Below are 57,671 nucleotides of genomic sequence, written 5' to 3'. Positions count from 1 at the left end.
TCAATCTCAACGTCGGCTGCCCAAGCGATCGGGTGCAGAACAACATGATCGGCGCGTGCCTGATGGGGCATCCAGAATTGGTGGCCGATTGCGTGAAGGCGATGCGGGATGCGGTGTCGATCCCGGTGACGGTCAAGCATCGGATCGGGATCAATGGTCGCGACAGCTACGAGCAGTTGTGCGAGTTCGTCGGGACGGTGCGTGACGCCGGCTGCACCAGTTTTACCGTGCACGCGCGGATTGCGATCTTGGAGGGGTTGTCGCCGAAGGAGAATCGCGACATCCCGCCGCTGCGTTACGACGTGGTAGCGCGGTTGAAAGCGGATTTTCCTGAGCTGGAAATCGTGCTCAACGGTGGGATCAAGACGCTGGAGGCCTGCCACGAGCATCTGCAGACGTTTGACGGTGTGATGCTGGGTCGCGAGGCCTACCACAACCCGTATCTGCTGGCCGAAGTGGATCAGCAGTTGTTTGGCAGCACTGCCCCCATCATCACTCGGGCCGAGGCCTTGGCAAAGCTGCGGCCGTATATTGCCGATCACTTGGCGAACGGCGGTGCCATGCACCACATCACCCGCCATGTGCTGGGACTGGGCACGGGATTCCCGGGCGCGCGGCGGTTCCGGCAGTTGTTGTCGGTAGATATCCACAAGGCCAAGGATCCGTTGGCGCTGCTGGACCAGGCGGGGCAGTTGCTGGAAGGGCGTTAACCGTCACTTGCTTTGAACCTGCGCGCGGTTTTGGCATCGTATCTACCGACAGTTGCCCCGGCCATTCAAACAGCCGTTTCCAGGTTGTTGCCGCTGGGGCCATCGATACCTCTTCACGCCCTTGAGTGGCTGCCAGCCCTCGGGTAATGTCAACGGACCCATAGGACAGAGCACGCTCATGACTTCCAAGCTGGAACAACTCAAGCAGTTCACTACCGTCGTGGCCGATACTGGCGACTTCGAAGCCATCGCCCGCATCAAGCCCGTCGACGCCACCACCAACCCTTCCCTGCTGCTCAAGGCCTCGGCAATGCACGGTTATGCCGAGCTGCTGAACGCCTGCGTGGCGGACTGCAAGGGCGACGTAGGCCTGGCCAGCGACCGCTTTGGCGTCGCAGTGGGCCAGGAGATTCTGAAAGTGATTCCCGGGCGCATCTCCACCGAAGTGGATGCACGCCTGTCGTTCGACACCGAAGCCATGCTCAAGCGAGCGCATCGTCTGGTAGACCTGTACGAAAAAGCCGGCATTGGCCGGGACCGCGTCCTGATCAAGATCGCTTCGACCTGGGAAGGCATCCGCGCCGCCGAGAAACTCGAGCGCGAAGGCATCCAGTGCAACCTGACGCTGCTGTTCTCCTTCGCCCAGGCCGCCGCCTGTGCCGATGCCGGGGTATTCCTGATCTCGCCGTTCGTGGGCCGTATCTACGATTGGTACAAGAAAGCCAACGGCAACGACTACACCGGCGCGGACGACCCGGGCGTGCAGTCGGTGACGCGCATCTACAACTACTACAAGTCCAATGACTACAAGACCGTGGTCATGGGCGCAAGCTTCCGCAACCTCAACCAGATCGAACAACTGGCCGGTTGCGACCGCTTGACCGTCAGCCCTGAACTGCTGGAGAAACTGGCCACCGATGAAGGCAAGCTGGAACGCAAACTGGCGCCTGGGCAAGCTGGAGAAGCGCGCCTGAGCCTCAACGAAGCGCAATTCCGCTGGTTGTCCAACGAGGACGCCATGGCGACCGAGAAACTGGCTGAAGGCATCCGTCAGTTCGCCCGGGACCAAGAGAAGTTGGAGGCGTTGCTGCAAGCCAAGCTTTGAGCTGACTCGCAAGGCATGAAAAAGGGCGAACCTTGGTGGGTTCGCCCTTTTTTTATGCGGCTCAGCCTGAGAAATCTGGCGCCTGTGCAGGCCATTCGCGAGCAAGCTCGCTCCCACAGGAGAATTAGGGGCAGCTCCAAAGGCTGCGGCCCAACGCAAGACACTGTGGGAGCGAGCCTGCTCGCGAAAGCGTCAATTCGGTCTACACACGCTCAAGAATCAAGGCCGCTCCAGCGCATTCACCAGGTCATGGAACGCTTCACGATTGGAATCGTTCAGCCCCATGAGGATCTTGTGGGCTTCAAGCACCTTGATCCGCACTTCCTCTTCGGACTGGTCCTGATCAGGCAGGTCATCCAGGCATTCCGGACACGGAACCGGATCGCCAACGATGTTGAACACCTGGTCGAAGCCCATCGATTGGAGAAGACGGGTAATGTCGTTGTGGGTGGTGACGACAGTCGGCAACAGGCCAACCTTTTGCCGCGACAGGATCGACAGCTTGGCCAGCAGGCCCAAAGTGGTGCTGTCGATGCTGCGGGTTTCGGTCAGATCGATCACGATGGCGTTGAAATTCAGCGCGGTGAAGATCTTCTCGATTGTCGCATCCAGCGCCGAACACAAGGTCAGGCGCACTTCACCGACAAACTTCAGGACAAAGGTGCCGTCCTGCTCGGCGAACTGGATTCTACCGGTACTCATCAAAGGTTCCTGCTCAACACTAACAGGGCGATATCATCCGGCATCTCCCCTAGCGTGGCTAATCCAAACACTTGGCGCAGGCCTTCCAGGCTGCCGCCCGCCGCACTCACCCGCTCAGGCAAGGCCGCTTCTTTCTCTTTGAGTGTAGGTTCTGACAAAAGGTCCAGAATGCCATCAGACATCAGCGTCAGGCTGAACGTCGGTGGCAGCTCCAGAATGTGGTCTTCGTAGGTGGCCTCGTTGAACAGGCCTACCGGCAAACCACGCCCTTCCAGGTAACGAACACTGTCAGGTGTATACAACACAGGCAACGGCAGGTGACCGCCGATGCTATACGTCAACAAACCAGTCTCCTCGTCGATGACTCCACCGACCATCGTGACGTGTTTGCCCAGCTTACAGCTGATCAGGCCCCGGTTGATATGCCCAAGGACTTCCGAAGGCTTGAATTCCGGCAACGTACCGTTGCGCTTGGATTCGAACAACAGCCGCGTGGTCATGAATTTGAGCAGTACCGTCACGAATGCCGACGAAGCGCCGTGGCCGGAAACATCCGCCAGGTAGAACGCCACTCGTCGCTCATCGACGCGAAAATAGTCCACGAAGTCGCCCGACAGGTACAACGACGGGATGATCTGGTGGGCAAAGCGAAAATCGTCGACGGTCCAAGGGCTGACCGGCAGCATGTTCATCTGCACCTGGCGCCCGGCGTTCTGGTCTTCCTGCAGCAGGTTCAGGCTTGCCTCGAGCTCGCGATTGGCGGTTTCCAGCTTTTCGCGATAGCGCTGGTTTTCCACCAGCAGGCGCGAACGATCCAAGGCCCGACGCACCGAGTGCTCGAGCACCGCGAGGTCTTCAAGGGGCTTGATCAGGTAATCCGCCGCGCCCAGGCGCAAGGCCTCGACCGCATCGTTCATGACGCCCGCGCCCGACACCACGATCACTGGGGTCTGCGAGGAGATCTCGGTGACCTGGCGAATGAGTTCGAGTCCGCCCATCTGCGGCATGCGCAGGTCGCAGATGACCAGGTCGGGCTTCTCCTGTTCGAATACCTGAAGACCCTGTTGGCCGTTACTGGCCTGCAAGACGCTGAAACCACTGTCTTCCAAGTAGGCGGCGAGACTGGCTCGCACCACTTCGTCATCATCGATTATCAGCAGCGTGGCACTGGTTTTTGGCATGTGGGCAAACGGCGCCAGAATTAGGTTGGCGTAGCGGGCGGGGCGGCATGGCCTGGCACGCACTACTGGATTCGCTTTCTAGCCTCTCTGTCGTACCGGCTTCAGGCCTTTGCCCTACACACTGTTACACAGAGGTGCCCTTCTAAGGCGCAGACGGTACTCCCATCCGCGGGGCGTTTCAAGCTCATGCAGACGGTCGCTTGCCGTCATCATTTGTCAAAGTACAGAGAGTTATAAGAACCGAGCGAAGCGTAACTCAATGGAAGGACCAAACCCGCTCAAACGTGACGTCGATGCAAAGAAGGCGGCCTTTCGGGCCGCCTTCCGCGCTCTACGGGACGAGATCAAAAATCGTCTTCGACCTGGCCATCCTTGACCTTGAATTCGCGGTTCTGCAGGAACGCGTTGCGAATGAAGACGTATTTGTCGCCGCTCACCAGTTTTTCCGCGGACAACAGGCTGGCGCGGGTATCGACAATATTCAGGCCCCAGATCGAATTACGCACCGAAACGTTGTCGATGTAGGGATAAGGCGTGGTGTAGCTGTCCACCAGCTTGGCCGGCGCATCACGCAAGGTGCTCGGCCCCAACAACGGCAGCATGACGTACGGCCCGCTGCCCAGCCCCCAATAGCCCAGGGTCTGGCCAAAATCCTCATCGCTGCGCTGCAGGCCCATTTGAGTGCCTACGTCAAAGAAGCCCAGCAGGCCGAAAGTGGTGTTGAAGATCAATCGGGCGGTGTCGACCCCGGCGGCGGCCGGCTTGGCTTGCAGCACGTTGTTGGCCAGGTTGCCGACATCGCCGATGTTGCGGAACATGTTGTGGATGCCGTCCTCGAGGAATTGCGGCGTCACGTATTGATAACCCTGGGCCAGCGGCTTGAGCGCGTAGGTATCAATGGTGTCGTTGAACGTGAAGATGGGACGGTTGATGCTTTCCCAAGGGTCTTCTTCCGTGGCGGCCTGACTGGCGAACGGCACCAGCAGGACGCTGGCGGAAAGACACAGCTGAGCTAGACGATGGCTCCAGCGCATAGGGAAAAACTCCTTGGATTGATCAGGCAAGGGCGCCGAGCCCAGGCGGTGAGGCCGCTAGTATAAGACGGAACACGCGGATAGGCAGCATTGAAAAAGAAGCGCCCGTAGGAAGATTCCACAACGCGCCGCCTTCATTTCCCTGTCACCGGACTGTCATCGCGACCCGTTAGGCTGCGGGTTATTTCAAGGACGTTCCCATGCCACGCGCCGAAGCCCTGCCCCTCCCCGCTCCCAGTCTTACCGCTGTACTGTTCGGCCTGAGCGGATGCCTGGTGGATTTCGGATCGCGCATTCGCCAGCCAGGGGCGACGCCCACGGATCACGCCCAACCGACACCCGGCGCCCTGGAAAGCCTGCAACGCTTGCAGCACCTGAATATCCCCTGTGCCTGGCTCGACGAATTGCCTCCTGCCGTCAGTCATCGGCTGGCCGCCACGTTGCCTGGGTCGATCAAAGCGCCGCAACTTCCTGCAACAAATAATCCTTGGCCAGCGCCACATGCCTGTTGGCAAGCGCTGATGGCGTTGGATGTCCAGCAACTGGACGGTTGTGTATTGGTCAGCGGAGAGCCAAGGCTGCTGCAATCAGGGCTCAACGCGGGATTATGGACCATCGGATTGGCCTCCTGCGGCTCGTTGTGCGGCCTGTCGCCGGCCGAGTGGCAAGACCTGAGCCAACAAGACCGGGAGATCAAGCGCGCCAAGGCGACCGTGCAATTGTTCAGTCTAGGCGTGCATTCGGTGATTGATCACCTGGGCGAACTGGACACTTGCCTGGCCGACATCAGCCTGCGCAGGCAAAAAGGCGAGAAGCCCTGACCGGGATCATGCAGGGCGCGTGAGTGTGGATTACTCTTAAGGCAGGCCATGGACTTTTGACGCTGCGTCGCGGTCCATGGCAGTGCCTATCAATAAAGGGAGTACGCCAATGCCTGCCCGCGACTTGCAAGAACAGCTCAACACACTGCGCGAGCAATTGGACCAGAACCCGCCGCTGTCTGAGCCAGAGCGCGAACATCTGCACGAGTTGATGGCGCAGATCGAATCCCAGATCGAACTGGAAAACCAGGTTCAGGACAACAATCTGGTCGACGGGGTGAACCTGGCCGTAGAGCGCTTTGAGGTGGAGCATCCAACGATTGCTGGAACACTGCGCAATATCGTCAATACCTTGGGCAGCATGGGGATCTGACCTTCAAAACAGCAAAGCCCTGCTATCGCCAGCAGGGCTTTTCAATATCCGCGATCCGAAATGCAACTCCCTGTGGGAGTAAGCCCGCTCCCACAAGGGCGATTATTGGCGAACCAGGCGATGGTTCGGCAACGTCACCTCTTCAGTGCTGCGATACGGATTGATATCCAACCCACCACGCCGCACATACCGTGCGTACACGGTCAATTTCTCCGGCTTGAGCAAGCGTTGCAGGTCGAGAAAGATCCGCTCGACGCACTGCTCATGGAAATCCGAATGCTGGCGGAAGCTGACGATATAGGCCAGCAGGCTGGCATGATCCAGTGCCGCGCCACGGTACTCCACCGCCACGCTGCCCCAATCCGGCTGGCTGGTCACCGGGCAGTTGGACTTGAGCAGATGGCTGTGCAGGCTTTCCTCCACAACGCGCGAGTCATCACAACGCAGCAGCTCTGGACGCGGATGCTCGTAGGAGTCGACGCTGATGTCCAGTTCGTCAATGCAAACCCCAGGCAGTGCCACGACGCCTTCGCTCTCTACATCCTTGAGGCTGCGAATGCGCACGGCCACCGGTTTGCCCGCCGCTGCCGATAGATCCTGGCGCAAGGTCGCTTCCAGGCTCGCAGTGTCTGCGAACGGCGTCTGGTTCAACGAGTTCAAGTACAGCTTGAAGGACTTGGATTCGATGATGTTCGGCGAATCCGCCGGGATCGCGAATTCACCGATGGCCACCACTGGCTTGCCGGACGGCAACAGCCAGGACAATTCGAAGCAGTTCCAGAAGTCCACGCCTTTGTACGGCAGGGTCTCGGCCGTCAGCCCCAACTCCGCCCACTTTGCGGTACGCGGGATGGGGAACAACAAGGACGGCGTGTACGTAGCGATGTATTCGCTGGATTTGCCCAGCGGCGAATGTTCGGCTGCGGGATGCATGACGGAAACCTGACTGAAGAATCAGCGGATTCTACCAGCCTTTGCCACCGCCTTGAGCGCTTACTGACTGACTGTCAGGTCGCCTTTCATCCCGGCTTGATAATGGCCGGGCACATTGCAGGCGAACTCCAGGCGAGTGGCCTTGCTGAACGTCCAGGTCAATTCGCCGGTCTTGCCTGGCTGCACAAGTACGCTGTTGGGGTCGTCGTGGTTCATCCCGCCTTTATCCCCGTGGCTCATGGCGGCATGGTCCATGCCCGATTGCATCCCAGTGGGAGACAACATGCCCTCTTGTTGCATCTTGAGCATCTCCTGCTGGTGCTCCGCGTGCATCGCCGCATCGCCCAGGTTGAACTCATGCAACAACTGCCCTTTGTTGACCAATACAAACCGCACCGTCTCGCCGGCCTTGATGTCCAGCGTCTTGGGATTGAATGACATGTCGCCCATCACCACTTCGATACTGCGACTGGCCTTGGCTGCCGGCGCGGGTTGGCCGAAATCAAAGTGGCCCGGCGACGCCCAGGACGACACACTCAACGCCAGCACAGAGGCGGCCAGGACCAGGCGATTTATCATCAACATGTTCATACTCCAACAAGAGAAGGGTTCAACTTGCCGAAGACTCTAAGCAGGCGCGACTGCCAGTTGACTGACATTTGCATTACAAGTTTGTCAGGTTGGCCCGCCCGCCCATGCGCCACGGTATAACGCCCTGGTACAAATACAGCCTCGAGCCGCCCATGAAACTGCTGATTGTCGAAGACCAACTGAAAACCGGCCAATACCTGCGCCAAGGCTTGAGCGAAGCCGGCTTCAACGCCGACCTGGTGGCAGACGGCATCACCGGCCAGCAATTGGCCCTGAGCGATGAATACGCGCTGCTGATACTCGACGTGATGCTGCCCGGTCGTGATGGCTGGCAGATCCTGCAAGCCGTGCGCGGGGCCGGCCTGGACACGCCAGTGCTGTTCCTGACCGCGCGCGATGCGGTACAGGATCGCGTGCATGGCCTGGAACTGGGCGCCGATGATTACCTGGTCAAGCCCTTTGCCTTTTCCGAACTGCTGGCCCGGGTGCGCAGCCTGTTGCGCCGTGGCAGCTCGACGCCCCAGGAAACCAGCCTGCAACTGGCGGACCTGCGCCTGGACCTGATTCGGCGTCGCGTTGAGCGCAGCGGCCGGCGCATCGATTTGACCGCAAAGGAGTTCGCCTTGCTGGAGATGCTGCTGCGGCGTCAGGGCGAAGTATTGCCAAAGTCGCTGATTGCCTCGCAAGTCTGGGACATGAATTTCGACAGTGACACCAACGTCATCGAGGTGGCGATCCGCCGCTTGCGGCTCAAGGTCGACGACGAGTTTCCCAACAAGCTGATCCACACCGTGCGCGGCATGGGCTATGTCCTTGAAGAGCGCAGCCTGTGAGCCGGTGGTCACTGAGCAATCGGCTAGCGCTGCTCTTCGCCGCCTGCACCGCCGTCGTGTCGCTATTCGCGGGCGTGTTGTTCAGCCGCGGCAGCGAGGCGCACTTCGTGGAGCTGGACCGACAACTGCTCGAAACCCAACTGATCGGCGTACGGCGCGCCGTGCAAGACACCCACGGACATGATCCCCGGATGCGCCTGGACGATGAGTTGAGCCGCCAGGCGGACCTGACCTTGCGCATCAAGGACAGCAACGGCACCCAGTGGCATGGCAGCCCGATCCCGGCGCCGCCCGAACTACCGGAACGCCCCGGCCTGTCCACGCTTCGCGATGCAGACAATGACTATCGGGTGCTGAACGCGCTGCTGTACCCCGATCGCACCGACTCACCCCAACTGACCTTGTTGCTGAACATCACCCATCACCAACACTTCCTGCAACGTATGCAGCGGCTGATCTGGCTGACCGTCGGCCTCTCGGCACTGGCCACCGCCCTGCTCGGTGCCTGGGCGGCCCGGCGTGGCCTGCGCCCCTTGCGACGCATGGGTGCGATCGCCAGCAGCGTTTCGGCCCGCTCCCTCAATGCTCGGCTGCCGGAAGAGCATATGCCCGTCGAACTGGCGGAATTGGCCCGCAGCATCAACGACATGCTCGGTCGCCTGGACGATGCGTTTCAACGCCTCTCTGCGTTCTCCGCCGACATCGCCCATGAACTGCGCACGCCGCTGTCCAACCTGCTGACCCACACCCAGGTCACCCTCACCCGCGAGCGTTCGCTGGAAGACTATCGCGAGGCATTGCACGGCAATCTCGAAGAACTGCAGTGGATGGCGCAACTGGTCAACGACATGCTGTACCTGGCCAAGGCTGATCATGGCCTGCTGGCGCTCCATCGCGAACCGCTGCAATTGGCCGAGGAAGTGGACATCTTGCTGGACTTCTTCGCGCCCCTGGCCGAGGACTTCAATGTACGCCTGGGTCGCGACGGCGAGAGCCTGATCGAGGGTGACCGCAACATGCTGCGCCGAGCCCTTTCCAACCTATTGGACAATGCCCTGCGCTTCACCCCCAGTGGCGGCGAAGTGCGCGTGCGGATTGTCGATGTGGGTCAAGGAGTGAGCGTGTGCGTGGAGAACAACGGCGAAGGCGTTCCAGCGGATTTGCTACCACGCCTGTTCGACCGTTTTTATCGCGCCGACCCGTCCCGCCAGGAAGGCAGCAGCGAACATGCAGGACTTGGGCTGGCCATCACCCGCTCGATCATCCGCGCCCATGGAGGAGATATCAGATGCGAATCGGCCGAGGGCTGGACGCGGTTCGTGATTGAACTGCCCAAAAACAAGTGAGGCGAACAAATCTGTGGCGAGGGGATTTATCCCCGTTGGGCTGCGAAGCGGCCCCCTTCATCAGGCCTGACACACTGCGGTGGCCGAAGGATTAGGGGCGCTTCGCACCCCAGCGGGGATAAATCCCCTCGCCACAAGGATCGCGCAGTCGTTCCTGGATTATCAGGAATACCGCAACGCCTGCGCCGGTTCGATCTTCGCCGCGCGCCATGCCGGATACACGGTGGCGAGGAAGCTGAGGATGAACCCGGCAGAGCAGATCAGCACTACGTCGCCACGCTGCAACTCCGAAGGCAGGTTGCTGACGAAATACACGTCGGAACTGAAGATGTGCTGCCCACTGACCCGTTCCAGCCAGCCCACCAGCTCACTGACATTCAACGCCGCAATCACCCCCAGCACGCCACCGATCAACGTTCCGACGATGCCGATCACCGTGCCCTGGACCATGAAGATCGCCATGATCTGCCGCGGCGTGGCGCCGATGGTGCGCAGGATGGCGATGTCCGCGCCCTTGTCGTTCACCACCATGATCAGCGTGGCGATGATGTTGAACGCCGCCACCGCGACGATCATCAGCAGCAGCAAGCCGATCATGGTCTTTTCCATTTTCATGGCGCTGAACAGGCTGCCCTGGGTGTGGGTCCAGTCGTCGGCCTTGTAGTTCGCGCCGAGACCGGTGGCGATGTCGCCGGAGACCTTCGGCGCCGCGTACAAATCTTTCACCGCCAGCCGCACGCTTTGCACCTGGTTCGGCTGCCAATGCTGCATCTGCGCGGCGTCAGCCAGGTGGATCAGCGCCATGGAGCCGTCCAGCTCGGCGCCGACCTTGAACACACCGACCACGTTCAGGCGCTGCATCCGTGGCGTGATGCCCCCCGGTGCGGTACTGACTTCCGGCACGATCAAGGTGAGCTTGTCACCGACATTCAGGCGGAAACGCCGGGCCGTGATCTCGCCGATCACCACGCCATATTCACCCGGCTTAAGGGCGTCGAGGCGCCCCTGGACGATATGCTGGGCGACGATGGACACCTTGCCTTCCTGCGCCGGATCGACACCACTGATCTGGATCGGCTGCATCGACCCCTTATGGCTGAGCATGCCTTCCATTTCCGTGAACGGAACGGCAGCGGTGACTTCGGGATTCTTCAGCGCGGCGGCAGCTACCGGCTGCCAATCGTCGATCGGGTTCACGCCGACGATAGTGGCGTGGGGGACCATGCCAAGGATCCGCGAACTCATTTCACGCTGGAAGCCGTTCATCACCGACAACACCACGATCATCGCCAATACGCCAAGGGCGAGGCCGATCATCGACGTCATGGAAATAAACGAAACAAAGCGATTGCGGCGCTTGGCGCGGGTATAGCGCGTGCCGATGAAAATCGATAACGGTCTGAACATTCGCTGGGCACCGTATGAAAATAAAAGACCCGGCGCCTGCATCAGGCACCGGGTTTCGGTCGGTCAGATGGGCGTCAGGCAACCTTCCTGCAAATGCAGGACGCGGTCCATCTGGCGGGCCAGGTTCATATCGTGGGTCACCACCAGGAACGCTGTGCGCATCGAGGTGCTGAGCTCCAGCATCAAGTCCTGGATACCCTGGGCGGTATGGGAATCGAGGTTGCCGGTTGGCTCGTCGAGCATCACCAGGCCGGGCTTGTTGACCAGCGCCCGGGCAATCGCCACGCGCTGGCGCTCGCCACCGGACAGCTCGGCCGGCTTGTGCTCCAGGCGATGGCCCAGCCCTACCCGCTCCAACAGTGCAGTGGCGCGCTGACGCGCCTCGGGAATCGCCGTGCGGCCGATCAGCAGCGGCATGCAGACGTTTTCCAGGGCGGTGAATTCAGGCAGCAAATGGTGGAACTGGTAGACGAAACCCAGGGAGCGGTTACGCAGCAGGCCGCGGGCCTTCTCGTTCAACGCCGAGAGTTCTTCGCCGGCCAGCCAGACACTGCCGGTGGTTGGCGTGTCCAGCCCGCCCAACAGGTTGAGCAAGGTACTTTTGCCCGACCCGGAGGTGCCGACAATCGCCACGCGCTCGCCCGGGTGCAGCTCCAGTTGCAGGCCCGACAACACCACCACCGACTCCGGCCCTTCCTCGTAGGATTTGCCCAGGTTACGGCAGCTCAAGATTGCTTGTTCACTCATGCCCGACTCACTCATAACGTAACGCCTCCGCAGGCTGGGTGCGTGCGGCACGCCAGGCTGGATACAGGGTGGCGAGGAAACTCAGGACCAACGCGGCGCCGCAGACCATCAACACATCGTTGGCCTGCAACTGCGATGGCAGGTAGTCGATGAAGTACACGTCGGCGTTGAGAAACTTGTGCCCGATCAGGGTTTCGAGACCGGCAATCGCGGCGCTGACGTTCAGCGCGGCGAACATCCCGACCAGGGCCCCGACGAACGTACCGATGACACCGATAACGGTGCCCTGGACCATGAAGATGCGCATGATCTGTCCCGGCGTGGCGCCGAGGGTGCGCAGGATCGCGATGTCGCCCTTCTTGTCGTTCACCACCATCACCAGCGTGGAGATGATGTTGAACGCCGCCACGGCGACGATCAGCAACAGCAGCAGGCCGATCATGGCTTTTTCCATGCGGATCGCCTGGTACAGGTTGCCGTGGGTGCGCGTCCAGTCGCGGGCATAGTAACGGTCTTCGCCAAGCTGCTGGGCGATGTTCCAGGCAACGCGCGGCGCCTGGAACAGGTCATCGAATTTCAACCGCAGGCCTTGGACCTGGTCCGGTTTCCAGCGGTGCAGGCGGGCGAGATCCTGGAGATTGGTCACGCCGAGGTAGCCGTCCAGCTCACCAGCACCCACGTGGAAAATGCCGACCACGGTAAAGCGCTTCATGCGCGGGAACATGCCGCCCGGCGTGACGGTGACTTCCGGCGCGACGAAGGTCAGCTTGTCGCCGATGGCCACGCCGAGCTTGGCCGCGGCCTTGTCGCCAATCACGATGCCGAAATCGCCCGGCGCCAAGTCGTCGAGTTTGCCCTGCTTCATGAAGTTGTCGATGATCGACACTTGCCGTTCCAGCGCCGGGTCGATGCCGTTGAGCAAGACCTTGGAGACCTTGCCGTCATTGGTCAGCAGCCCTTGCATCTGGGTGAACGGCGCGACGGCCAGCACCTGCGGGTTCTGCTTGACCTTGGCAGCCAGGCTCGGCCAATCGCTGATGGCTTCGCCGGTTTCGAGGGTCGCGTGGGGCACCATGCCCAGCACGCGGGTGCGCATCTCATGGTCGAAGCCGTTCATCACCGACAGCACGACAATCATCACGACCACGCCAAGGGCCAGTCCGATGATGGACGTCAGGGAAATGAACGATACGAAATGATTGCGACGCTTTGCACGGGTATAACGCGTGCCGATGAATACGAAGAGAGGTCTGAACATGTCGGGGCTTGTTCGGAGGGAAAAGGAACGTCCTTGTGGCGGGGGTCACAAACCAGCTTTACACTCAGACCACCGCCGCTACCATGGGTTCGCCATGTCGACATTAGATGAAGAAGATCGCCGCGAATACTACCGTATCGAGGACACGATCGCACTGGAAATTCGGCCCCTGTCCATTCCTGAAGCTGCCAGCCAGGAAGTGTTGCAGGATGAGTCCCCACTGTTCAATCTGCTCAGCGAACTGCACCTGAGCGAATTCGAGTCACAGCACCTGTTGCGCCAGATCAGCGAGCGCGAGCGCAGCATCGCGGCGTACCTCAAGGCGATGAACAAACGCATCGACCTGCTCAGCCAGGTCATCGCCGTGACCGTGCTTGGTGAAATCGGCGAACCCCAGCCGGTGATCATTTCCGAAGGCGGTATCGACTTCCAATACCCCACCCCCATCGCCGTCGGGGCGCACCTGTCGGTCAAGCTGGTGTTGATGCCCCAGGCCCTCGGCTTGTTGTTGCGGGCGCGGGTCACCCATTGCGATCCGAAGGGTGGCGGCTACGACGTCGGCACCGAGTTTGAACACCCGACCGACGCCCAGCGTCAATTGTTGGCCCGCTACATCCTGCAAAAACAGGCGCAAGAACGGCGCCTGGCCCGGGAACTGAACGAATCTGGCATCAATAAGGAAGAACCGTGACCCTCATCTATGGCCACCGCGGCGCCAAGGGCGAAGCACCGGAAAACACCCTCACCGGTTTCCAGGAATGCCTCAAGCACGGCGTGCGCCGTTGCGAGCTGGACTTGCACTTGTCCATGGACGGCGAGTTGATGGTAATCCACGACCCGACCCTCAAGCGCACCACGGATCGCCGGGGCAAGGTGGTCGAACACACCGCCGCCGAACTGGTGACCTACGATGCGCGCAAGGGCGGCCCGGGCTGGATCAAGCCGTGCCCGATTCCGCGACTGGAAGAACTGTTCGAAAAATGTGATTTCGAACACTGGCAGCTCGAGGTGAAAAGCGCGTCACGCACCCGTGCCGCCGCGACCGTGCTGGGCATTCGTGAAATGGCCCAACGCTTCGGGCTGCTGGACAGGATCACCATCACCTCCAGCTCCCGGGAAGTGCTCAAGGCGGCCCTGGACCTGACCCCGGACATTTCCCGTGGACTGGTGGCCGAATACGCCTGGCTCGACCCGTTGAAGGTCGCCCAGAGCTACGGCTGCGAGATTCTGGCGTTGAACTGGACCCTGTGCACGCCGGAACGCCTGATCAAGGCGCAGCGCCAGGGGCTGCATGTATCGGTGTGGACGGTCAACGAGCCCGCGCTCATGCGCAGGCTCGCCGATTTTGGCGCTGACAGCCTGATTACAGACTTTCCCGGTTTGGCCACTGCCACCCTCGAGAATTGCTGAAATCGGTCTCCCCGGCCGGCTCAGGCCACCGGCCGGAGCCGCTCAAAAAAGCCGGTTGAGCCCGTCGTACGCCGCGACCCGATAGGCTTCGGCCATGGTCGGGTAGTTGAACGTGGTGTTGACGAAGTATTTGAGCGTGTTCAGTTCGCCCGGCTGGTTCATGATCGCCTGGCCGATATGCACGATCTCCGAAGCCTGGTAGCCGAAGCAGTGCACGCCCAGTACTTCCAGCGTCTCGCGATGGAAGAGGATCTTCAGCATGCCTTGCGGCTCACCGGCGATCTGCGCCCGCGCCATGCTCTTGAAGAAGGCCTTGCCCACTTCATAAGGCACCTTGGCCTGGGTCAGCTCCTGCTCGTTCTTGCCGATCGAGCTGATTTCCGGAATGGTGTAGATGCCGGTCGGTACGTCGTTGACGAAGCGCCAGCTGCCGTTGTCGACAATGCTGCCGGCGGCCGAACGGCCCTGGTCGTGGGCGGCACTGGCCAGGCTCGGCCAACCGATCACGTCACCGGCACCGTAGATGTTCGGCACGCAAGTGCGGTAGTTCTCGTCGACTTCGATCTGGCCACGGCTGTTGACCTTCACGCCGATGTTTTCCAGGCCCAGGGTGTCGGTGTTGCCGGTACGACCGTTGCACCAGAGCAAGGCGTCGGCCTTGATCTTCTTGCCGGACTTGAGGTGCAGGATCACGCCGTTGTCGACGCCTTCGACGCGATCATAGTCTTCGTTGTGGCGCACGGTGATGTTGTTGTTGCTGAAGTGATAGCTCAGGGCCTGGGAAATTTCCGAATCCAGGAAGCTCAGCAACTGGCCGCGGTTGTCCACCAGTTCCACCAGCACGCCCAGGCCGCTGAAGATCGAGGCGTATTCGCAACCGATCACGCCGGCACCGTAGACGATGAGCTTACGCGGGGTGTGACCCAGGCTCAGGATGGTGTCGCTATCGTAGATACGCGCATGGTTGAAATCGATATCGGCCGGGCGATACGGGCGCGAACCGGTGGCGATGATGATGTGCTTGGCCACCAGCTTCTCGACCACGCCATTGCCGCAGACCACTTCGACGGTCTGCTCGTCGGCGAAGCTGCCGGTGCCGAAGAACACATCCACGCGGTTGCGGGCGTAGTAGCCGGTACGCGAGGCCACTTGCTTGGAGATCACCTTCTCGGCGCTCTTGAGCACGTCAGGGAAGGAGAACCAGCGCGGCTCGCCGATGGCCCGGAACATCGGGTTGGTGTTGAACTGCATGATCTGCCGGACCGAGTGACGCAAGGCCTTGGACGGGATGGTACCCAAGTGGGTGCAGTTGCCGCCAACCTGCCGACGGCTGTCGACCATCGCCACTTTGCGCCCTGCCTTGGCCGCGTTCATTGCCGCGCCTTCCCCAGCAGGGCCGGAACCCAGTACTACCACGTCGTAGTTGTAGACAGCCATGCGTACTCCTCAGAACAGGCCGCGATGCCACGCTTGGCACCGACGGCTAAATCATGCCGGCCGGCGGCATGAAGGAACAATTTGGGGCCGGTTCACGAGCCCGGCCACAGTCTATAGAAGCGTCAACGCCGCGCACATTACCCCTTGGTCGCGTCGTAGGCTAGTTTTGCCTGCGCTATTTCGCCACAGGTAGGCTTTCAAAACGCTGTCAGCGTTCACTTAAGATTTGCCCAGATCATCGTGGCGAGGGAGCTTGCTCCCGCTGGGCTGGGCTGCGGCCCCCTTTTGTGAGCGCTTCGCACTCAAGCGGGAGCAAGCTCCCTCGCCACGGTAATCCCACTTCAGTGGTCATTGGTTTTTCCACGGGTCATCCGTTCAAAGATGTCGTTGGTGCGGCTGACGAAACGCTCCCCATCCCGCAATACGAAAAATACCCCGATGCCGTGCTTCTGGGCATAGTCCCAAGCCTGTTCAGGACCGAGAATCAGCAACAGCGTCGATAGTCCATCGGCCATCATTGCTGAAGGATGAATTACCGTGACTGACGCCAGGTTGTGTAGGACCGGAGCCCCCGTGCGCGCATCAAAAGTGTGGGAATACCGCCTACCGCCCTGTTCGAAATATTTCCGGTAATCGCCCGACGTCGAAACCCCGTAGCCGTTGACCTCGATGACCCGCTCGGCCACTTGCCGATCGTCCCGTGGTTCTTCCAGGGCGATGCGCCAGGGCGAGCCATCCGGCTTGTGCCCGACGGCCTTGAGTTCACCGGTGGCCTCGGCCAGGTAGCTGTCGATGCCCAGGGCCTGGAGCCTGGCGGCGATGCGGTCGACGGCATACCCCGCCGCAATGCTGTTGAAATCAACTTCCACGGCGGCGTCCTTGCACAGCCGGTCGCCCTCAATGCGCAGATGTTTATGACCAACGCGCTGACGAGCCTGAGCCAGGGCCTCGGCGCTTGGCACCTTTTCTTCCCGGGACTGCGGACCGAAGCCCCACAGGTTCAGGAGAGGCTCAACCGTCAGGTCGAAGGCACCGTCGCTTTGCGATGACAGTTGCTCGCCCATGCGGATCAATTCGAGGACCGGACCGGGCATCACCGGGCAGCTGTCAGCAGGCAGCGCATTGAAGCGCTCAATGTCCGAGTCACTGCGATAGGTGGACAACTGCCGATCCACTTCGGCGAGGATCTGTTCCACTTCGTCCTGCACCGTTTTCGGACCGGGCGTGGCGATATGCCTGACGTACTGGATGGAATAGCGGCTGCCCATGGTCGGGCCGTCGAAGCGCTCCAGGGTATCGCCGTTGCCACAGGCGGATAACACGCCCGCCAGCATCACAAGCCCTATCCAACGTCCAGTTAACAAATCTTCATCTCCCCTCAAAACCGCGCCGGCCATTATGGGCTACAGCGCATGCAAAAAACCTGTGGGAGCGAGCTTGCTCGCGATAGCGGCGCAACAGTCAGCATCAAGGTGACTGACACACCGCCATCGCGAGCAAGCTCGCTCCCACAGGGGCTGCTGCGTTTTCATACAAGATTTGCCAGAGTGAGTACCTACCCATGTCTTCCAACACGAGCAACGGCAAGGCAATTTTCCGCGTCGTCAGCGGCAACTTCCTGGAGATGTTCGACTTCATGGTCTACGGCTTCTACGCCACGGCCATCGCCAAGACATTCTTCCCGACCGACAGCGCCTTCGCGTCGCTGATGCTGTCCCTGGCCACATTCGGCGCGGGGTTCCTGATGCGTCCCCTGGGGGCTATTTTTCTCGGCGCCTACATCGACCGCCATGGCCGTCGCAAAGGCTTGATCATCACCTTGGCAATGATGGCCGCTGGCACGGTGCTGATTGCCTGCGTGCCGGGCTACGCCACATTGGGCGTGGCGGCACCGTTGCTGGTGTTGCTGGGTCGATTGCTGCAAGGTTTTTCCGCTGGCGTGGAACTGGGCGGCGTATCGGTGTACCTCGCGGAAATTTCCACGCCGGGGCGCAAGGGTTTCTTCGTCAGTTGGCAGTCCGCCAGCCAACAGGCTGCGGTGGTGTTCGCCGGCCTGCTGGGTGTTGGCCTCAATCACTGGCTGAACCCACAGGAGATGGGCGAATGGGGCTGGCGCGTGCCGTTCCTCATCGGTTGCCTGATCGTGCCGGTCATCTTCATGATTCGCCGCTCGCTGGAGGAAACGCCTGAATTCCAGGCAAGAAAACATCGCCCTACCCTGTCGGAAATCACCCGTTCCATCGGTCAGAACTTCGGTATCGTCCTGGCCGGCATGGCGCTTGTGGTCATGACCACAGTGTCGTTCTACCTCATCACGGCCTACACGCCGACGTTTGGCAAGGCCGAGTTGAATCTGTCGGACTTGGATGCCTTGCTGGTCACGGTGTGCATCGGCTTGTCGAATTTCTTCTGGCTGCCAGTGATGGGGGCGTTTTCCGACAAGATCGGCCGCAAACCCCTGCTGCTCGGTGCGACGATCCTGGCGATCCTGACCGCGTACCCGGCGCTGTCCTGGCTGGTGGCAAACCCGAGTTTCAGCCATTTGCTGATCGTCGAGTTGTGGCTGTCCTTCCTGTATGGATCGTACAACGGGGCCATGGTGGTCGCCTTGACGGAAATCATGCCGGTCGAAGTGCGCACCACCGGTTTTTCCCTGGCCTATAGCCTGGCCACCGCCACCTTCGGCGGTTTTACCCCGGCGGCCTGCACCTACCTGATCCATGTGCTCGACAACAAGGCGGCACCGGGAATCTGGCTCAGCGGCGCGGCGGTGCTGGGATTGATTGCGACCCTGGTGCTGTTCAAGGGCAATCGGCATGCACTGCGCACGGCGCAGGCCTCGGTAGTGGGCAGCGCCTGACAGATCGCCATCGTCGGATCGCCGCCCGGAGCAAGCTCGCTCCCACAGTTGATCGAGTTGTTGCTGAGTTATGCGGTCCAATGTGGGAGCGAGCTTGCTCGCGATGAGGCCAGCCCAAGCAACAGAAAACCCAGACAAAAAAAACGCCCCGACAAGTCGGGGCGCTTTCATTTGCAGCTAAGGCTTAGCGCGGGAACGCAGGCGGATTCACATCAGCCATGTCTTCCATCACGCGAACCACCTGGCAGCTGTAGCCGAACTCGTTGTCGTACCAGACGTACAGGACAACGCGGTTATCCTGGACGATGGTCGCTTCAGCATCGACAACACCGGCGTGGCGGGAGCCCACGAAGTCGGTGGACACCACTTCCTGCGAGTTGACGAAATCGATTTGCTTATGCAGATCGGAGTGCAGCGCCATGTAGCGCAGGTACTCGTTCATCTCTTCACGGGTGGCGGCTTTCTCAAGGTTCAGGTTGAGAATGGCCATCGATACGTTCGGCGTCGGGACACGGATCGCGTTACCGGTCAGCTTGCCAGCCAGCTCAGGCAGGGCCTTGGCAGCAGCAGTGGCGGCACCGGTCTCGGTGATGACCATGTTCAGCGCCGCGCTACGACCACGGCGATCGCCCTTGTGGAAGTTGTCGATCAGGTTCTGGTCGTTGGTGTACGAGTGAACGGTTTCGACGTGACCGTTGATGATGCCGAACTTGTCATTCACAGCCTTGAGCACCGGCACGATGGCGTTGGTGGTGCAGGAAGCGGCGGAAACGATCTTGTCGTCGGCAGTGATGTCGCCGTGGTTGATGCCGTGGACGATGTTCTTCAGCTTGCCCTTGCCAGGCGCGGTCAGGACAACGCGGTCGACACCCGGGCAGGCCAGGTGTTGGCCCAGGCCGTCGGCATCACGCCATACACCGGTGTTGTCCACCAGCAGTGCGTTCTTGATGCCGTACTGGGTGTAGTCCACCTCGGTCGGATTCTTCGCGTAGATCACCTGGATCAGGTTGCCGTTGGCGGTGATGGTGTTGTTTTCTTCATCGATGGTGATGGTGCCGTTGAACGAACCATGGACCGAATCGCGACGCAGCAGGCTGGCACGCTTGGTCAGGTCGTTCTCGGCGCCCTTGCGCACGACGATGGCGCGCAGGCGCAGGCCGTCGCCACCACCGGTTTTCTCGATGAGGATGCGTGCCAGCAGGCGGCCGATACGGCCAAAGCCGTACAGCACGACGTCGGTGCCTTTGCGCGGCGAAGCGTTTTGCTGGCCAACCACATCGGCCATTTCTTCGCGAACGAACTGCTCGGCGCTACGGCCATTGGCTTCGCTGCGGAATTTGAACGCCAACTTGCCCAGGTCCACCGAGGCCGCGCCGAGCTTGAGCTCGCTCATGGCCTTGAGCAGAGGGAATGTTTCGTGGACGGAGAGTTCGCTGTCGTCGGAAGAACGGTGGCGAGCAAAGCGGTGGGCTTTGAGGATCGCGATGACAGACTGGTTGATCAGGCTGCGGCCATAGATCGAGCTCACCACGTTGTTATTGCGGTAGAGCTGACCGATGAGAGGGATCATCGCTTCTGCGAGTGCTTCACGATCAATCCATTCACCAAGACACTGGTCGGGCTTCTGAGTCACGGTAACCTTCCACATGTAGGGGCTGAAAAAAGGGGCTACATTATGCCGCCGAGTCCTCGCCGGAGCAATGCGCGCCCGTCGCGCCGTGGTTTTGCGTTCTAGCAGCGTAGTCCGCGACTGACAGCCGGGCCCTTCAGCCGCTACAATTGTCGACTTTGTCGCAACGCTGGAGCTCAACCTTCCGTGCCCGTTCTGCGTCTTCCGCTTCTCCCTGCCGCGGCAGGTAAACAGCACTGGGGCAACCTGCCCGGTGCCGCCCTGAGCCTGGCTATCGCCGAGGCCGCCAGCGCTGCAAAGCGCTTCACCCTGTTGTTGACCGCCGACAGCCAGAGTGCCGAGCGGCTCGAGCAGGAGCTGGGTTTCTTCGCCCCGGATTTGCCGGTATTGCATTTCCCGGACTGGGAAACCCTGCCCTACGACCTTTTTTCGCCGCACCAGGACATCATTTCCCAGCGCATCGCCAGCCTTTATCGGCTGCCGGAGCTCAGTCATGGCGTTTTGGTAGTGCCGATCACCACAGCCCTACATCGCCTGGCGCCGACCCAATTCCTGCTGGGCAGCAGCCTGGTTCTGGACATCGGCCAGAAGCTCGACGTCGAGCAGATGCGCACTCGGCTTGAGGCCAGCGGCTACCGCTACGTCGACACCGTGTACGAGCACGGCGAGTTCACGGTGCGCGGGGCGTTGATCGACCTGTTCCCGATGGGCAGCAAACTGCCGTATCGCATCGATCTGTTCGATGACGAAATCGAGACTCTGCGCACCTTCGACCCGGAGAACCAGCGCTCCATCGACAAGGTCCAGTCGATCCGCCTGCTGCCGGCCAAGGAATTCCCACTGCAAAAAGACGCGGTGACTCGCTTCAAGGCGCGTTTTCGCGAGCGTTTTGACGTGGATTTCCGCCGTTGCCCGATTTTCCAGGACCTGAGCAGCGGAATCACCCCGGCCGGCATCGAGTATTACCTGCCGTTGTTCTTCGAAGAAACCTCCACGCTGTTCGATTATCTGCCCCAGGACACCCAGGTATTTTCTCTGCCGGGCATCGAGCAGGCCGCGGAAAACTTCTGGAACGACGTGCGCAATCGCTACGAAGAACGTCGCGTCGATCCGTCCCGTCCTTTATTGCCGCCCGCCGAGCTGTTCCTGCCGGTGGAGGACTGCTTCGCCCGGCTCAAGAGCTGGCCGCGCGTGGTGGCGAGCCAGCAGGACGTGGAAACCGGCGTCGGTCGTGAACGCTTCCCCGCCAAGCCCTTGCCGGACCTGGCGATCGAAGCCAAGGCCACGCAACCGCTGGCGGCCCTGGCCGGTTTCCTCGACGGATTCCCTGGTCGCGTGCTGTTTACCGCCGAGTCCGCAGGCCGCCGCGAAGTACTGCTGGAACTGCTTGATCGCCTGAAGCTGCGCCCGAAGACCGTCGACAGCTGGCCTGACTTTGTCGCGGGCAAGGATCGCCTGGCGATCACCATCGCGCCGCTTAACGACGGCCTGGTCCTTGACGATCCCGCCCTGGCCCTGGTGGCCGAAAGCCCGTTGTTCGGCCAGCGCGTGATGCAGCGTCGCCGCCGCGAGAAACGCGCCGACGCCGCCAACGACGCGGTCATCAAGAACCTCACCGAACTGCGCGAAGGTGCGCCGGTGGTGCACATCGATCATGGCGTAGGCCGTTACCTGGGCCTGGCGACCCTTGAGATCGAAAACCAGGCCGCCGAATTCCTCACCCTGGAATACGCCGAGGGCGCCAAGCTCTACGTGCCTGTGGCGAACCTGCACCTGATCGCCCGCTACACCGGCAGCGACGACGCCTTGGCCCCGCTGCATCGCCTGGGTTCGGAAACCTGGCAGAAGGCCAAGCGCAAGGCCGCCGAACAGGTGCGCGATGTGGCGGCCGAGTTGCTGGATATCTATGCCCGCCGTGCCGCGCGCGAGGGCTATGCATTCGCCGACCCGAAAGCCGACTACGAAACCTTCAGCGCCGGTTTCCCGTTCGAAGAAACCGTCGACCAGCAGACCACCATCGAAGCCGTGCGCGCCGACATGCTTGCGCCCAAGCCCATGGACCGCCTGGTGTGCGGCGACGTAGGCTTCGGCAAGACCGAAGTGGCGATGCGCGCCGCGTTCATTGCCGTGCACGGCGGCAAGCAAGTGGCGATCCTGGTACCGACCACCCTGCTCGCCCAGCAGCACTACAACAGTTTCCGCGACCGCTTCGCCGACTGGCCCGTGACCGTGGAAGTGATGAGCCGCTTCAAGTCCGCCAAGGAAGTGAACGCCGCCGTCGCGGACCTGGCCGAGGGCAAGATCGACATCGTCATTGGCACGCACAAGCTGCTGCAGGACGATGTGAAGATCAAGAACCTGGGGCTGGTGATCATCGATGAGGAACACCGCTTTGGCGTGCGCCAGAAAGAACAGCTCAAGGCCCTGCGCAGCGAAGTCGACATCCTGACCCTGACCGCCACGCCGATCCCGCGCACCTTGAACATGGCGGTGTCGGGCATGCGCGACCTGTCGATCATCGCCACACCGCCAGCCCGCCGCCTGTCGGTGCGCACCTTCGTCATGGAGCAGAACAAAAGCACGGTCAAGGAAGCCCTGCTGCGTGAGCTGCTGCGCGGCGGCCAGGTTTATTACCTGCACAACGATGTGAAGACTATCGAGAAATGCGCCGCCGACCTGGCCGAGCTGGTACCGGAGGCCCGCATCGGCATCGGTCACGGGCAGATGCGCGAGCGCGAGCTCGAACAGGTGATGAGCGACTTCTATCACAAGCGCTTCAACGTGCTGATCGCCTCGACCATCATCGAGACCGGCATCGACGTGCCGAGCGCCAACACCATCATCATCGAGCGCGCCGACAAATTCGGCCTGGCCCAGTTGCACCAGTTGCGCGGCCGGGTCGGACGCAGTCACCACCAGGCCTACGCCTACCTGCTGACACCGCCGCGCCAGCAGATCACCCCGGACGCGGAAAAGCGCCTGGAAGCCATTGCCAATACCCAGGACCTGGGCGCCGGTTTCGTGCTGGCCACCAACGACCTGGAAATCCGTGGCGCCGGCGAATTGCTTGGCGACGGCCAGAGTGGCCAGATCCAGGCAGTGGGCTTCACCCTGTACATGGAAATGCTCGAACGGGCGGTCAAGTCGATCCGCAAGGGCGAACAACCAAACCTCGACCAACCACTGGGCGGCGGGCCGGAGATCAACCTGCGGGTGCCGGCGCTGATCCCGGAAGATTATCTGCCGGATGTCCACGCACGCCTGATCCTCTACAAGCGCATCGCCTCGGCCACTGACGAGGAAGGCTTGAAGGATCTGCAGGTGGAAATGATCGACCGCTTCGGCCTGCTGCCGGAGCCGACCAAGAATCTGGTGCGCACCACGCTGCTCAAGCTCAAGGCCGAGCAACTGGGCATCAAGAAAGTCGACGGCGGGCCCAACGGCGGCCGTATCGAGTTCGAAGCCCAGACCCCGGTCGATCCACTGGTGCTGATCAAGCTGATCCAGGGCCAGCCCAAACGCTACAAGTTCGAAGGCGCCACGATGTTCAAGTTCATGGTGCCCATGGAACGCCCGGAAGAGCGTTTCAATACCGTAGAGGCGCTGTTCGAGCGCCTCACTCCGACCACTGCTTGAAGGACGCCCAATGCGCCTGTTTCACTCCTTGATGTTGTTGATGACCCTGGTTGCCCCCCTGGCGTTGGCCGACGATCTGTATCAGGTGGAAATGATCCTGGTCCGGCAGAATGCCGAGCCCACCATCATCAGCCGCGCCGCACCGGAAGACTGGGACGCCGGCGCACGACGCTTGGGCGCGGACAGCCTGCGGACACCGGCAATGGGCAATATCGTCGAAAAACTCAACGCCAGCGGCCAGTACACCGTGCTGATGCACAAGGCCTGGCAACAGAACCTGGGCGAACAAGGCAGCAAGATCGCGGTCAGCGACGGCGCCGAACAGTTCGGCCAGTTTCCCATCGAGGGCACCCTGGAGCTCAAGCTCGGCCGCTTCACCGACGTGGACGCCGACTTCTGGATCAACCAGATCGACGCCAATGGCCTGGTCACCGCCAGCGAACGCCTGAAACAGGAGAGCCATACCAAGAACGGCCAGTTGAACTTCCTCGATAACGGCCATCTCGGCTTGCTGATCAAGATCACCTCGTTGACCGCGCCTGCACCACGCCAGGCACCTGATGTCATTCCGGACTGATCGGCGCGCCTATGCCCTCGCCCCTGAGCAAACCCCTGGCACCTTCCTGGGTCAATCGATTCAAGGAACAAAGCCTGGAGCGTGGGCGCCGATACGCGTTGGAAAACCGCGTCAGGATCGTCGAAGCCGGCGACAGCACGATCATTGCCAGTTGCGAAGGCTCCGGTGGCAGCGTTTATCGTCAGACCATTCGTCTCAAGGAGTCAGCCAAGGGCACGTTGATCCTGCTTGAAGCGGCGTGCTCCTGTCCGGTGCGCATCAATTGCAAGCATTGCGCGGCGGTGCTGCTGCAAGTCCAGGAAACCCTGGCCTACCCTGCCGCTGAAAAAGACGCCCAGATGCTGGAAAAACTCCAGGCGGTGCTGGACAGCCGCAGCCCCAAGGCGCCGCCGCAGGTCTTGGTGGACAACGTGCAACCGGTGCCCCGCCTGTGGCTAGCGAGCATCGAATTCAGCGCCTTCGAGCCGCGCAACGGCAAGATGCAGCGCTACATCCAGCACCGCGCCGCGCTGTCGTTCAGCTACCTGGACGAATACGTCAGCGGCCAGCGCAACACCGACGTACTGATTCGCCAGGAAACCCAGACGCTGCGGATAAAACGCCACACCGATGTGGAACAATCCTACCGCGAACAACTGCGAATCCTCGGTTTCAAAATCGCGACCCGACAAAGCAAAGCCTTGCCGGAGAGCGCAGGCGAACTGTACGAAATGGTCAACGACAGTGCCTGGCTGACCTTTACCCTCAACGACCTGCCGAAACTGCGCACCCAGGGCTGGGAATTGCAGATCGATGAGGATTTCGGCTTCGACCTGACGGCAGTGGACGAATGGTACGCAACGGTCGAAGAAACGCCGGAGCGGGACTGGTTCGACCTGGAGCTGGGGATCATCGTCAACGGCGAGCGACTGAGCCTGCTGCCGATCCTGTTGAACCTGATGCGCTCGCACATCGAGCTGTTCAACCCGGAACGCCTGGCCAGGCGCCGCGATGACGAACTCATCCTGGTCAACTTGCCGCACCGTCCCAACTCGGAGTTCGGCCCACAGCAAGTGGCCCTGCCCTACGGGCGGTTGAAACCGGTGCTGGCGACCCTCGGCGAGTTCTACCTGCAAGAGCCCGGCACCACCAAGCTGCGGCTCAACAGCGCCGACGCCCTGCGCCTGAATCCGTTGCAGGACATGCCGCTGCGCTGGGAAGGTGGCGAACACATACGCAGCCTCGCCCAACGCCTGCGCGACATCAAGGACTACACCGCCACCGCCCCGAAGGGCTTGAATGCAACGCTGCGCCCCTACCAGCTCGAAGGCCTGAGCTGGATGCAGTCGCTACGGCAATTGGAGGTGGGCGGCATCCTGGCGGACGACATGGGCCTGGGTAAAACCCTACAGACCCTGGCGCACATTCTCAGCGAAAAACACGCAGGCCGCCTGGACCGCCCATGCATGGTGGTGATGCCGACAAGCCTGATTCCGAACTGGCTCGATGAAGCATCGCATTTCACCCCGCAGCTCAAGGTGCTGGCCCTGTACGGTGCCGGGCGCAAGAAACACTTCGAGCGCCTGGCCGATTACGATCTGATCCTGACCACTTATGCGCTGCTGCCAAAGGACGTCGAACGCCTCAAGGCACAGCCGCTGCACGTACTGATCCTCGACGAAGCCCAGTACATCAAGAACCCCACCAGCAAAGCCGCCCAGGCCGCTCGCGAACTGGATGCCCGGCAACGGCTGTGCCTGTCCGGAACGCCATTGGAAAACCACTTGGGTGAACTCTGGTCGTTGTTTCATTTCCTGTTGCCGGGCTGGCTCGGCGACATCAAAAGCTTCAACCGCGACTACCGCGTGCCGATCGAAAAGCGCGGCAGCGACGTACGATTGCAACACCTCAACGGTCGGATAAAACCTTTCTTGCTGCGCCGCACCAAGGAACAAGTCGCGACCGAACTGCCGCCCAAGACCGAGATCATCCATTGGGTCGAACTCAGCGACGCCCAGCGGGACGTCTACGAGACCATGCGCCTGGCCATGGACAAGAAAGTGCGCGACGAGATCACCCGCAAAGGCGTGGCGCGCAGCCAGATCATCATCCTCGAGGCACTGCTGAAGCTACGCCAGGTGTGCTGCGACCTGCGCCTGATCAGCGATGCCGCCCTGCCGGCCCGAGGCAGCAGCTCGGGCAAGCTCGACAGCCTGATGGAAATGCTCGAGGAGTTGTTTGAAGAAGGCCGGCGGGTGCTGCTGTTTTCACAGTTCACCTCGATGCTGGCGCTGATCGAAGAAGAACTGAAAAAGCGCGGCGTGGAATACGCCATCCTGACCGGCCAGACCAGGGACCGTCGCACACCGGTGAAGGAATTCCAGAGCGGCAAGCGTCAGATCTTTCTGATCAGTCTGAAAGCCGGTGGCGTAGGCTTGAACCTGACAGAAGCCGACACGGTGATTCACTACGATCCGTGGTGGAACCCCGCCACCGAAAACCAGGCCACCGACCGCGCCTATCGCATTGGTCAGGAAAAACCCGTTTTCGTGTACAAACTGATTGCCCGCGGCACGGTGGAAGAAAAGATCCAACTGCTGCAGAAAGAGAAGTCCGACCTGGCGGCTGGCGTGCTGGACGGACGCGTGGCGGGAGATTGGAAATTGCAGAACGAAGACATCGAGGCGCTATTCGCCCCCCTGCCGGACAAGCTGGAGAAGCGCTAAAACCGTTTTCGTGTGGGAGCGAGCCTGCTCGCGAAGAGGCCGCCAGCCTTCAACATTCTCGCGAGCTGAGCCGCCGCCTTCGCGAGCAGGCTCGCTCCCAACTATTCCCCGGACTGTTTTAGCCCGCCATCAACACCCGCGCCAAGGTCGACTTCACTTTGCCCATTCCGTCATGCAAAGCCTGCTCGATCTCAGCCATGGTGATCACCGCAGTGGACTTGCCCGCCGCCGGATTCACTACTAGCGCCAGACAGGCGTAGTCCAACTCCAGCTCACGCGCCAGCGCCGCCTCCGGCATGCCTGTCATGCCGACGATATCGCAGCCATCGCGTTCCAGACGGGCAATCTCGGCCACGGTTTCCAGGCGCGGCCCCTGGGTGCAGGCGTAGACGCCGTGGCTGCTATAAGCGCAGCCTTCGGCGGCCAGGGCCGCAATCAATTGCTGGCGCAGCGATTCGCTGTAGGGATAGCTGAAGTCGATGTGGGTCACCGCCTCCAGGTCATCGGCGAAATACGTATGCTCGCGACCGCTGGTGTAATCGATCAACTGGTGGGGCACGCAAAAATGCCCAGTGCCCATCGCGGCGTGGATCCCGCCCACCGCGTTGACCGCCAGGATGGCTTCGGCACCGGCCTGCTTCAGGGCCCAGAGGTTGGCGCGATAGTTCACCTGGTGCGGCGGAAAACGGTGAGGATGACCATGACGCGCCAGGAACAGCACCTCGCGCCCGGCGTACTCGCCAATCTGCACGTCGGCCGATGGCGCGCCGTACGGCGTATCCACCGACAGGGACTGGCGTAGGGTGAGGCCTTCCAGCTGGGTCAGGCCGGTGCCGCCGATAATTGCGTAAACGGTCATACAAACGTCCTTAATCAATCAGTTGGGCGGCTTTCAACGCGCCGATGGCTGTCAACCAGCGTGGATCCTGGCGGTACTCGGTACTCGCATAGGCCTGGCCACGCATGCGGGCGATCCGCGCCGATGGCTTGACCTTCAAGCGCTGGGCAGCGCCCAAGGCCAATTCGGCGGCCGCGCGGTCATTGCACACCAGGCCCATGTCACAACCGGCCGTCAGCGCGGCCTCGATGCGGCTAGCGGCATCGCCTACCACATGGGCGCCGGCCATGGAAAGATCATCACTGAAGATCACGCCATCGAACCGCAACTCGCCCCGCAGGATGTCTTGCAGCCAACGGTGGGAGAAGCCTGCCGGGCTGGCGTCCACCTGAGGATAAATGACGTGGGCCGGCATCACGGCCGCCAGTTGCTTGCCCAGCTTGGCAAACGGCACCAGGTCATGGGCGCGGATCTGTTCGAGACTGCGCTCGTCAGTAGGAATGGCAACGTGGGAGTCTGCCTCGGCCCAGCCGTGCCCAGGAAAATGCTTGCCTGTGGCCGCCATCCCCGCTGCGTTCATGCCACGAATGAAGGCTCCGGCCAACAATGCGGCACGCTCGGGATCACCTTCAAAGGAGCGGCTGCCGACCACGGCACTGCGCTGGTAATCGAGGTCCAGCACCGGGGCGAAACTCAAATCGAGACCGACCGCCAGCACTTCGGTCGCCATGATCCAGCCGCACTGTTCGGCGAGATATTCGGCGTTCGGGTTGTCGGCGATGGCCCGCATTGCCGGCAGGCGCACGAAACCCTGGCGCAGCCGCTGGACCCGCCCGCCTTCCTGGTCAACCGCCAGCAACAGGTCGGGGCGAATGGCGCGGATCGCCGCGCTCAGCTCGCGCACCTGGCGCGGGTGTTCGATGTTGCGAGCAAAAATGATCAAGCCACCCACTTCGGGTTGGCGCAACAGATGGCGATCCTCGGCCGTCAGCCAGGTACCGGCGACGTCGACCATCAACGAGCCTTGCAGGCCAGCGGTCATAGCAATTCCTTAATAACGATGGGCGTCCACGGCGACGCCTGCACGACGACACCGCCAGGCTGCATGCCCGGCAATTCGCGCATCGGCGATGAAAATTGAAACGAACTTGAAAGGAGAATCGGCATGGGCGGCTAGCTTAGCGGATGTAGCCAGCCACGCCCACCCGTCTGCTATGCCTTGGCGAGCGCCGGAGCCGACTTGCTGCGAGGACGCAATTGCGCTGCCGCCATTGCCTCGTCGGTGACACCGCTTTCGGCGCGCATGCCGGCGGCCAGGAAAGGTACCATCAGGCGCATCACTTGCTCGATCGACGTGTTCACACCGAAATCGGTTTCCGCGATGGCTCGCAGAGCCTTGATGCCGGACATGCTGAACGCCGCCGCACCGAGCATGAAATGCACGCGCCAGAACAACTCGATCGGTGGTATGCGCGGCGCAGCCTCATTGACCAGCAGCATGTAGCGGCGGAACACCTTGCCGTACATGTCTTCCAGGTAACGTCGCAGGTGGCCTTGGCTCTGGCTGAACGCCAAGCCCAGCAGGCGCATGAAAATAGACAGGTCGTTGCCGCTGCGTGGCTGAACCACGAGCGCCTGTTCGACTAGGATTTCAAGCAGTTCTTCCAGGGTTGGCTTGACGTCAGGCTTGGCCTGGCGTCGCTCCAGCTCGCGATCGAGACTCAGGCAGAACGGGCCGAGGAACCGAGAGAAAACGGCTTGGATCAGGGCTTTTTTCGAGCCGAAGTGATAATTGACCGCCGCCAGGTTTACCCCGGCCTTGCTGGTAATCAGACGCAAAGAGGTTTCAGCGAAACCTTTTTCCGCGAACAACTGCTCGGCAGCATCGAGAATGCGTTCAACGGTTTCCGACTGGGCCATGGCTACTCCGCCTGACAAACACTTGTTTGAAACATACGTTTCAGCCTTCGCGTTGTCAAGTCTGCCGGGACGTTTTGCGAACGACCGGTCAGCTATTTAACCACACCTTGCGCAGGCTGTAGCCATGCCTGTCCGAGCGGCCAAGCCAACCGTCTGGCGGCCTGCTGAAAAAGGATGATTGCCAAGCGCCGTTCACTGTATATAATCCCAGTCACTGTATAAAAAGACAGAGCGATCGATATGCTAAAGCTGACGCCACGCCAAGCAGAGATTCTGGCCTTCATCAAACGCTGCCTAGAAGACAACGGCTATCCGCCGACCCGTGCGGAAATCGCCCAGGAACTGGGCTTCAAGTCGCCCAACGCGGCCGAAGAGCACCTCAAGGCGTTGGCCCGCAAGGGTGCGATCGAAATGACGCCGGGAGCATCGCGCGGCATTCGCATCCCGGGCTTCGAAGCCAAGGCTGACGAAACCACACTGCCGATCATCGGTCGTGTAGCGGCCGGCGCTCCAATCCTCGCCCAGCAACACGTCGAGGAATCCTGCAACATCAATCCTTCATTCTTCCATCCGAGAGCCGACTACCTCCTGCGCGTGCATGGCATGAGCATGAAGGACATCGGCATTTTTGACGGTGACCTGCTGGCTGTCCATACCACCCGCGAAGCCCGCAACGGCCAGGTCGTGGTAGCTCGAATCGGCGACGAAGTCACCGTCAAGCGCTTCAAGCGCGATGGCAGCAAGGTCTGGCTGATTGCCGAAAACCCGGAGTTCGCCCCCATCGAAGTGGACCTGAAAGATCAGGATCTGGTCATCGAAGGCTTGAGCGTTGGCGTCATTCGCCGCTAAAGGAGGCTTTATGCAATTTCCTCACACACCACAACACACACAACTTCCGCTGTTCGAGGCTTTCATGGCCCAACCGCTGGCTCCAGTCCTGAAAGAGGTCATCGAGTCGCCTTGGGGCGTCGAGCCCGAGGCGTTCAGCGAACTGTCGTTGCGTGGGGCGGCGGGGAATTGCCTGAACCTGCTGGCTCCGATCCTGAGGGAACTGAGCCAGGACCAGGATGCTCGCTGGTTGACGTTGATTGCGCCGCCTGCCAGCGTTACCCAGGCCTGGCTACGGGACGCGGGGCTTAATCGCGAGCGAATCCTGTTATTGCAACCTCGCGGCAGCCAGAGCGCGCAGCAATTAACCTGCGAAGCGTTACGCCTGGGTCGTAGCCATACGGTGGTTAGCTGGCTCAATCCACTGACTGCGACCGCTCGTCAGCAATTGATCAGCGCCGCTCGTACCGGGGACGCGCAGAGCCTGAACATTCGATTGGGCTAAGACAAACGCAGGGCTTCTCCAGGACAGAGAAGCCGGGTTGGTAAATCGACTTCAAAAAGCCGACAAACGGGGTCAATGAAGAACCCGTGGCCCCTCTTCCTTGCTGAATTCGCCTTCAACCAAGCGGCCCGCCATTTGCACGCCCACGCTAAGCATCGCCTTGGCGACTTCAACGTGCTGGCCTTGCAGGAACACCTTGGCATCTTCGGAAAAGTTCAGGGTAACCAGAGAACCCTCGTCTTCAGCCCTGCGCAGCTCGATGCGGCCGTCAGGAAGTTCGACGATTTCTAGAAAGGACGTTGGCATAAAAGTCTGTTCTCCACGAAAGGCGGGAATTATATAGTCATCGGTCAGGCTTCGCTCGGGATCTTGACCAAGTGTCGTTAGCGAACATTGCAAGCCGAGTGAAAACTCAGCATTCATTCAGCCCCTCTCGAAAGCGAATTGCCAGGCTTTTCAGGTTCTGGCGCCAGCTTTCCAGCTCTTCCCGGCTCAACGGCTGTTCGGACTCCTGCTCATCAAGATTGACCGCCATGATCAACGGCTGGGTCACGTCCCCCTTTGGCTGGCGAGGGGCCCGTGGTGGCTGGAACAGTGCCGCATGGGCCGCCAGCAGCTTGGCCAGCCAGGTTTCCGGGTTCTGGGCCAGCTCGACCATTTCAGCCAGTTCGGGGATCGCAACGGTTTCCAGCACCTCACGCGTCAACATCAGCTCGGCGCGCGAAGCACTTGCCTGGGGCAAGCGATAGAAACCGGCGATTTCATGGCAAAGACCCAACAGCGCGCCATACAGGTGAAACAGCACTGACTCACGCCCCGCCTGGATCAGCGCCGGGGAATTCATGGTGCGCCCCTCCTCGGCCCTGGCGAGCGCTTCAAGCGACAGGCCGGCGAAATAAATCTTCTGGTTGGTGCGGGTATAGAGTTCGTGGGCCATGGCGGCATTCTCCCCAACGAAATAAAAGCGTCACGCAGGTGCGACAGTGTCGTGGATGAACCAAAGCCACTGCAAGCCAAAAACAAGAAGGCCGCATGAAAACCTACGGGTTGTCATGCGGCCTTTTACTTGCCTGCAATTGCAAGGGACCGCTACGGCGTCCAACGGGAGCAAGCTCCCTCGCCATAAAACCCCTTACATCGCTCAGTCAGCGCTTGTCTTCAACGGTCCATTTACCGCCGTCGTAGTACGCCTTCCAGCCAGTAGGCTTGCCGTCGACCTCGGTCTGTACATATTGCTCCTTGGTCTTGCGGCTGTAGCGAATCACTGCGGGGCGGCCGTCCGGATCCTTCTGCGGTGCGTCGCAGAGGAAATGATACTTCGGATCGATCTCGTCCTTGTGCGGCAGGATTTCAATCACCAACGGTGCCCGAGTCTCACGATTCTTCGGGAATTGACTGGCTGCCAGGAACAGACCGGATGCACCGTCGCGCAGGATGTAGGTGTCGTTGACCTTCTCGCACTTGAGTTCGGGCATCTTCACCGGATCCATCTTCGGCGGCGCCGCGTCACCGCTCTTGAGCAGCTTGCGGGTGTTCTTGCAGGTCGGGTTGGTGCAGCCGAAGAACTTGCCGAAACGGCCGGTCTTGAGCTGCATCTCGCTGCCGCACTTATCACATTCCAGGCTCGGGCCTTCATAGCCCTTGATGCGATAAGTGCCCTCCTCGATCTCGTAGCCGGCGCAATCCGGATTGTTACCGCAGATGTGCAACTTGCGCTTCTCATCCAACAGGTAAGCATCCATCGCCGTGCTGCAGATCGGGCAACGGTGCTTGCCGCGCAGGACCAGGGATTCCGACTCACCCTCATCGTCCGCAGCGATTTCATCACCCGGCACGAGGTTGACCGTCGCCTTGCAGCGCTCCTTCGGCGGCAGGCTGTAGCCCGAGCAACCGAGGAATACGCCGGTCGAAGCGGTACGGATCTGCATGGGACGACCGCAGGTCAGGCACGGAATATCGGTCATGACCGGCTGGTTGGCACGCATGCCATCGTCCGGACTTTCGGCCACTTCGAGTTTTTTCTTGAAATCGCCGTAGAACTCGTCGAGCACGTTCTTCCAGTCCCGCTCGCCCTGGGCAACATCGTCCAGGTTCTCTTCCATGCCCGCGGTGAAACCGTAGTCCATCAGGTTCGAGAAGCTTTCGGAGAGACGCTCGGTAACGATGTCCCCCATCTTCTCCGAATAGAAACGACGGTTGTGCAACGTCACGTAGCCGCGATCCTGGATGGTGGAAATGATCGCTGCGTAGGTCGAAGGACGACCGATGCCACGTTTTTCCATTTCCTTGACCAGGCTGGCCTCCGAGTATCGTGCTGGCGGCTTGGTGAAGTGTTGCGTCGGATCCACCTTGATCAGCTTCATCACGTCGCCCTGGGCCATGTCCGGCAGGACATCGTCATCGCCTGGCTTGGTGATTTGCGGCATGACGCGGGTGTAACCGTCGAACTTCAGGATGCGGCCTTTGGCGCGCAGCTCGAAGTCGCCAGCACCGACGCTGACGGTGGTCGACAGGTATTGCGCCGGCAGCATCTGGCAGGCCAGGAACTGGCGCCAGATCAGCTCGTAGAGACGCTCGGCGTCGCGCTCCATGCCCGACAGCTTGCTTGGCTCGGTATTGGCGTCGGATGGACGAATCGCTTCGTGAGCCTCCTGGGCGCCTTCCTTGCTGCTGTAGACGTTCGGCGTGTCCGGCAGGTATTTCTTGCCGAACTCGCTTTCTATATAAGTGCGCGCCATCGCCACGGCATCGGCCGAGAGGTTGGTCGAGTCGGTACGCATGTACGTGATGTAGCCCGCTTCGTACAGACGCTGGGCCATCATCATGGTTTTCTTCACACCGAAGCCCAGGCGGTTGCTCGCGGCCTGCTGCAAGGTGGAAGTAATGAACGGTGCGGAAGGCTTGCTGCTGGTCGGCTTGTCTTCGCGCTTGACGATGCTGTAGCTCGAAGCCTTGAGTTTCTCCAGTGCCGCCATGGCCTGGGCTTCATTGAGCGGCTTGAAGGCTTCGCCCTTCTCGCGGGCCACTTCGAAGCGCACGGTAGCGCCCTTGGCGGTGCCGAGATCAGCGTGGACTTCCCAATACTCCTCTGGAATGAACGCGCGGATTTCCCGCTCGCGCTCCACCACCAGCTTCACCGCAACCGACTGCACGCGACCGGCCGACAGGCCGCGGGCGATCTTGGCCCACAACAAGGGCGAGACCATGTAGCCCACGACGCGGTCAAGGAAGCGACGCGCCTGTTGGGCGTTGACCCGATCGATGTCCAGCTCGCCGGGCTGGGAGAAGGCTTCCTGGATGGCCTTCTTGGTGATTTCGTTGAACACCACGCGCTTGTAGCGGCTGTCATCCCCACCGATGGCTTCGCGCAGGTGCCAGGCAATGGCTTCCCCTTCGCGGTCCAAGTCCGTCGCGAGATAGATGGTGTCGGCATCCTTGGCGAGCCGACGCAGTTCTTCGATGACCTTTTCCTTGCCTGGGAGGATCTCGTACTTGGCTTTCCAGCCATGTTCCGGATCGACGCCCATGCGTGAGACCAGCTGCTTGCGCGCCTTGTCTTTCGGCGACAGCGCCGGCGCTTCACCAGCGGCCGCCTTGCCGCGCTTGGCGGCAGGCTCCTTGCTGGCGCTAGCCGAACCGCTGGTGGGCAGGTCTCGGATATGGCCGATACTCGACTTCACCACGTATTGGTTGCCCAGATACTTGTTGATGGTCTTGGCCTTAGCCGGGGATTCCACAATGACCAGCGATTTGCCCATGGATCAGAAAATTCCTGAATTCTAAAAAGTGAAAGGCGGTTGGCGCCTGACGCGGCACCGCTATATATAGTGGCTGCAAGGTGAGGTCAAGGGCGGGGTCTCCCCCAGGTCGGCCTCAAGGCTTGGAAAAAATGCTCTCCTCGGCCTGCACCAAAGCAAAGCGTGGCACCTGTTCACCGTCAACCTCGACCGACTCCTGGAACATGCTCAAGGGACGCACCCAAAAGCCGTAATCGCCATACAGGGCTTGATAGAAGACCACTTCTTCCTCGGTCTCGGAATGCCGCGCGATGCTGAAAACGCGGTACTGCGGACCTTTGTAATGTTGGTAGAGCCCAGGTTGTATCGGCATGCGTTGGCCCTCACTCAAATTTTTTCAAAATAAAAACAAAATCTTTTTTACTAAACCCGAAAAACAAAAACCGGGGCACTTGGCCCCGGCTTCCATCAACGCAACGCTTAGACGCGTTCGAAGACAGTGGCGATGCCCTGGCCGAGGCCAATGCACATGGTGGACACCCCAAACGTGCCGCCGTTCTGCTTCATGACGTTGAGCAGCGTGCCGGAGATACGCGCGCCGGAGCAACCGAACGGGTGACCCAGGGCGATCGCGCCGCCGTGCAGGTTAACCTTCTCGTTCATCTTGTCGAGCACTTTCAAATCTTTCAGCACGGGCAAGGCCTGTGCGGCGAAAGCTTCGTTGAGCTCGAAGAAGTCGATATCGGTAATGCTCAGCCCCGCACGCTTCAAGGCTTTCTGCGTGGCCGGTACTGGACCATAGCCCATGATCGCCGGATCCACACCCGCGACAGCCATCGAACGAATCACTGCCATCGGCTGGATGCCCAGGTCCTGGGCACGCTGGGCCGACATCACGATCATGCACGAGGCACCGTCGGTGATCTGCGACGAAGTACCCGCCGTCACGGTGCCGCCCTTGGGGTTGAAGGCCGGCTTCAAGGTCGCCAGGCTTTCCAGGGTGGTCTCCGGACGAATGGTTTCGTCGTAGTCGAACAGCTTCAGGAAGCCGTTCTCGTCGTAACCCTGCATCGGGATGATTTCATCCTTGAACTTGCCTTCCACGGTCGCCTTGTGGGCGAGTTGGTGGGAGCGCACGCCAAAGGCGTCCTGTTGTTCGCGGGTAATGCCATGCATCTTGCCGAGCATTTCCGCGGTCAGGCCCATCATGCCCGAGGCTTTAGCCGCGTACAGCGACATGTGCGGGTTCGGATCGACACCGTGCATCATGCTCACGTGGCCCATGTGCTCGACACCACCGACCACGAACACATCACCGTTGCCGGTCATGATCGCCTGGGCGGCAGTGTGCAGCGCGCTCATGGACGAACCGCACAGGCGGCTGACGGTCTGGCCAGCGGCGGTGTGAGGGATCTGGGTCATCAGCGAAGCCATGCGGGCGATGTTCCAGCCCTGTTCCAGGGTCTGGTTCACACAGCCCCAGATCACGTCCTCGACCTCATTGGGGTCGACCTTGACGTTGCGTTCCAGCAGTTTGCTGATCAGGTGCGCCGACATGTCTTCGGCGCGGGTATTGCGGTGCATGCCGCCCTTGGAGCGGCCCATCGGCGTACGACCGAAGTCGACAATCACGACGTCTCTAGGATTCAAGCTCATAAATGTTCTCTCGCTCTAGTCGTTGGGCGCTTAACCGAAGAAGCTCTGGCCGTTCTTGGCCATTTCACGCAGCTTCGCGGTCGGGTGGTAGAGCGCGCCCAGATCAGCGTACTGGTCAGCCAGGGCAACGAACTCGGCCACACCGATCGAATCGATGTAGCGCAGCGCACCGCCACGGAATGGAGGGAAACCGATGCCGTAGACCAGACCCATGTCGGCTTCGGCGGCGGTTTCGACAATGCCATCTTCCAGGCAACGCACGGTTTCCAGGCACAGCGGGATCATCATCCAGTTGATGATGTCCTCGTCGGTGACTTCGCGCTGCTCGTAGACGATCGGCTTGAGCACTTCCAGCACCGACGAGTCGGCGACTTTCTTTTGCTTGCCGCGCTTGTCGGTCTCATAGGCGTAGAAGCCCTTGCCATTCTTCTGGCCGAGGCGCTTGGCTTCGTAGAGCACGTCGACGGCCGAACGGCGGTCGTCCTTCATGCGGTCCGGGAAGCCTTCGGCCATGACATCGCGACCGTGGTGGCCGGTGTCGATGCCGACCACGTCCATCAGGTACGCCGGGCCCATCGGCCAGCCGAATTTTTCCATGATCTTGTCGATGCGCACGAAGTCCACGCCGGCACTGACCAACTTGGCAAAACCGCCGAAATACGGGAACAGCACGCGGTTGACCAGGAAGCCCGGGCAGTCGTTGACGACGATCGGGTTCTTGCCCATTTTCTTGGCGTAGGCCACGGTGGTGGCGATCGCCAGTTCGCTCGATTTTTCGCCACGGATGACTTCCACCAGCGGCATCATGTGCACCGGGTTGAAGAAGTGCATGCCGACGAAGTTTTCCGGACGCTTGAGGGCCTTGGCCAACAGCGAAATGGAAATGGTCGAGGTGTTCGAGGCGAGGATGGTGTCCTCTTTGACTTTGTCTTCGACTTCAGCCAGTACCGCTTGCTTGATCTTCGGGTTCTCGACGACGGCTTCGACCACCAGGTCGACATGGCCGAAATCGCCGTAGGACAGCGTAGGACGTATGCCGTTGAGCACTTCAGCCATTTTCGCGGCGGTCATGCGGCCTTTGTCGACGCGGCCGACCAGCAGCTTGGCAGCTTCCGCCAGACCCTGCTCGATGCCGTGTTCGTTGATGTCCTTCATCAGGATCGGCGTGCCTTTGGACGCCGACTGGTAGGCGATACCGCCACCCATGATGCCGGCGCCGAGCACGGCGGCCTGCTTCACGTCGCGGGCGATTTCGTCATAGGCCTTGGCCTTTTTCTTCAGTTCCTGGTCATTGAGGAACAGACCGATCAGGCTCTGCGCGGCGGAGGTCTTGGCCAGTTTCACGAAGCCGGCGGCCTCGACTTCCAAGGCCTTTTCGCGACCGAAATTCGCGGCTTTCTGGATGGTCTTGATCGCTTCGACCGGCGCCGGGTAGTTCGGGCCCGCCTGACCGGCTACGAAACCCTTGGCGGTTTCGAAGGCCATCATTTGTTCAATGGCGTTGAGCTTGAGTTTTTCAAGCTTCGGCTGGCGCTTGGCCTTGTAGTCGAACTCACCGCTGATGGCGCGTTTGACAGTCTCAAGCGCCGCTTCCTGGAGCTTGCCTGGTTCAACCACGGCGTCTACGGCGCCGACCTTCAGCGCGTCTTCGGCACGGTTTTCCTTGCCGGCGGCAATCCACTCGATGGCGTTGTCGGCACCAATCAGGCGCGGCAGGCGCACGGTACCGCCAAAGCCTGGGTAGATGCCCAGCTTGACTTCCGGCAGGCCGATCTTGGCCGTGGTGGACATGACACGGTAATCCGCCGCCAGGCACATTTCCAGGCCGCCACCCAGGGCGATGCCATTGATGGCCACGACGGTCGGTACGTTGAGGTCTTCGAAGTCGCTGAAGATACGGTTCGCTTCGAGGTTGCCAGCGATCAGTTCGGCATCGGGCAGCTTGAAGTTGTCGACGAATTCGGTGATGTCGGCGCCGACGATGAACACGTCCTTGCCACTGCTGACGATCACACCCTTGATCGAAGCATCTGCCTTGATAGTGTCCACGGCCTGACGCAATTCATTCAGGGTTAGACGGTTGAACTTGTTGACGGACTCACCCTTGAGGTCGAATTTCAATTCGACGATGCCACTTTCAAGAGCCTTAACCGTGATGGCTTTACCTTCGTAAATCATCAACTGATCTCCACGATATGGAAGCTGAACAGTACACGTTGGACGCTGACCACTGGTTCGGCATTGACATTACCGTCGATGCTACGCCAATCCGCCAGGCACACCCGTCAACGCGATAGTCGGGGTCTGTAGGAGCGTTCCGATACAAACGCTCAATTCATACGCCCGTTTGATTTGGGTACGTCACCTTCACGGAATTTCCGACAATTGTCAATCGCCCTAAACAAGCGTTTGAACGGGACTCCCCGGTCATTTCCGTACCGCACGGATCCGCAACACGGCGCTGCATGAGCAACCATTCATAGAATCAATAATTAGAAAAGTCGCCCTAATTCCAACCGCAACGGATTCAACCGACTACGCTGGTGACAAAGCATTTGAGCGCTTTATGCGAAGGTCGTTTCGAATGAACGACCTGAAGACATGTTTACCGGCCTGCCTGGCCACCCAGCCCGATGAATCTGTCGGGCTTTTTTATGCGTCAAGCCAACGCCTTGAGCACCGCTGAAATGTCCTGCAAGACACTGGCGTCGCCTTTTTCGCCCCAGTACAGCGCAATCATCTGCCGGTCAGCCTCGACCTTGTAGACATTGGCTGGCAATGTCCTGAAATGACGGAGCAACGACTCATCCTGGCAGGTTTCCTGCCATTGATTCACCCACACACCAGGCGCCTTTTGCCAATAACTCCAACTGGCCGGCTGATTGCCCCGCCGGGCTCGGTGGTATTGCGCACACGGGTTTGGCGGCTGCTGGCCAAGCCAGTGAGGCCAGTCCTGCGGAGTCAATTGCATGGCCAGCCCGAGGCGTCGCGCCTCCATGCGAAGGGCCATGCGCCCGTTCTGTGCACGGGACGGCCGCAACCATGCCAGGGGGCTTAATACCACCAACAGGATTGACACCACTATCCAGACCGTCATATCTGTACTCCCGAATTCTGATGAGCCCGTTGACCTGCGTCGCCGTCAATGCGCTTGAAACCAGCCATACTTACCGTATCGCCATTCTCTGGAGTGCTTTCCATGTACTACGAACACATCCTGGTCGCCGTCGACCTTACTGAAGAATGCGATCCAGTCGTCAAGCGAGCCCTCGCCCTGTGCGAAGGCCGGGAAAACAAACTGTCGCTGGTGCACATCGTCGAACCGATGGCCATGGCCTTCGGCGGTGACGTTCCGATGGATCTTTCCCAGTTGCAACAGCAGCAGTTCGATCAAGCCAAGGAGCGTCTTGATCGGCTGATCGTGAAATATCCTGCGCTGAAAAAGGAGAACAGCCACCTGACCTACGGCCAGCCGCGCCAGGAGATCCATCACCTGGCCAAGGAACAGGGCTGCGACCTGATCGTCGTCGGCAGCCATGGCCGCCACGGTTTGGCATTGTTGCTTGGCTCCACCGCCAACGATGTGCTGCATGGCGCGCCTTGCGATGTGCTGGCTGTGCACCTGATCAAGCGCACATAAACCCCAGACCCTGACCTTGTGGGAGCGAGCTTGCTCGCGATAGCGGTGTGACAGTCAGCATCAATGCTGCTGATCTACCGCTATCGCGAGCAAGCTCGCTCCCACAGGGACCGGGATTTCTATCTCAAGAGATCAAGCGTCCAGCTCGGCCCAGCGCTCGACCAATGCATCCAGCTCGGTCTGCAGCTGTTCCAACTGCGCGATAACCTTGGCGGTTTCGGCAGCAGGCCGCTGGTAGAATCCCGCGTCGGCCATCTCGGCCTCCACCGCGGCAATCTGCTGCTCCTTCGCGTCGATATCGCCTGGCAGGGCTTCCAGCTCACGCTGCAGCTTGTAGCTGAGCTTTTTCTTCGCCGGGACCGGCGCGGCAGCGGTGGCAACCGGCGCCGGCTCGGCCTTGACGACCGCCGAATTCAGGTCGGCCTTGCCCGACTTGCTCTCCGTCACGCCCAGCAGGCGCGGCGAGCCGCCCTGGCGCAGCCAATCCTGGTAGCCGCCGACATATTCGCGAACCAACCCTTCACCTTCGAACACCAGGGTGCTGGTGACCACGTTGTCGAGGAAGGCCCGGTCGTGACTGACCATCAGCACGGTGCCGTTGAAGGTCAACAGCACCTCTTCCAGCAGCTCGAGGGTTTCCACGTCGAGGTCGTTGGTCGGTTCGTCGAGTACCAGCAGGTTCGCTGGCTTGCTGAACAGCTTGGCCAGCAACAGACGGGCGCGCTCACCACCTGACAGTGCCTTGACCGGCGTACGGGCACGCTGGGGGCTGAACAGAAAATCGCCGAGATAACTCAATACGTGGCGGCTCTGGCCATCGATGTCGATGAAATCGCGACCTTCGGCCACGTTGTCGATCACGGTCTTTTCCAGGTCCAACTGATGGCGCAACTGGTCGAAGTAGGCGACATCGATCTTCGTCCCCTCTTCCACTTTGCCACTGGTCGGCACCAGGCCGCCGAGCATCAGCTTGAGCAACGTGGTCTTGCCGGTCCCGTTGGCACCAAGCAGGCCGATCCGGTCGCCGCGCTGCAGGACCATGGAGAAATCCTTGATCAGGAACGGGCCGTCCGGGTGAGCGAAGCTGACGTTCTCCAGCACCATGACCTGCTTGCCGGATTTATCTGCCGTTTCCAGCTGGATATTGGCCTTGCCGGTGCGCTCGCGACGTTCGCTGCGCTCCACACGCAACGCCTTGAGGGCACGCACGCGCCCTTCGTTACGGGTGCGTCGGGCCTTGATGCCCTGGCGGATCCAGACTTCTTCCTGGGCCAGGCGCTTGTCGAACAACGCATTGGCGGTTTCTTCCGCTGCCAGCGCCGCTTCCTTGTGCACCAGGAAACTGGCGTAGTCGCCGTTCCAGTCGATCAGGCCGCCACGATCCAGTTCGAGGATGCGGGTCGCCAGGTTCTGCAGGAAGGAACGGTCGTGGGTAATGAACAGCACCGCCCCCTGGAAGTCTTTCAACGCTTCTTCAAGCCAGGCGATGGCGCCGATGTCCAGGTGGTTGGTCGGTTCGTCGAGCAGCAAAAGATCCGGCTCGGACACCAGGGCCTGGGCCAGCAGGACGCGACGACGCCAGCCACCGGACAGCTCCGCCAAGGTCTTGTCGGCGGGCAATTGCAAACGGCTCAGCGTGCTGTCGACCAATTGCTGCAGGCGCCAGCCATCGCGGGCTTCGAGGTCGTGCTGGACATGCATCAATTTGTCCAGGTCGGCATCGGTGACGATGTTCTGGCTCAGGTGGTGATATTCGGCCAATAACGCGCCGACGCCATCCAGGCCCTCGGCGACCACGTCGAACACGGTCCGCTCGTCGGCCACCGGCAGTTCCTGGGGCAATTCGCCGATTTTCAGGCCGGGCGCGCGCCAGACAGAGCCGTCGTCAGGCTTCTGGTCGCCCTTGACCAGCTTCATCATGCTGGACTTGCCAGTGCCGTTGCGGCCGATGATGCACACCCGCTCTCCACGGGCGATCTGCCAGGACACCTTGTCCAACAACGGCATCGCGCCGAAAGCAAGGGACACATCGCTGAATTTGAGCAGGGTCATGAGCTTCTCCAAAAACTGGGCGCGCATTCTACCTGAGAAGAGACCTCAAAGGTCCGTCAATTTCGTCGCCGAAGCACTCTGTACAACAAATGTCGCGAAGTTTTGCCAACGGCCCCGCAAAGCTTTCGCCGGTTGCTGGCAAAAGGCTAAGCTACAGCCAGTTACCCTCGGTTTCCCCTTGGGCTTGTCATGTTTTTTTCTGCCCGGACGTATCATGCGCAGTCGCCTTTTCAGTGTCTTATCTTGTTTATTTGTGTGTGCCACTGCCGTTCAATCCGCCCAGGCGGTGGATATCTCTACCCAGCGCCAGTACTACGATGAGGCCAAACGTGCCTTGGCCAAAGGTGATTCAGGCCCTTATTTTCGCTACAGCCAGGCCCTGCGCGATTATCCGCTGGAGCCGTACCTGGCCTATGACGAACTGACCGCTCGCCTCAAGAGCGCGAGCAATCCCGAAATCGAGAAATTTCTCGCCGAGCACGGCGACCTGCCCCAGGCCAACTGGATGAAGCTGCGCTGGTTGCGCTGGCTGGCGGAACGGGGCGACTGGGCGACCTTCGTCAAATACTACGACCCCAAGCTCAACTTCACCGAACTGGACTGCCTCAACGCCCAATACCAGCTCGAACACGGGCAGAAGGCCGAAGGCTACGCCGCCACGGAAAAACTCTGGCTCAGCGGCAAATCCCAGCCAGCCACCTGCGATGCGCTGTTTGGCGTGTGGGCTGCACAAGGCCAACTGACCGAGCAGAAACGCTGGGAGCGAACCAAGCTGGCCGCCCAGGCGCGCAATTACCCCTTGGCCAACAGTCTGGTCAGCGGCCTGACCACCCTGGCTCCCCGGGGCAAATTGCTCGTCGACGTCGCGCAGAAGCCCGAGTTGCTCAACCAGCCTTCTCGCTTCACGCCCGCCGATGAGCCGATGTCCGACATCGTCAGCCTTGGCCTGCGTCGCCTGGCGCGCCAGGACCCGGAAAAAGCCATGACGCTGCTGGACGGCTACGCCAGCACCATGCGTTTCTCCCGGGATGAGAAAGTCGCCATTGCTCGGGAAATCGGCCTGACCCTGGCCAAGCGCTTCGACAGTCGCGCCTTGGACGTCATGACCAAATACGATCCGGAACTGCGGGACGACACCGTGTCGGAATGGCGCTTGCGCCTGTTGCTGCGCCTGGCCCGTTGGGACGATGCCTATCAACTGACCCGTCGCCTGCCCGAGTCGCTGGCCTCCACCAATCGCTGGCGCTACTGGCAGGCCCGCAGCCTGGAACTGGCGCAGCCGCAGAATCCCGAAGCGCTGACACTCTATAAACACCTGGCCCGCGAACGGGACTTCTATGGGTTCCTGGCCGCTGACCGCTCCCAGTCACCCTACTCGCTGACCAACAAGCCACTGCTCATGAGCCAGGCGCTGATCAACAAGGTGCGCAATACGCCCGGCGTCCGCCGAGCGCTGGAGTTTCACGCCCGGGGCGACATCGTCGATGGGCGTCGCGAGTGGTATCACGTCAGCCGGCATTTCAACCGGGACGAAATGGTCGCCCAAGCAAAACTGGCCTACGATTTGAAATGGTATTTCCCGGCCATCCGCACCATCAGCCAGGCCAAGTACTGGGATGACCTGGACATCCGCTTCCCGATGGCGCACCGCGACACGCTGGTGCGCGAAGCCAAGATCCGCGGCTTGCATCCGAGCTGGGCGTTCGCCATCACCCGGCAGGAAAGCGCCTTCATGGACGACGCCCGCTCCGGTGTCGGTGCCAGCGGTCTCATGCAGTTGATGCCTGGCACCGCCAAGGAGACCGCCCGCAAGTTCAACATCCCCCTGGCATCGCCCCAGCAAGTCCTGAACCCGGACAAGAACATCCAGCTTGGCGCGGCCTACCTGAGCCAGGTCCACAGCCAATTCAACGGCAACCGCGTCCTCGCCTCCGCCGCGTACAACGCCGGGCCTGGCCGCGTTCGCCAGTGGCTGCGCGGCGCGGACCACCTGAGCTTCGACGTCTGGGTCGAAAGCATTCCCTTCGACGAAACCCGCCAGTACGTGCAGAACGTACTGTCCTATTCGGTGATCTACGGCCAGAAACTCAACTCGCCGCAGCCGCTGGTGGACTGGCATGAGCGGTATTTTGATGATCAGTGAGTATTAGCGAGACGCTGTTCCTGAGAAGAAAAAATGCCCGCATCGAAAGATGCGGGCTTTTTTGGTCGGTTACTTGGTCGGTTGCTGGACCTTGTGGGAGCGAGCTTGCTCGCGATGGCGTCGGCACCTTAAACATGGATGCAAGCTGACCCACCGCTATCGTCGGAACGCCGCCCGGAGCAAGCTCGCTCCCACAGGGGATTCGTGTGGACGCGCGCTCAGTCGGCTGCCGAATCCAAGCCAACGTTGAACTGCAACGCCGCCAACCGCGCATACAACGCATTGCTGGCAACCAACTCCTGGTGGGTGCCCACGGCGACCACTTTGCCCTGGTCCATCACGGCGATCCGGTCGGCATTTTTCACCGTGGCCAGGCGGTGGGCGATGACCAGGGTGGTGCGGTTTTTCATCAGGCTGGGCAGGGCTTGCTGGATGAGGTGTTCGCTTTGCGCATCGAGGGCGCTGGTGGCTTCGTCCAGGAGCAGGATCGGCGCATCCACCAACAATGCCCGGGCGATAGCCAGGCGTTGGCGCTGACCGCCGGACAATCCGAGGCCGCCATCGCCCAGGTGGGTCTGGTAGCCGTCAGGCATCTTTTCGATGAAGTCGTGGGCATGGGCGATCTGCGCCGCCTCGCGCACCTGCTCGGACGTCGCCTGCGGGTTGCCGTAGCGGATGTTCTCTTCCACCGTGCCGAAAAACAGCGCTGGATTTTGCGATACCAGGGCGAAATGACGGCGCAGGTCCAGCGGATCGACCAAGGTCAACGGCACGTCGTCGATGAGGATTTGCCCTTGCGCCGGATCGTAGAAGCGCAGCAGCAGGTCATACACCGTTGACTTGCCCGCGCCGGAGGGTCCGACGAGGGCCAGGGTCTCGCCCGCCTTGATACTCAGGTCGAGACCATCGACCGCATAGCTATCTGGCCGGGATGGATAGGAAAAACGCACGCCTTCGAGACGCAGGTCACCCCGGACCCGCTCGGGCAAGGTCACGAGACCGAAAGCCGGTGGCTGGATGATATTTTCCGAGCGCAGCAATTCGGCAATGCGCTCCGCCGCGCCGGCCGCCCGCTGCAGCTCGCCAATCACCTCGCTCAGGGTGCCAAAGGCGCTGCCGACGATGAGGCTGTAGAACACGAACGCCGCCAGCTCACCGCCGGAAATCCGCCCGGCGATCACATCCATGCCGCCGACCCAGAGCATCACCCCCACGGCCCCCAGCACGAGCACGATCACCAGCGTGATCAGCCAGGCACGCTGGGCGATGCGCTTGCGGGCCGTCTCGAAGGCCTGCTCCACGGTCACAGAAAATCGCTGCTCATCCTGGACTTGGTGGTTATAGGCCTGCACGGTCTTGATCTGGCCCAGGGTTTCGGAAACGTAGCTGCCGACGTCAGCAATGCGATCCTGGCTCTGGCGCGAAAGACTGCGCACTCGGCGGCCGAACACCAGGATCGGCGCCAGTACCAGTGGCAAGGCAATCACCACGATGCTGGTCAGCTTGGGGTTGGTGATGAACAGCAGCACGATGCCGCCAACCACCATCAAGGCGTTGCGCAAGAACAACGACAGCGAAGAACCGATCACCGATTGCAGCAAGGTCGTGTCGGCGGTCAGCCGTGACTGGATTTCCGAACTGCGGTTGTTCTCGTAGAAGCCCGGGTGCAAATACACCAAGTGATTGAACACCTGCCGCCGGATATCGGCCACCACGCGCTCGCCAATCCATGACACCAGGTAGAAACGTGCAAACGTACCGATCGCCAGGCCAAGCACCAGCACCATGAACAGGCCGATGGACTGATTGAGCAGGTGCGGTGAACGGGTCATGAAGCCTTGGTCCACCAACAGACGGATCCCTTGACCCATGGACAATGTAATACCCGCCGTGACGATCAGGGCCAGTAACGCTCCGGCGACCTGCTTGCGATAGGGAGCGATGAAGCCGCTGGCCAGGCGTATGGCGCGGCGATGTCGGGAAGAAAGCATCAAGATCGTCCGATAATGGAGCACAAAGGAGGTCGGCCGACAGCACCGAAGCGCAGCGGAACCAACGTGAACCGAAATGAGTCAGGTTAAATATGACCACCGATACTAATGCCTAGATGTTATCGGTCTAACGTCTGGCTGGAAACGCATGCGTGTTTCTGGTTGAGTGGGGCTGTCGTCATGAACCTTCAAGGAGTGTCATGGCTCGGTCACCTGGCGACACTACGATAGGCACGCAACCTGATGAGGAGACAGGCCATGTCCTTGCAACACAGCAGCGACGACAAGATTCAAGTGATCCGCACGCAACCGGACCAGTCCCTGGGCTGCTCGTTCATCGATGCCCAAGGGCGCGAGGTTCCGATCACCGAAGACATGATCCAGAAAGCCTGCAGCGAGCTGGAAAAACGACTGGTCAAACCTGCCGAACAAAAGTGATACAGCCCGTCTTCAATTGAACCCGACCTTGATGTCGGGTTTTTTATACCTGCTGATGTTGCAGATTCTTGTGGCGAGGGAGCTTGCTCCCGCTGGGACGGTCCGACGCTTCGGGCGAAGCAACCCCATTGCCTGGACGAGCGCCGAAAAGCGACGACTGCTTCGCAGCCGAACGGGAGCAAGCTCCCTCGCCACAAGAGCACTCCACGCTTAAATGGCAGTAGCGCCCAGCGCCGTCGCGATCTGCTGCAAGGCCGCCGATTGCCCTTCGATACGCACCTTCAAGCTGTCGATCTCCCGACGTGGTGGGTAATGCTTGCGCAACGCATCAAAAGCACTGCGCTGTTCGGCCACCGTACCGATCAGGCTGCGGCGAAAATCTGCATCGTCACGGCGTGGGTCGTACACGCTCCGGCACAGCGCCGCCAGCGCCCAGGCCGGGTCGGTGTCGGCGTCAAGGGTGATGCCTCCAAGCCAGGGCCTGGGCAGCAGATCGGCCAGGTTGACTTCGACTGGCTGCCCAAGAAAATCGCACAAGGCCTGGTAGATCTGCGCCGTGCCGCGCTGGCGACCGTCAAGGCTGTAGCCGGCGATGTGCGGGGTGGCGATCACGCAGAGGTCGGCCAGGTCGACATCCACCGTCGGCTCCTGCTCCCACACATCCAACACGGCCTGCAGGTCTTCACGCTCCAGCAGTACCTCGCGCAACGCGCTGTTGTCGATGACCGGCCCGCGCGCGGCATTGATCAGCCAAGTGCCCGGCTTGAGGCGGTTCAATCGTTGCTCGTCAAAAAGGTGCCAGGTCGGTTGCTCGCCATCGCGGGTCAAGGGCGTATGCAAGCTGATGACATCACACTGCTCGACGATCTGCTCCAGGCTCACATAATCACCGCCCTCCGCGGCCTGGCGAGGCGGATCGCAGACTTTCACAGTCCAGCCCAGGCCCTTGAGCACTTCGATCAACCGCCCACCCACCTGCCCCGCGCCGATTACGCCAAAAGTTCGCTGCGCAAGATCCGCGCCTTCGATTTCCGCCAGGGTCATGAGGCTGCCCAGCACATAGTCCACCACCCCACGGGCGTTGCAGCCCGGGGCACTGGCCCAGCGAATACCAGCCTCGGCCAGATAATCCAGGTCCAGATGATCAGTGCCGATCGTGCAGGTGCCAACGAAACGCACCTGGCTGCCTTCCAGCAGCGCCCGATTGACCTGGCTGACCGAACGCACCAGTAACACATCGGCGTGCTCGACCATCGACCGATCGATCCCTCGGCCCGGCACCCGGCGGATCTCACCGAAGCCTTGGAAAAACGCATCGAGCAAGGGAATATTTTCGTCGGCAACGATCAGCATGGCGGAGCTCCTTTGGCGGGATGGGCAGTGTAGGCGTTCCTCGCCTCGATGGGCCAGCCCATTGCTTCATTGTGGCGAGGGAGCTTGCTCCCGTTCGGCTGCACAGCAGTCGTCAAGGTAATCGGGCCTGGTTCGCAGTCCAGCGGGAGCAAGCTCCCTCGCCACAAGGTATTCACCCGCCAAATCCTCCCAAGAGAGAGTGATTACAAATCCCCAACACAGGTTTTTTCCTGACCACTGCGTCAAGGCGTAGAATTCGCCGCCTTGTGTTCAATCTTTCGGACGCTGCGCCTGTGAATCCCGTCATCGATACCCCCAACGCCCTCTCCCGCCCGGCCCGGGTTCGCCTGGAGCTCAAGACGCTGCTCGCCCTGGCCTTGCCGATCATGGTGGCGCAATTGGCGACCACCGCCATGGGTTTTGTCGATGCGGTGATGGCCGGCCGCGTCGGCCCACGGGACCTGGCGGCAGTGGCGCTGGGTAATTCGATCTGGGTGCCGGTGTTCCTGCTGATGACCGGCACGCTGCTGGCAACCACACCGAAAGTGGCCCAGCGCTTCGGCGCCGGTACGTTCGACGAGATCGGACCGCTGGTGCGCCAGGCGCTGTGGCTGGCGCTGGTGGTGGGATTGATCGCGACCCTGGCCCTGTTTAGCGCCGAGCCGATCCTGCACATCATGAAAGTCGATCCGGAACTGATCGGCCCTTGCATGGAATACCTGCGGGGCATCGGCACCGGTCTGCCGGCGGTGGCGCTCTATTACGTGCTGCGCTGTTTCAGCGACGGCTTGGGTCGTACGCGACCGGCAATGGTGCTGGGGCTATGCGGATTGGGCCTGAACATTCCGCTCAATTACATCTTCATCTATGGACACCTGGGCGTCCCGGCCATGGGCGGGGTCGGTTGTGGCTGGGCCACGGCCATCGTGATGTGGTTCATGGCGGCGGGCATGGCGGTCTGGACATTCCGGGCCCCGGCCTATCAATCGAGCCGCTTGTTCACTCGTTTCGACTGGCCGCAATGGTCGGTGATCAAGCGTCTGCTGGGCATCGGCCTGCCGATTGGCATCGCGGTGTTCGCCGAATCGAGCATTTTCGCTGTGATCGCCCTGCTGATCGGCAGCCTCGGCGCCACGGTGGTGGCCGGGCATCAGATCGCGCTGAACTTCAGCTCGCTGGTGTTCATGATCCCCTACTCCCTGGGCATGGCCGTGACAGTACGGGTAGGCCAGGCGCTGGGGCGCAGCCAGCCCCGGGAAGCGCGTTTCGCCGCAGGCGTCGGCATGGGCACGGCCCTGGCGTACGCCTGCCTGTCAGCGAGCCTGATGTTCGCCCTGCGCGAGCCTATCGCCGCGATCTACACCGCCGATCCGAGAGTGATCGAAGTGGCGTCGATGCTGATCGTGTATGCGGCGCTGTTCCAGTTTTCCGATGCGATCCAGGTCACGGCGGCGGGTGCATTGCGCGGCTACCAGGACACCCGGGTGACGATGATCCTGACCCTGTTCGCCTATTGGGGCATCGGCCTGCCGGTGGGTTACGCCCTGGGCCTGACCGACTGGCTCGGCGCCCCCAGCGGCCCGAGCGGATTGTGGCAAGGCTTGATTGCAGGCTTGAGCTGCGCGGCGCTGATGCTGTCGATCCGCCTGGCACGCAGCGCGCGCAAGCAGATCCGCTTTAGCCGCTCGACGGGTTAAGCGAGCTTCTTGCGGATCCAGTAGAGATAGGTGCCGGCGCTCTCCTGCTGGGCCACCAGTTCGTGGTCCAGGAACACGCAAAACTTGGGGATGTCGCGGCGCGTCGAGGGATCGGTGGCGATGACTTTCAGCAGGCCACCGGGGGCCAGGTCGCGGATGTGCTGGTGCAGCATCATCACCGGCTCCGGGCAATTGAGGCCCGTGGCATCCAGCGTACCGTCGACCGGCGTGTCGTTCATTTCACTCATGCTCTACTCCTGGAACTGGCCGGCATTGTCGCGCAATGTCGGCGCTCGGTCACCCCTGGTTCGACACTGCACCCTGTGGGAGCGAGCTTGCTCGCGATGGCGTCGACACATTTAACATTGATGCAAGCTGACCCACCGCTATCGCGAGCAAGCTCGCTCCCACAGAGGATTTCACTGGCTTCAAAGGATTAGCGGGACTTCGGCTTCTTGGTATCCAACCGCCGCAGATGGCACGTCACCTCTTCACGGTCGTGGTACAGCTGCTTGCAGCCGATTTCGACCTTGATGCCCCGGGCCTTGAAGCCCTCGGCGATGCGTTCGAGCAGGCGCTTGACCTCGGCGTAACGCTGTTTCATCGGCAGCTTGAGGTTGACCACGGCCTCGCGGCAATGCCCTTCGCCAATCCACTCCTCCAGCATCGCCGCGTTGCGCGCCGGCTTCTCGACGATGTCGCAGACCATCCAGTCCACCGGCTGCTTGGGCTTGAACGTGAAACCGTCCGCCATCAAGTGCTGCACGAGGCCGGTGTCCATCAGGCTTTCTGCCATCGGGCCGTTATCGATGGCCGTGACCAACATGCCACGGTTGACCAGTTGCCAGGTCCAGCCACCCGGCGCGGCGCCGAGGTCCACGCCGGTCATGTCACTGTGCAAACGCTCGTCCCACTGGTCCTTGGGAATGAAATGATGCCAAGCCTCTTCGAGCTTGAGCGTCGAGCGGCTCGGCGCTTCCCGGGGGAACTTCAAACGCGGGATGCCCATCGGCCACATGGCCGAGTTATCCGCTTGCGCCAGGCCGAGGAACACTTCGCGACCGCTCTTGAAAGTCAGCAGCAGACGCGGCTTATGCGGGTCGTCCACCAGCTTGCCGGCCCCGATCAAGGCCTTGCGCAGCGGGCCTTCGAATTTCTTGCAGAAGTTCGACAGCTCCTTGCCGTCGTTGGTGTCAACCACTTCCAGCCACAGGCTGCCGCACGTCGGGAACGCCGCCATGTTGGCCAGGATGACACTGATGCGGTCGGTTTCCGGCAACTCGATGAACGTGCCGCGGGCCCACTGGCGCGGGAAAATCAGCTCGGCAAAACGCTGCCCGCGCATCAGCCGCTCGGCGCCATCCTCTTCCGTGCAGACAAATTCGGCGCAGGCACTGGCCGGCTTGGCCTTGGCGTAGCCGGCCACGTTGAGCCGCGCGGCATGTTCGGCGATCTCGGAACAGACCTCGCCTTCGAAGCCCGGCCGGCAGTGCATAAAAAGCGTATTCATTGAAACCCCGTAGCAAAGCCTGTCACGAAAACCGGCGCATGATAGCGGAGTTCGGAACCGCGAACCTTCCTATAGAGTCCAGTGATTAGTCATACGCTCAAAACAGGGCTAGGTTAAAGGCTCTGTCCGTTCCGTCAGTCCGTAGCCGTGCGGACTCAAAGGAGTGATTTCAATGCCGTCCCTTGATAGCCTGAAAACCCTTAAGACACTGCAAGTCGATGCCAGGACCTACCATTATTTCAGCCTGCCGGATGCAGCGCGAAGCCTGGGCGACCTGGACAAATTACCCATGTCCCTCAAGGTGCTGCTGGAAAACCTGCTGCGCTGGGAAGATGAAAAAACCGTCACCGGCACCGACCTCAAGGCCCTGGCGGGCTGGCTGAAAGAGCGTCGTTCCGACCGCGAGATCCAATACCGCCCGGCGCGGGTGCTGATGCAGGACTTTACCGGCGTCCCCGCCGTGGTCGACCTGGCCGCCATGCGCGCCGCCGTGGAAAAGGCCGGCGGCGATCCCCAGCGGATCAACCCGCTGTCACCGGTTGACCTGGTGATCGACCACTCGGTGATGGTGGACAAGTTCGCCAGCCGACAGGCATTCGAGCAGAACGTCGACATCGAAATGCAGCGCAACGGTGAACGCTACGCGTTCCTGCGCTGGGGCCAGAGCGCCTTCGACAATTTCAGCGTGGTGCCACCTGGCACCGGTATCTGCCACCAGGTCAACCTCGAATACCTGGGTCGCACCGTCTGGACCAAAGAGGAAGACGGCCGCACCTACGCCTTCCCCGACACCCTGGTGGGCACCGACTCCCACACCACCATGATCAACGGCCTCGGCGTGCTCGGCTGGGGCGTCGGCGGGATCGAGGCCGAAGCGGCAATGCTCGGCCAACCGGTGTCGATGCTGATCCCCGAAGTCATTGGCTTCAAACTGGTCGGCAAGCTACGTGAAGGCATCACCGCCACCGACCTGGTGCTGACCGTCACGCAGATGCTGCGCAAGAAAGGCGTGGTGGGCAAATTCGTCGAGTTCTATGGCGATGGCCTGGCCGACCTGCCCCTGGCCGACCGCGCCACCATTGCCAACATGGCCCCGGAATACGGTGCCACTTGCGGCTTCTTCCCGGTGGACGATGTGACATTGGACTACTTGCGCCTGTCCGGCCGTCCGACGGAAACCGTCAAGCTGGTGGAAGCCTATTGCAAGGCCCAGGGGCTGTGGCGCCTGCCCGGTCAGGAACCGGTGTTCACCGACACGCTGGAATTGGACATGGGCAGCGTCGAAGCCAGCCTCGCCGGCCCCAAGCGTCCACAGGACCGGGTGGCACTGCCGAATGTCGGCCAGGCCTTCAGTGACTTCCTCGGGCTGCAAGTCAAACCCACCAGCAAGGAAGAAGGTCGCCTGGAAAGCGAGGGCGGCGGAGGCGTCGCGGTGGGCAATGCCGATCAGGTGGGTGAAGCGGAATATGAATTCGAAGGCCAGACCCATCGGCTGAAAAACGGCGCGGTGGTCATCGCGGCGATTACGTCCTGCACCAACACCTCTAACCCCAGCGTGATGATGGCCGCCGGGTTGCTGGCGAAAAAAGCCGTGGAAAAAGGCCTGGTCCGCAAGCCTTGGGTCAAGAGTTCCTTGGCGCCGGGCTCGAAGGTGGTCACCGATTACTACAACGCCGCGGGCCTGACCGAATACCTCGACAAGCTCGGTTTCGACCTGGTGGGTTACGGTTGCACGACCTGTATCGGCAACTCAGGGCCCCTGCCCGACCCGATTGAGAAAGCCATCCAGAAAGCAGACCTGACCGTGGCGTCGGTGCTGTCGGGCAACCGCAACTTCGAAGGCCGTGTGCATCCGCTGGTGAAAACCAACTGGCTGGCTTCACCGCCGCTGGTCGTCGCCTACGCCCTGGCCGGCACCGTGCGCATCGACATCAGCAGCGAACCGCTGGGCAATGATCGCGACGGCAACCCTGTCTACCTTCGGGACATCTGGCCGAGCAGCAAGGAAGTCGCCGACGCCGTGGCCAAAGTCGACACCGGCATGTTCCACAAGGAATATGCCGCCGTGTTCGCCGGCGACGAGCAATGGCAAGCGATTGAGGTGCCACAAGCCGCCACGTACGTCTGGCAAGCCGACTCGACCTATATTCAACATCCACCGTTTTTTGATGACATTGGCGGGCCACCACCCACCGTCAAGAATGTCGAAGGGGCGCGGGTACTCGCGCTGCTGGGGGACTCGGTGACCACCGACCATATCTCCCCGGCCGGTAACATCAAGGCCGACAGCCCCGCCGGCCGTTACCTGCGCGAACAGGGCGTGGAGCCTCGGGACTTCAACTCCTACGGCTCGCGACGGGGCAACCACCAGGTGATGATGCGAGGTACCTTTGCCAATATCCGTATCCGCAACGAGATGCTCGGCGGGGAAGAAGGCGGCAACACGGTCTATATCCCCAACGGCGAACGCATGTCGATCTATGATGCCGCAATGTTGTACCAGGCGACCGGCACGCCATTGGTGGTGATCGCCGGACAGGAATACGGCACCGGCTCGAGCCGGGACTGGGCCGCCAAAGGCACTAACCTGCTCGGGGTCAAGGCGGTGATCGCCGAGAGTTTCGAGCGCATCCACCGTTCCAACCTGGTGGGCATGGGCGTATTGCCACTGCAGTTCAAGCTTGATCAGAATCGCAAGAGCCTGAACCTCACCGGCAAGGAAACCCTGGACATCCTCGGCCTGAGCGACACCGAGCTGACGCCGCGCATGAACCTGCCCGTGGTCATTACCCGCGAAGACGGCAGCCAGGAGCGGATCGAAGTGCTGTGCCGGATTGATACTTTGAACGAGGTGGAATATTTCAAGGCCGGCGGGATCCTGCACTTTGTCCTACGGCAATTAATTACAGGATAAAAAGAAGCGTCTTACGAAAACACCGTCTCATTTGGGCGGTGTTTTCGTATGGGTCTGCCTATAATCCCGCCGGCGTCGACAAGCCTCGACAGTTTTCCGCCTCAAAGGATTTGATATGCCCGCCCTACCTTGGCCGTACCTGGCCCTTCTCTCGGCCGGCTATGCCATGGCCCTGGCCTATGGTCATCTCACCTGGACTGCAGCCATCTCAATCGCGCTGTTGCTGTTCGCCGGGTATGCGGTTCGCCAACAAAAGATGCCCGTCGGGCAGTTTCTCGGGCATTGTTTGTTCCTGGTGTTGGCGATCGCGCTGGCGCTGCACTGGATGCCGGGTTTTTTCAACGGGCGGGCCATCGCAGCACAACGTTTGACCGATGACGCCACACGGTTTGCCATGTATTTGAACCAGGACAAGCCGCTGATCGGCTTCTGGCTGCTGCTGGCCTGCCCGTGGATCGTCGGCCGGCGGCCGTTTCGCGGGTTCGTCTACGCCACGGTGCTCGGGCTATGCTTGAGCACCACGCTGGCCTTGGGTGGGGCCCTGCTGCTGGGCATGATCGAATGGGCGCCGAAGTGGCCGGACCAGGCCTGGCTCTGGGTACTCAATAATCTTTTATTGGTGACCTTGGTGGAGGAGGCGCTGTTTCGTGGCTACATTCAAGGAGGCCTGAGCCGGTGCTTCAAGCTTCTACGTCATGGCGAATCCCTGGCGCTGATCCTGTCCTCGTTGTTGTTCGGCCTGGTGCATGCTGGCGCGGGATGGCACTGGGTGTTGTTGTCGGGCCTGGCCGGGATCGGTTATGGACTGGCCTACCGATTCGGCGGCCTGGGCGCCGCGATTGCCACGCACTTTGGCTTGAACCTGCTTCATTTCGCCCTATTTACCTACCCGATGCTGGCGTGATACCGCCGGGCAGAATTATTTCAATTAAAAGCTGACGGTGCCGACAACCTCTCAAAGCCTTGCGGACTACATACCATGCGTAACAACCAGCCTGTCACACAACGCGAAAGGACTTTCGCGGCCCAGCAGCGATTGATTTCCACCACCAATGCCAAGGGTGTGATTACCTACTGCAACGACGCGTTCGTTGAAATCAGTGGGTTTTCCAAGGAAGAGCTGATCCATGCACCGCACAATCTGGTGCGCCACCCCGACGTCCCGTCAGCCGTGTTCGCACACATGTGGAACACCCTGAAACAGGGATTACCCTGGATGGGCATCGTCAAGAATCGCTGCAAGAATGGCGATCATTACTGGGTCAACGCCTACGTCACGCCGATTTTCGAGGGCAACCAGGTGGTCGGCTACGAGTCGGTACGGGTCAAGCCGACGGCCGAGCAGATCACCCGGGCCGAAGCACTCTATCGACGCATCAACCAGGGCAAGTCCGCGGTTCCGAGCAGCGATAAATGGGTACCGATGCTGCAAGACTGGCTGCCATTCATCCTCGTCAGCCAGTTGAGCTTCGTCGTCGGTGCTTTCCTTGACTCTTCCTGGGGCTTTGCCCTGGCCGCCCTGCTGTCCGTGCCGTTGGGGCTGTTGGGCTTGCAATGGCAACAACGTGGCATCAAGCGTCTGTTGCGCCTGGCCGAACAGACCACTTCCGACCCGCTGATCGCGCGGATGTACACCGACAGCCGTGGCGTTCAGGCACGCCTGGAAATGTCGATCCTCAGCCAGGAGGCCCGCCTGAAAACCTGCCTCACCCGCTTGCAGGACACCGCCGAGCATCTCAATGCGCAAGCCCGGCAATCCAATACCCTGGCCCACGACAGCTCCAGCGGCCTGGAACGCCAGCGCGTGGAAACCGAACAGGTCGCCACTGCCGTCAACCAGATGGCCGCCACCACCCAGGAAGTCGCCAGCCATGTGCAGCGCACCGCCGATGCCACCCAGGAGGCCAATCGCCTCACGGGGCGTGGTCGCGACATCGCCGGGGAAACCCGCGAGGCCATCGAGCGCCTGTCGGTCGTGGTAGGCGAGACTGGACAGACCGTGACCCAACTGGCCAAGGACAGCGATGAAATCGGTGGCGTGGTTGATGTGATCAAGGGCATCGCCGACCAGACCAACCTGCTGGCCCTCAACGCCGCCATCGAAGCGGCCCGGGCCGGCGAGATGGGACGCGGTTTTGCCGTAGTCGCCGATGAAGTGCGTCAACTGGCCCAACGCACCAGCGAGTCCACCGGGCAGATCCATGCCTTGATCGCCAAGCTGCAACAGACCGCCAACAATGCCGTGCAGACCATGGACGCCGGCCACCGCCAGGCCGAAGAAGGCGTGGCGCGGGTCATGGAAGCCGACCAGGCGCTGGTGGGCATCAGCGAAGCGGTGGCGCATATCACCGACATGACCACTCAGATTGCTGCCGCGACCGAGGAGCAGAGTTCGGTGGCCGAGGAGATCAGCCGCAACATCAGCAACATCTCGGAACTGGCCGACCAGACCTCAGGCCAGGCCCACAGCTCGGCGCTGCTCAGCGAGGAGCTGACCCGCACGGCCAACACGCAGTATTCGTTGGTGGAGCGGTTCAACCGCTGATTTCAATTGGCAACTGAAAACCCGGATAGCGAAAGCTTCCGGGTTTTTTGTCGTCTGGCAGGCCGCTATCGCGAGCAAGCTCGCTCCCACAGGGGTTCTAGGCGGCTCATTGAAATGCATTCCAATTGTGGGGAGCGAGCCTGCTCGCGAAGAGGCCCGCACGAGCGCCATCAATCTTGAGACAAGAACCCAGCCACTCCCTGCGCCGCCGCGTCCAAATGCTGCTCATGGCTAACCCCCGAAACCTTCAGCGGTTTCAGATCATGATCCCCCGCCACGAGCCACATCACCTCGATGCTCGGTGACAAGGGATAGCCCTGCACCGCCTCTCGATTCCCCAACGCATCCCGCTCGCCCTGGACGATCAAGGTTCGCGTCTTCAATGCCGCCAAATGCTCGACCCGTGGTTTTTCCGGCTTGCCCACCGCATAGAAGGGATAGCCCAGGCAGACCAGCGCCTCGGCGCCCAGCTCATCGGCCAGCAGGCTCGCCATGCGCCCGCCCATGGACTTGCCACCAATGGCCAGCCGCCCAGCGACATAAGGCCGCACCGTGGCGTACACCGTTCGCCAGCCTTCGCGAAGTTTGGGGGCCGGGTTGGGGGGGCG

Annotated in this window: 48 protein-coding genes (1 of these 48 running past the window's edge); 21 read left to right on the top strand and 27 right to left on the bottom strand. The window is 61.0% G+C overall.

Annotation, left to right across the window (positions count from 1 at the left end):
* Positions 1-710, top strand: partial view of a tRNA dihydrouridine(20/20a) synthase DusA gene (dusA, locus tag Q7C33_RS22210; RefSeq protein WP_198797818.1) — the 3' portion only. It extends 286 nt beyond the left edge of the window; 710 of the gene's 996 nt are visible here — the last part of the coding sequence; its start codon lies beyond the left edge, outside the window; the stop codon is at positions 708-710.
* A gap of 178 nt (positions 711-888) precedes the next feature.
* The gene (tal, locus tag Q7C33_RS22205; protein ID WP_198797819.1) at positions 889-1,815 is read left to right on the top strand and encodes a transaldolase; all 927 of its coding nucleotides are present in this window, start codon (positions 889-891) and stop codon (positions 1,813-1,815) included.
* Positions 1,816-2,034: 219 nt separating this feature from the next.
* Here the strand turns inward: tal and rssC are convergent, their stop codons facing one another.
* The 3 genes from rssC to Q7C33_RS22190 form a co-directional block, all read right to left on the bottom strand.
* Positions 2,035-2,517, bottom strand: coding sequence for an anti-sigma factor antagonist RssC (gene rssC, locus Q7C33_RS22200; RefSeq protein WP_181286889.1), 483 nt, complete (start codon positions 2,515-2,517; stop codon positions 2,035-2,037).
* On the bottom strand, positions 2,517-3,698 hold the full coding sequence (gene rssB, locus Q7C33_RS22195) for a two-component system response regulator RssB (RefSeq protein WP_030139975.1): 1,182 nt from the start codon (positions 3,696-3,698) through the stop codon (positions 2,517-2,519). Before rssB ends, rssC begins: the two co-directional genes overlap by 1 nt.
* A gap of 344 nt (positions 3,699-4,042) precedes the next feature.
* On the bottom strand, positions 4,043-4,732 hold the full coding sequence (locus Q7C33_RS22190) for an MlaA family lipoprotein (RefSeq protein WP_030139974.1): 690 nt from the start codon (positions 4,730-4,732) through the stop codon (positions 4,043-4,045).
* A gap of 200 nt (positions 4,733-4,932) precedes the next feature.
* On the opposite strand from Q7C33_RS22190, the gene Q7C33_RS22185 reads away from it, so the two are divergent.
* Both Q7C33_RS22185 and Q7C33_RS22180 read left to right on the top strand, forming a co-directional pair.
* The gene (locus tag Q7C33_RS22185; protein WP_198797820.1) at positions 4,933-5,553 is read left to right on the top strand and encodes an HAD family phosphatase; all 621 of its coding nucleotides are present in this window, start codon (positions 4,933-4,935) and stop codon (positions 5,551-5,553) included.
* A gap of 109 nt (positions 5,554-5,662) precedes the next feature.
* Positions 5,663-5,926 (top strand): DUF4404 family protein, encoded by a 264-nt coding sequence (locus Q7C33_RS22180; RefSeq protein ID WP_198797821.1) that lies wholly within the window; start codon positions 5,663-5,665, stop codon positions 5,924-5,926.
* Between the two features lie 102 nt (positions 5,927-6,028).
* On the opposite strand, the gene queF is transcribed toward Q7C33_RS22180, so the two are convergent.
* Together queF and copI are read right to left on the bottom strand one after the other, a co-directional pair.
* Positions 6,029-6,859, bottom strand: coding sequence for an NADPH-dependent 7-cyano-7-deazaguanine reductase QueF (queF, locus tag Q7C33_RS22175; protein ID WP_030139971.1), 831 nt, complete (start codon positions 6,857-6,859; stop codon positions 6,029-6,031).
* Between the two features lie 60 nt (positions 6,860-6,919).
* Entirely contained in the window at positions 6,920-7,444 is a 525-nt protein-coding gene (gene copI / locus Q7C33_RS22170) for a copper-resistant cuproprotein CopI (protein WP_030139970.1), read from the bottom strand.
* 158 nt (positions 7,445-7,602) lie between these two features.
* Between copI and Q7C33_RS22165 the strand changes: the two genes are divergently transcribed.
* Both Q7C33_RS22165 and Q7C33_RS22160 read left to right on the top strand, forming a co-directional pair.
* Positions 7,603-8,283 (top strand): heavy metal response regulator transcription factor, encoded by a 681-nt coding sequence (locus tag Q7C33_RS22165; protein ID WP_030139969.1) that lies wholly within the window; start codon positions 7,603-7,605, stop codon positions 8,281-8,283.
* Positions 8,280-9,629: a heavy metal sensor histidine kinase gene (locus tag Q7C33_RS22160; protein ID WP_198797822.1), complete on the top strand. Its 1,350-nt coding sequence runs from the start codon at positions 8,280-8,282 to the stop codon at positions 9,627-9,629. The genes Q7C33_RS22165 and Q7C33_RS22160 overlap by 4 nt, the downstream gene beginning before the upstream one ends.
* 162 nt (positions 9,630-9,791) lie before the next feature.
* Here the strand turns inward: Q7C33_RS22160 and Q7C33_RS22155 are convergent, their stop codons facing one another.
* The 3 genes from Q7C33_RS22155 to Q7C33_RS22145 form a co-directional block, all read right to left on the bottom strand.
* Positions 9,792-11,036, bottom strand: coding sequence for a lipoprotein-releasing ABC transporter permease subunit (locus Q7C33_RS22155; protein ID WP_030139967.1), 1,245 nt, complete (start codon positions 11,034-11,036; stop codon positions 9,792-9,794).
* 63 nt (positions 11,037-11,099) lie between these two features.
* Positions 11,100-11,798: a lipoprotein-releasing ABC transporter ATP-binding protein LolD gene (lolD, locus tag Q7C33_RS22150; RefSeq protein ID WP_407684169.1), complete on the bottom strand. Its 699-nt coding sequence runs from the start codon at positions 11,796-11,798 to the stop codon at positions 11,100-11,102.
* On the bottom strand, positions 11,791-13,041 hold the full coding sequence (locus Q7C33_RS22145) for a lipoprotein-releasing ABC transporter permease subunit (protein WP_407684168.1): 1,251 nt from the start codon (positions 13,039-13,041) through the stop codon (positions 11,791-11,793). Before Q7C33_RS22145 ends, lolD begins: the two co-directional genes overlap by 8 nt.
* A gap of 94 nt (positions 13,042-13,135) precedes the next feature.
* Here Q7C33_RS22145 and Q7C33_RS22140 point away from each other — a divergent pair, with 94 nt between their 5' ends.
* Together Q7C33_RS22140 and Q7C33_RS22135 are read left to right on the top strand one after the other, a co-directional pair.
* Positions 13,136-13,732: a PilZ domain-containing protein gene (locus Q7C33_RS22140; protein ID WP_030139964.1), complete on the top strand. Its 597-nt coding sequence runs from the start codon at positions 13,136-13,138 to the stop codon at positions 13,730-13,732.
* Complete coding sequence (locus Q7C33_RS22135; protein WP_030139963.1) at positions 13,729-14,451, top strand: glycerophosphodiester phosphodiesterase; 723 nt, start codon at positions 13,729-13,731, stop codon at positions 14,449-14,451. Before Q7C33_RS22140 ends, Q7C33_RS22135 begins: the two co-directional genes overlap by 4 nt.
* Positions 14,452-14,493: 42 nt before the next feature.
* Here Q7C33_RS22135 and sthA read toward each other — a convergent pair whose 3' ends face one another.
* Both sthA and Q7C33_RS22125 read right to left on the bottom strand, forming a co-directional pair.
* Entirely contained in the window at positions 14,494-15,888 is a 1,395-nt protein-coding gene (gene sthA / locus Q7C33_RS22130; protein ID WP_003183399.1) for a Si-specific NAD(P)(+) transhydrogenase, read from the bottom strand.
* Positions 15,889-16,229: 341 nt separating this feature from the next.
* Entirely contained in the window at positions 16,230-17,222 is a 993-nt protein-coding gene (locus Q7C33_RS22125; RefSeq protein WP_407684184.1) for an FAD:protein FMN transferase, read from the bottom strand.
* A 227-nt stretch (positions 17,223-17,449) separates the two neighbouring features.
* On the opposite strand from Q7C33_RS22125, the gene Q7C33_RS22120 reads away from it, so the two are divergent.
* Entirely contained in the window at positions 17,450-18,748 is a 1,299-nt protein-coding gene (locus Q7C33_RS22120) for an MFS transporter (RefSeq protein WP_030139961.1), read from the top strand.
* Between the two features lie 184 nt (positions 18,749-18,932).
* Here Q7C33_RS22120 and Q7C33_RS22115 read toward each other — a convergent pair whose 3' ends face one another.
* The gene (locus tag Q7C33_RS22115) at positions 18,933-20,396 is read right to left on the bottom strand and encodes a glyceraldehyde-3-phosphate dehydrogenase (RefSeq protein ID WP_030139960.1); all 1,464 of its coding nucleotides are present in this window, start codon (positions 20,394-20,396) and stop codon (positions 18,933-18,935) included.
* A 168-nt stretch (positions 20,397-20,564) separates the two neighbouring features.
* On the opposite strand from Q7C33_RS22115, the gene mfd reads away from it, so the two are divergent.
* The 3 genes from mfd to Q7C33_RS22100 are packed head-to-tail and all read left to right on the top strand — an operon-like array spanning position 20,565 to position 27,296.
* Complete coding sequence (gene mfd, locus Q7C33_RS22110; RefSeq protein WP_198797743.1) at positions 20,565-24,014, top strand: transcription-repair coupling factor; 3,450 nt, start codon at positions 20,565-20,567, stop codon at positions 24,012-24,014.
* A gap of 10 nt (positions 24,015-24,024) precedes the next feature.
* Complete coding sequence (locus Q7C33_RS22105) at positions 24,025-24,591, top strand: CsiV family protein (RefSeq protein ID WP_030139958.1); 567 nt, start codon at positions 24,025-24,027, stop codon at positions 24,589-24,591.
* A gap of 11 nt (positions 24,592-24,602) precedes the next feature.
* Positions 24,603-27,296, top strand: coding sequence for a DEAD/DEAH box helicase (locus Q7C33_RS22100; protein ID WP_217861558.1), 2,694 nt, complete (start codon positions 24,603-24,605; stop codon positions 27,294-27,296).
* Positions 27,297-27,414: 118 nt separating this feature from the next.
* Here the strand turns inward: Q7C33_RS22100 and Q7C33_RS22095 are convergent, their stop codons facing one another.
* The 3 genes from Q7C33_RS22095 to Q7C33_RS22085 all read right to left on the bottom strand — a co-directional run bounded on the left by Q7C33_RS22095 (position 27,415) and on the right by Q7C33_RS22085 (position 30,054).
* Positions 27,415-28,155, bottom strand: a complete 741-nt coding sequence (locus tag Q7C33_RS22095; protein WP_407684167.1) for an S-methyl-5'-thioinosine phosphorylase — start codon at positions 28,153-28,155, stop codon at positions 27,415-27,417.
* A gap of 10 nt (positions 28,156-28,165) precedes the next feature.
* On the bottom strand, positions 28,166-29,164 hold the full coding sequence (nagZ, locus tag Q7C33_RS22090; RefSeq protein WP_407684183.1) for a beta-N-acetylhexosaminidase: 999 nt from the start codon (positions 29,162-29,164) through the stop codon (positions 28,166-28,168).
* Between the two features lie 182 nt (positions 29,165-29,346).
* Positions 29,347-30,054 (bottom strand): TetR/AcrR family transcriptional regulator, encoded by a 708-nt coding sequence (locus Q7C33_RS22085; protein ID WP_198797746.1) that lies wholly within the window; start codon positions 30,052-30,054, stop codon positions 29,347-29,349.
* Between the two features lie 240 nt (positions 30,055-30,294).
* Between Q7C33_RS22085 and lexA the strand changes: the two genes are divergently transcribed.
* Complete coding sequence (gene lexA, locus Q7C33_RS22080; RefSeq protein WP_030139954.1) at positions 30,295-30,903, top strand: transcriptional repressor LexA; 609 nt, start codon at positions 30,295-30,297, stop codon at positions 30,901-30,903.
* 10 nt (positions 30,904-30,913) lie between these two features.
* Complete coding sequence (gene sulA / locus Q7C33_RS22075) at positions 30,914-31,387, top strand: SOS-induced cell division inhibitor SulA (RefSeq protein ID WP_030139953.1); 474 nt, start codon at positions 30,914-30,916, stop codon at positions 31,385-31,387.
* A gap of 72 nt (positions 31,388-31,459) precedes the next feature.
* Here sulA and Q7C33_RS22070 read toward each other — a convergent pair whose 3' ends face one another.
* The 7 genes from Q7C33_RS22070 to Q7C33_RS22040 form a co-directional block, all read right to left on the bottom strand.
* Positions 31,460-31,693: a hypothetical protein gene (locus tag Q7C33_RS22070; protein WP_122568400.1), complete on the bottom strand. Its 234-nt coding sequence runs from the start codon at positions 31,691-31,693 to the stop codon at positions 31,460-31,462.
* Between the two features lie 106 nt (positions 31,694-31,799).
* Positions 31,800-32,324, bottom strand: coding sequence for a DUF6586 family protein (locus Q7C33_RS22065; protein ID WP_030139951.1), 525 nt, complete (start codon positions 32,322-32,324; stop codon positions 31,800-31,802).
* A gap of 208 nt (positions 32,325-32,532) precedes the next feature.
* Positions 32,533-35,145 carry a type I DNA topoisomerase gene (gene topA / locus Q7C33_RS22060; protein ID WP_030139950.1) on the bottom strand — a complete coding sequence of 871 codons (2,613 nt, stop codon included), beginning with the start codon at positions 35,143-35,145 and terminating at the stop codon, positions 32,533-32,535.
* Between the two features lie 115 nt (positions 35,146-35,260).
* Positions 35,261-35,497 (bottom strand): DUF1653 domain-containing protein, encoded by a 237-nt coding sequence (locus Q7C33_RS22055; protein WP_025212748.1) that lies wholly within the window; start codon positions 35,495-35,497, stop codon positions 35,261-35,263.
* Between the two features lie 107 nt (positions 35,498-35,604).
* Positions 35,605-36,780 carry an acetyl-CoA C-acyltransferase FadA gene (gene fadA, locus Q7C33_RS22050; protein WP_030139949.1) on the bottom strand — a complete coding sequence of 392 codons (1,176 nt, stop codon included), beginning with the start codon at positions 36,778-36,780 and terminating at the stop codon, positions 35,605-35,607.
* A gap of 30 nt (positions 36,781-36,810) precedes the next feature.
* Positions 36,811-38,958, bottom strand: coding sequence for a fatty acid oxidation complex subunit alpha FadB (gene fadB / locus Q7C33_RS22045; protein WP_407684166.1), 2,148 nt, complete (start codon positions 38,956-38,958; stop codon positions 36,811-36,813).
* A 481-nt stretch (positions 38,959-39,439) separates the two neighbouring features.
* On the bottom strand, positions 39,440-39,877 hold the full coding sequence (locus Q7C33_RS22040) for a hypothetical protein (protein WP_323154142.1): 438 nt from the start codon (positions 39,875-39,877) through the stop codon (positions 39,440-39,442).
* Between the two features lie 102 nt (positions 39,878-39,979).
* On the opposite strand from Q7C33_RS22040, the gene Q7C33_RS22035 reads away from it, so the two are divergent.
* Positions 39,980-40,420 carry a universal stress protein gene (locus Q7C33_RS22035; RefSeq protein ID WP_030139946.1) on the top strand — a complete coding sequence of 147 codons (441 nt, stop codon included), beginning with the start codon at positions 39,980-39,982 and terminating at the stop codon, positions 40,418-40,420.
* Between the two features lie 132 nt (positions 40,421-40,552).
* On the opposite strand, the gene Q7C33_RS22030 is transcribed toward Q7C33_RS22035, so the two are convergent.
* The gene (locus tag Q7C33_RS22030) at positions 40,553-42,472 is read right to left on the bottom strand and encodes an ATP-binding cassette domain-containing protein (protein WP_030140919.1); all 1,920 of its coding nucleotides are present in this window, start codon (positions 42,470-42,472) and stop codon (positions 40,553-40,555) included.
* A 214-nt stretch (positions 42,473-42,686) separates the two neighbouring features.
* Between Q7C33_RS22030 and Q7C33_RS22025 the strand changes: the two genes are divergently transcribed.
* Entirely contained in the window at positions 42,687-44,615 is a 1,929-nt protein-coding gene (locus tag Q7C33_RS22025; protein WP_407684165.1) for a transglycosylase SLT domain-containing protein, read from the top strand.
* A 218-nt stretch (positions 44,616-44,833) separates the two neighbouring features.
* Here Q7C33_RS22025 and Q7C33_RS22020 read toward each other — a convergent pair whose 3' ends face one another.
* Positions 44,834-46,606 carry an ABC transporter transmembrane domain-containing protein gene (locus Q7C33_RS22020; protein WP_030140917.1) on the bottom strand — a complete coding sequence of 591 codons (1,773 nt, stop codon included), beginning with the start codon at positions 46,604-46,606 and terminating at the stop codon, positions 44,834-44,836.
* Between the two features lie 258 nt (positions 46,607-46,864).
* On the opposite strand from Q7C33_RS22020, the gene Q7C33_RS22015 reads away from it, so the two are divergent.
* On the top strand, positions 46,865-47,044 hold the full coding sequence (locus Q7C33_RS22015; RefSeq protein ID WP_003199629.1) for a PA1571 family protein: 180 nt from the start codon (positions 46,865-46,867) through the stop codon (positions 47,042-47,044).
* Positions 47,045-47,254: 210 nt separating this feature from the next.
* Here the strand turns inward: Q7C33_RS22015 and pdxB are convergent, their stop codons facing one another.
* Positions 47,255-48,397 carry a 4-phosphoerythronate dehydrogenase PdxB gene (pdxB, locus tag Q7C33_RS22010; protein ID WP_030140916.1) on the bottom strand — a complete coding sequence of 381 codons (1,143 nt, stop codon included), beginning with the start codon at positions 48,395-48,397 and terminating at the stop codon, positions 47,255-47,257.
* A 293-nt stretch (positions 48,398-48,690) separates the two neighbouring features.
* Between pdxB and Q7C33_RS22005 the strand changes: the two genes are divergently transcribed.
* On the top strand, positions 48,691-50,094 hold the full coding sequence (locus tag Q7C33_RS22005) for an MATE family efflux transporter (RefSeq protein ID WP_407684164.1): 1,404 nt from the start codon (positions 48,691-48,693) through the stop codon (positions 50,092-50,094).
* Here Q7C33_RS22005 and tusA read toward each other — a convergent pair.
* Positions 50,091-50,342: a sulfurtransferase TusA gene (gene tusA / locus Q7C33_RS22000; protein ID WP_030140914.1), complete on the bottom strand. Its 252-nt coding sequence runs from the start codon at positions 50,340-50,342 to the stop codon at positions 50,091-50,093. The two genes, Q7C33_RS22005 and tusA, sit on opposite strands and share 4 nt — an antisense overlap.
* A 188-nt stretch (positions 50,343-50,530) precedes the next feature.
* Positions 50,531-51,604: a 23S rRNA (cytidine(2498)-2'-O)-methyltransferase RlmM gene (rlmM, locus tag Q7C33_RS21995; RefSeq protein ID WP_334597208.1), complete on the bottom strand. Its 1,074-nt coding sequence runs from the start codon at positions 51,602-51,604 to the stop codon at positions 50,531-50,533.
* A 172-nt stretch (positions 51,605-51,776) separates the two neighbouring features.
* Between rlmM and acnA the strand changes: the two genes are divergently transcribed.
* The 3 genes from acnA (at position 51,777) to Q7C33_RS21980 (ending at position 57,063) form a co-directional block, all read left to right on the top strand.
* Positions 51,777-54,518 (top strand): aconitate hydratase AcnA, encoded by a 2,742-nt coding sequence (gene acnA, locus Q7C33_RS21990; protein ID WP_407684163.1) that lies wholly within the window; start codon positions 51,777-51,779, stop codon positions 54,516-54,518.
* A gap of 115 nt (positions 54,519-54,633) precedes the next feature.
* Positions 54,634-55,422, top strand: a complete 789-nt coding sequence (locus Q7C33_RS21985) for a CPBP family intramembrane glutamic endopeptidase (protein WP_030140911.1) — start codon at positions 54,634-54,636, stop codon at positions 55,420-55,422.
* 75 nt (positions 55,423-55,497) lie between these two features.
* Positions 55,498-57,063 carry a methyl-accepting chemotaxis protein gene (locus Q7C33_RS21980; RefSeq protein WP_407684162.1) on the top strand — a complete coding sequence of 522 codons (1,566 nt, stop codon included), beginning with the start codon at positions 55,498-55,500 and terminating at the stop codon, positions 57,061-57,063.
* Between the two features lie 170 nt (positions 57,064-57,233).
* Here the strand turns inward: Q7C33_RS21980 and Q7C33_RS21975 are convergent.
* A partial coding sequence (locus Q7C33_RS21975) for an alpha/beta family hydrolase (RefSeq protein ID WP_407684161.1) occupies positions 57,234-57,671 on the bottom strand: 438 nt, incomplete at its 5' end.

The sequence above is a fragment of the Pseudomonas sp. BP11-1-1 genome (assembly GCF_052112105.1).
Lineage (GTDB): Bacteria > Pseudomonadota > Gammaproteobacteria > Pseudomonadales > Pseudomonadaceae > Aquipseudomonas > Aquipseudomonas alvandae.
This window is presented reverse-complemented; position numbering and strand designations above follow the sequence as displayed.

What these genes read in the sequence shown, in the direction of transcription:
- tal (WP_198797819.1), top strand. Translation starts at nt 889, where the DNA reads ATGACTTCCAAGCTGGAACAACTCAAGCAGTTCACTACCGTCGTGGCC.
- rssC (WP_181286889.1), bottom strand. Translation starts at nt 2,517, where the DNA reads ATGAGTACCGGTAGAATCCAGTTCGCCGAGCAGGACGGCACCTTTGTC.
- rssB (WP_030139975.1), bottom strand. Translation starts at nt 3,698, where the DNA reads ATGCCAAAAACCAGTGCCACGCTGCTGATAATCGATGATGACGAAGTG.
- Q7C33_RS22190 (WP_030139974.1), bottom strand. Translation starts at nt 4,732, where the DNA reads ATGCGCTGGAGCCATCGTCTAGCTCAGCTGTGTCTTTCCGCCAGCGTC.
- Q7C33_RS22185 (WP_198797820.1), top strand. Translation starts at nt 4,933, where the DNA reads ATGCCACGCGCCGAAGCCCTGCCCCTCCCCGCTCCCAGTCTTACCGCT.
- Q7C33_RS22180 (WP_198797821.1), top strand. Translation starts at nt 5,663, where the DNA reads ATGCCTGCCCGCGACTTGCAAGAACAGCTCAACACACTGCGCGAGCAA.
- queF (WP_030139971.1), bottom strand. Translation starts at nt 6,859, where the DNA reads ATGCATCCCGCAGCCGAACATTCGCCGCTGGGCAAATCCAGCGAATAC.
- copI (WP_030139970.1), bottom strand. Translation starts at nt 7,444, where the DNA reads ATGTTGATGATAAATCGCCTGGTCCTGGCCGCCTCTGTGCTGGCGTTG.
- Q7C33_RS22165 (WP_030139969.1), top strand. Translation starts at nt 7,603, where the DNA reads ATGAAACTGCTGATTGTCGAAGACCAACTGAAAACCGGCCAATACCTG.
- Q7C33_RS22155 (WP_030139967.1), bottom strand. Translation starts at nt 11,036, where the DNA reads ATGTTCAGACCGTTATCGATTTTCATCGGCACGCGCTATACCCGCGCC.
- lolD (WP_407684169.1), bottom strand. Translation starts at nt 11,798, where the DNA reads ATGAGTGAGTCGGGCATGAGTGAACAAGCAATCTTGAGCTGCCGTAAC.
- Q7C33_RS22145 (WP_407684168.1), bottom strand. Translation starts at nt 13,041, where the DNA reads ATGTTCAGACCTCTCTTCGTATTCATCGGCACGCGTTATACCCGTGCA.
- Q7C33_RS22140 (WP_030139964.1), top strand. Translation starts at nt 13,136, where the DNA reads ATGTCGACATTAGATGAAGAAGATCGCCGCGAATACTACCGTATCGAG.
- sthA (WP_003183399.1), bottom strand. Translation starts at nt 15,888, where the DNA reads ATGGCTGTCTACAACTACGACGTGGTAGTACTGGGTTCCGGCCCTGCT.
- Q7C33_RS22125 (WP_407684184.1), bottom strand. Translation starts at nt 17,222, where the DNA reads ATGCTGGCGGGCGTGTTATCCGCCTGTGGCAACGGCGATACCCTGGAG.
- Q7C33_RS22120 (WP_030139961.1), top strand. Translation starts at nt 17,450, where the DNA reads ATGTCTTCCAACACGAGCAACGGCAAGGCAATTTTCCGCGTCGTCAGC.
- Q7C33_RS22115 (WP_030139960.1), bottom strand. Translation starts at nt 20,396, where the DNA reads ATGTGGAAGGTTACCGTGACTCAGAAGCCCGACCAGTGTCTTGGTGAA.
- Q7C33_RS22105 (WP_030139958.1), top strand. Translation starts at nt 24,025, where the DNA reads ATGCGCCTGTTTCACTCCTTGATGTTGTTGATGACCCTGGTTGCCCCC.
- Q7C33_RS22100 (WP_217861558.1), top strand. Translation starts at nt 24,603, where the DNA reads ATGCCCTCGCCCCTGAGCAAACCCCTGGCACCTTCCTGGGTCAATCGA.
- Q7C33_RS22095 (WP_407684167.1), bottom strand. Translation starts at nt 28,155, where the DNA reads ATGACCGTTTACGCAATTATCGGCGGCACCGGCCTGACCCAGCTGGAA.
- Q7C33_RS22085 (WP_198797746.1), bottom strand. Translation starts at nt 30,054, where the DNA reads ATGGCCCAGTCGGAAACCGTTGAACGCATTCTCGATGCTGCCGAGCAG.
- lexA (WP_030139954.1), top strand. Translation starts at nt 30,295, where the DNA reads ATGCTAAAGCTGACGCCACGCCAAGCAGAGATTCTGGCCTTCATCAAA.
- sulA (WP_030139953.1), top strand. Translation starts at nt 30,914, where the DNA reads ATGCAATTTCCTCACACACCACAACACACACAACTTCCGCTGTTCGAG.
- Q7C33_RS22070 (WP_122568400.1), bottom strand. Translation starts at nt 31,693, where the DNA reads ATGCCAACGTCCTTTCTAGAAATCGTCGAACTTCCTGACGGCCGCATC.
- Q7C33_RS22065 (WP_030139951.1), bottom strand. Translation starts at nt 32,324, where the DNA reads ATGGCCCACGAACTCTATACCCGCACCAACCAGAAGATTTATTTCGCC.
- topA (WP_030139950.1), bottom strand. Translation starts at nt 35,145, where the DNA reads ATGGGCAAATCGCTGGTCATTGTGGAATCCCCGGCTAAGGCCAAGACC.
- Q7C33_RS22055 (WP_025212748.1), bottom strand. Translation starts at nt 35,497, where the DNA reads ATGCCGATACAACCTGGGCTCTACCAACATTACAAAGGTCCGCAGTAC.
- fadA (WP_030139949.1), bottom strand. Translation starts at nt 36,780, where the DNA reads ATGAGCTTGAATCCTAGAGACGTCGTGATTGTCGACTTCGGTCGTACG.
- fadB (WP_407684166.1), bottom strand. Translation starts at nt 38,958, where the DNA reads ATGATTTACGAAGGTAAAGCCATCACGGTTAAGGCTCTTGAAAGTGGC.
- Q7C33_RS22040 (WP_323154142.1), bottom strand. Translation starts at nt 39,877, where the DNA reads ATGACGGTCTGGATAGTGGTGTCAATCCTGTTGGTGGTATTAAGCCCC.
- Q7C33_RS22035 (WP_030139946.1), top strand. Translation starts at nt 39,980, where the DNA reads ATGTACTACGAACACATCCTGGTCGCCGTCGACCTTACTGAAGAATGC.
- Q7C33_RS22030 (WP_030140919.1), bottom strand. Translation starts at nt 42,472, where the DNA reads ATGACCCTGCTCAAATTCAGCGATGTGTCCCTTGCTTTCGGCGCGATG.
- Q7C33_RS22025 (WP_407684165.1), top strand. Translation starts at nt 42,687, where the DNA reads ATGCGCAGTCGCCTTTTCAGTGTCTTATCTTGTTTATTTGTGTGTGCC.
- Q7C33_RS22020 (WP_030140917.1), bottom strand. Translation starts at nt 46,606, where the DNA reads ATGCTTTCTTCCCGACATCGCCGCGCCATACGCCTGGCCAGCGGCTTC.
- Q7C33_RS22015 (WP_003199629.1), top strand. Translation starts at nt 46,865, where the DNA reads ATGTCCTTGCAACACAGCAGCGACGACAAGATTCAAGTGATCCGCACG.
- pdxB (WP_030140916.1), bottom strand. Translation starts at nt 48,397, where the DNA reads ATGCTGATCGTTGCCGACGAAAATATTCCCTTGCTCGATGCGTTTTTC.
- tusA (WP_030140914.1), bottom strand. Translation starts at nt 50,342, where the DNA reads ATGAGTGAAATGAACGACACGCCGGTCGACGGTACGCTGGATGCCACG.
- rlmM (WP_334597208.1), bottom strand. Translation starts at nt 51,604, where the DNA reads ATGAATACGCTTTTTATGCACTGCCGGCCGGGCTTCGAAGGCGAGGTC.
- acnA (WP_407684163.1), top strand. Translation starts at nt 51,777, where the DNA reads ATGCCGTCCCTTGATAGCCTGAAAACCCTTAAGACACTGCAAGTCGAT.
- Q7C33_RS21985 (WP_030140911.1), top strand. Translation starts at nt 54,634, where the DNA reads ATGCCCGCCCTACCTTGGCCGTACCTGGCCCTTCTCTCGGCCGGCTAT.
- Q7C33_RS21980 (WP_407684162.1), top strand. Translation starts at nt 55,498, where the DNA reads ATGCGTAACAACCAGCCTGTCACACAACGCGAAAGGACTTTCGCGGCC.